56 protein-coding genes and 1 tRNA gene (1 of these 57 running past the window's edge) are annotated in these 55547 nt (G+C 63.4%); 17 read left to right on the forward strand and 40 right to left on the reverse strand.

What is annotated here, in order from left to right:
- The 4 genes from H6A21_RS04865 to H6A21_RS04880 all read right to left on the reverse strand — a co-directional run.
- Positions 1-536 (reverse strand): histidinol dehydrogenase (locus tag H6A21_RS04865; RefSeq protein WP_204560844.1); only part of this gene is annotated, 536 nt, incomplete at its 3' end.
- Between the two features lie 204 nt (positions 537-740).
- Positions 741-2396 carry an ATP phosphoribosyltransferase gene (gene hisG / locus H6A21_RS04870; protein ID WP_204560853.1) on the reverse strand — a complete coding sequence of 552 codons (1656 nt, stop codon included), beginning with the start codon at positions 2394-2396 and terminating at the stop codon, positions 741-743.
- A 216-nt stretch (positions 2397-2612) separates the two neighbouring features.
- Complete coding sequence (locus H6A21_RS04875; RefSeq protein WP_204560855.1) at positions 2613-5120, reverse strand: phosphoketolase family protein; 2508 nt, start codon at positions 5118-5120, stop codon at positions 2613-2615.
- Between the two features lie 592 nt (positions 5121-5712).
- Positions 5713-6726, reverse strand: a complete 1014-nt coding sequence (locus H6A21_RS04880) for a substrate-binding domain-containing protein (RefSeq protein WP_204560857.1) — start codon at positions 6724-6726, stop codon at positions 5713-5715.
- Positions 6727-6840: 114 nt separating this feature from the next.
- Here H6A21_RS04880 and H6A21_RS04885 point away from each other — a divergent pair, with 114 nt between their 5' ends.
- From H6A21_RS04885 to H6A21_RS04900, 4 genes are all read left to right on the forward strand, one after another.
- On the forward strand, positions 6841-7377 hold the full coding sequence (locus H6A21_RS04885; RefSeq protein ID WP_239462673.1) for a Gx transporter family protein: 537 nt from the start codon (positions 6841-6843) through the stop codon (positions 7375-7377).
- Positions 7370-8452 (forward strand): FAD:protein FMN transferase, encoded by a 1083-nt coding sequence (locus tag H6A21_RS04890; protein WP_239462674.1) that lies wholly within the window; start codon positions 7370-7372, stop codon positions 8450-8452. The genes H6A21_RS04885 and H6A21_RS04890 overlap by 8 nt, the downstream gene beginning before the upstream one ends.
- 99 nt (positions 8453-8551) lie before the next feature.
- The gene (locus H6A21_RS04895; RefSeq protein ID WP_204560859.1) at positions 8552-8875 is read left to right on the forward strand and encodes a hypothetical protein; all 324 of its coding nucleotides are present in this window, start codon (positions 8552-8554) and stop codon (positions 8873-8875) included.
- A gap of 221 nt (positions 8876-9096) precedes the next feature.
- On the forward strand, positions 9097-11442 hold the full coding sequence (locus H6A21_RS04900; RefSeq protein WP_204560861.1) for an S-layer homology domain-containing protein: 2346 nt from the start codon (positions 9097-9099) through the stop codon (positions 11440-11442).
- Between the two features lie 173 nt (positions 11443-11615).
- On the opposite strand, the gene H6A21_RS04905 is transcribed toward H6A21_RS04900, so the two are convergent.
- The 5 genes from H6A21_RS04905 to H6A21_RS04925 form a co-directional block, all read right to left on the reverse strand.
- Positions 11616-11879 carry a hypothetical protein gene (locus tag H6A21_RS04905; protein WP_204560863.1) on the reverse strand — a complete coding sequence of 88 codons (264 nt, stop codon included), beginning with the start codon at positions 11877-11879 and terminating at the stop codon, positions 11616-11618.
- A gap of 101 nt (positions 11880-11980) precedes the next feature.
- The gene (locus H6A21_RS04910; protein ID WP_204560865.1) at positions 11981-12625 is read right to left on the reverse strand and encodes a GIY-YIG nuclease family protein; all 645 of its coding nucleotides are present in this window, start codon (positions 12623-12625) and stop codon (positions 11981-11983) included.
- A 386-nt stretch (positions 12626-13011) separates the two neighbouring features.
- Complete coding sequence (locus H6A21_RS11290; RefSeq protein WP_369409937.1) at positions 13012-13311, reverse strand: type II toxin-antitoxin system YafQ family toxin; 300 nt, start codon at positions 13309-13311, stop codon at positions 13012-13014.
- Entirely contained in the window at positions 13302-13574 is a 273-nt protein-coding gene (locus H6A21_RS04920; RefSeq protein ID WP_204560869.1) for a type II toxin-antitoxin system RelB/DinJ family antitoxin, read from the reverse strand. Before H6A21_RS04920 ends, H6A21_RS11290 begins: the two co-directional genes overlap by 10 nt.
- 281 nt (positions 13575-13855) lie before the next feature.
- Positions 13856-13931 (reverse strand) — tRNA-Arg (locus H6A21_RS04925).
- A gap of 184 nt (positions 13932-14115) precedes the next feature.
- Between H6A21_RS04925 and H6A21_RS04930 the strand changes: the two genes are divergently transcribed.
- Positions 14116-14517, forward strand: coding sequence for a hypothetical protein (locus H6A21_RS04930; protein ID WP_204560871.1), 402 nt, complete (start codon positions 14116-14118; stop codon positions 14515-14517).
- A 94-nt stretch (positions 14518-14611) separates the two neighbouring features.
- Here H6A21_RS04930 and H6A21_RS04935 read toward each other — a convergent pair whose 3' ends face one another.
- The 3 genes from H6A21_RS04935 to H6A21_RS04945 all read right to left on the reverse strand — a co-directional run bounded on the left by H6A21_RS04935 (position 14612) and on the right by H6A21_RS04945 (position 17940).
- Complete coding sequence (locus tag H6A21_RS04935; RefSeq protein WP_204560873.1) at positions 14612-14773, reverse strand: hypothetical protein; 162 nt, start codon at positions 14771-14773, stop codon at positions 14612-14614.
- A gap of 136 nt (positions 14774-14909) precedes the next feature.
- Positions 14910-16475, reverse strand: coding sequence for a PTS transporter subunit EIIC (locus H6A21_RS04940; RefSeq protein ID WP_204560875.1), 1566 nt, complete (start codon positions 16473-16475; stop codon positions 14910-14912).
- 139 nt (positions 16476-16614) lie between these two features.
- Positions 16615-17940 (reverse strand): 6-phospho-alpha-glucosidase, encoded by a 1326-nt coding sequence (locus H6A21_RS04945; RefSeq protein WP_204560876.1) that lies wholly within the window; start codon positions 17938-17940, stop codon positions 16615-16617.
- A gap of 309 nt (positions 17941-18249) precedes the next feature.
- Here H6A21_RS04945 and H6A21_RS04950 point away from each other — a divergent pair, with 309 nt between their 5' ends.
- Positions 18250-19002, forward strand: a complete 753-nt coding sequence (locus H6A21_RS04950; protein ID WP_204560877.1) for an SIS domain-containing protein — start codon at positions 18250-18252, stop codon at positions 19000-19002.
- Between the two features lie 112 nt (positions 19003-19114).
- On the opposite strand, the gene clpB is transcribed toward H6A21_RS04950, so the two are convergent.
- From clpB to H6A21_RS04975, 5 genes are all read right to left on the reverse strand, one after another.
- Positions 19115-21739: an ATP-dependent chaperone ClpB gene (clpB, locus tag H6A21_RS04955; protein WP_204560878.1), complete on the reverse strand. Its 2625-nt coding sequence runs from the start codon at positions 21737-21739 to the stop codon at positions 19115-19117.
- A 325-nt stretch (positions 21740-22064) separates the two neighbouring features.
- Positions 22065-23162: an aldo/keto reductase gene (locus H6A21_RS04960; RefSeq protein WP_204560880.1), complete on the reverse strand. Its 1098-nt coding sequence runs from the start codon at positions 23160-23162 to the stop codon at positions 22065-22067.
- A 117-nt stretch (positions 23163-23279) separates the two neighbouring features.
- On the reverse strand, positions 23280-24497 hold the full coding sequence (locus H6A21_RS04965; protein WP_204560882.1) for an MFS transporter: 1218 nt from the start codon (positions 24495-24497) through the stop codon (positions 23280-23282).
- Positions 24498-24647: 150 nt separating this feature from the next.
- The gene (locus H6A21_RS04970; protein ID WP_204560884.1) at positions 24648-25238 is read right to left on the reverse strand and encodes a cyclophilin-like fold protein; all 591 of its coding nucleotides are present in this window, start codon (positions 25236-25238) and stop codon (positions 24648-24650) included.
- A gap of 4 nt (positions 25239-25242) precedes the next feature.
- Complete coding sequence (locus tag H6A21_RS04975) at positions 25243-26229, reverse strand: alpha/beta hydrolase (RefSeq protein WP_204560886.1); 987 nt, start codon at positions 26227-26229, stop codon at positions 25243-25245.
- A gap of 297 nt (positions 26230-26526) precedes the next feature.
- Between H6A21_RS04975 and H6A21_RS04980 the strand changes: the two genes are divergently transcribed.
- The 3 genes from H6A21_RS04980 to H6A21_RS04990 all read left to right on the forward strand — a co-directional run bounded on the left by H6A21_RS04980 (position 26527) and on the right by H6A21_RS04990 (position 28648).
- A complete protein-coding gene (locus tag H6A21_RS04980; protein ID WP_204560888.1) occupies positions 26527-27018 on the forward strand; it encodes a hypothetical protein in 492 nt (163 codons plus the stop codon).
- Between the two features lie 173 nt (positions 27019-27191).
- Positions 27192-27680, forward strand: coding sequence for an RNA polymerase sigma factor (locus H6A21_RS04985; protein WP_204560890.1), 489 nt, complete (start codon positions 27192-27194; stop codon positions 27678-27680).
- Entirely contained in the window at positions 27677-28648 is a 972-nt protein-coding gene (locus tag H6A21_RS04990; protein ID WP_204560892.1) for an anti-sigma-I factor RsgI family protein, read from the forward strand. The genes H6A21_RS04985 and H6A21_RS04990 overlap by 4 nt, the downstream gene beginning before the upstream one ends.
- A gap of 106 nt (positions 28649-28754) precedes the next feature.
- On the opposite strand, the gene H6A21_RS04995 is transcribed toward H6A21_RS04990, so the two are convergent.
- The 8 genes from H6A21_RS04995 to H6A21_RS05030 all read right to left on the reverse strand — a co-directional run bounded on the left by H6A21_RS04995 (position 28755) and on the right by H6A21_RS05030 (position 36531).
- Complete coding sequence (locus tag H6A21_RS04995) at positions 28755-29588, reverse strand: transporter substrate-binding domain-containing protein (protein WP_204560894.1); 834 nt, start codon at positions 29586-29588, stop codon at positions 28755-28757.
- Between the two features lie 40 nt (positions 29589-29628).
- The gene (locus tag H6A21_RS05000) at positions 29629-30384 is read right to left on the reverse strand and encodes an amino acid ABC transporter ATP-binding protein (protein WP_239462676.1); all 756 of its coding nucleotides are present in this window, start codon (positions 30382-30384) and stop codon (positions 29629-29631) included.
- Positions 30385-30387: 3 nt separating this feature from the next.
- Positions 30388-31062 (reverse strand): amino acid ABC transporter permease, encoded by a 675-nt coding sequence (locus H6A21_RS05005; protein WP_204560896.1) that lies wholly within the window; start codon positions 31060-31062, stop codon positions 30388-30390.
- Entirely contained in the window at positions 31055-31324 is a 270-nt protein-coding gene (locus H6A21_RS05010; protein WP_204560897.1) for a hypothetical protein, read from the reverse strand. The genes H6A21_RS05005 and H6A21_RS05010 overlap by 8 nt, the downstream gene beginning before the upstream one ends.
- 174 nt (positions 31325-31498) lie before the next feature.
- Entirely contained in the window at positions 31499-33976 is a 2478-nt protein-coding gene (locus H6A21_RS05015; protein ID WP_204560899.1) for an Ig-like domain-containing protein, read from the reverse strand.
- Between the two features lie 214 nt (positions 33977-34190).
- Positions 34191-35597, reverse strand: coding sequence for a DHA2 family efflux MFS transporter permease subunit (locus H6A21_RS05020; protein WP_204560901.1), 1407 nt, complete (start codon positions 35595-35597; stop codon positions 34191-34193).
- 3 nt (positions 35598-35600) lie between these two features.
- Positions 35601-36128 (reverse strand): MarR family winged helix-turn-helix transcriptional regulator, encoded by a 528-nt coding sequence (locus H6A21_RS05025; protein WP_239458287.1) that lies wholly within the window; start codon positions 36126-36128, stop codon positions 35601-35603.
- A 118-nt stretch (positions 36129-36246) separates the two neighbouring features.
- Positions 36247-36531, reverse strand: coding sequence for a cysteine-rich small domain-containing protein (locus H6A21_RS05030; protein ID WP_204560903.1), 285 nt, complete (start codon positions 36529-36531; stop codon positions 36247-36249).
- Between the two features lie 159 nt (positions 36532-36690).
- On the opposite strand from H6A21_RS05030, the gene H6A21_RS05035 reads away from it, so the two are divergent.
- Entirely contained in the window at positions 36691-37824 is a 1134-nt protein-coding gene (locus H6A21_RS05035) for a PDDEXK nuclease domain-containing protein (RefSeq protein ID WP_204560911.1), read from the forward strand.
- A gap of 103 nt (positions 37825-37927) precedes the next feature.
- Here the strand turns inward: H6A21_RS05035 and H6A21_RS05040 are convergent, their stop codons facing one another.
- The 5 genes from H6A21_RS05040 to H6A21_RS05060 all read right to left on the reverse strand — a co-directional run bounded on the left by H6A21_RS05040 (position 37928) and on the right by H6A21_RS05060 (position 41583).
- A complete protein-coding gene (locus H6A21_RS05040; RefSeq protein WP_204560914.1) occupies positions 37928-38347 on the reverse strand; it encodes a cupin domain-containing protein in 420 nt (139 codons plus the stop codon).
- Positions 38348-38416: 69 nt separating this feature from the next.
- Positions 38417-39382, reverse strand: a complete 966-nt coding sequence (locus H6A21_RS05045; RefSeq protein WP_204560916.1) for an AEC family transporter — start codon at positions 39380-39382, stop codon at positions 38417-38419.
- A gap of 18 nt (positions 39383-39400) precedes the next feature.
- Positions 39401-40111 (reverse strand): carboxymuconolactone decarboxylase family protein, encoded by a 711-nt coding sequence (locus H6A21_RS05050; protein WP_204560918.1) that lies wholly within the window; start codon positions 40109-40111, stop codon positions 39401-39403.
- Positions 40112-40147: 36 nt separating this feature from the next.
- Positions 40148-41173, reverse strand: a complete 1026-nt coding sequence (locus H6A21_RS05055) for an aldo/keto reductase (protein ID WP_204560920.1) — start codon at positions 41171-41173, stop codon at positions 40148-40150.
- A 44-nt stretch (positions 41174-41217) separates the two neighbouring features.
- Positions 41218-41583, reverse strand: a complete 366-nt coding sequence (locus tag H6A21_RS05060) for a cyclophilin-like fold protein (protein ID WP_204560922.1) — start codon at positions 41581-41583, stop codon at positions 41218-41220.
- Between H6A21_RS05060 and H6A21_RS05065 the strand changes: the two genes are divergently transcribed.
- A complete protein-coding gene (locus tag H6A21_RS05065; protein WP_275052466.1) occupies positions 41563-42582 on the forward strand; it encodes a LysR family transcriptional regulator in 1020 nt (339 codons plus the stop codon). The genes H6A21_RS05060 and H6A21_RS05065 overlap by 21 nt on opposite strands.
- 108 nt (positions 42583-42690) lie before the next feature.
- Positions 42691-43242: a flavodoxin domain-containing protein gene (locus H6A21_RS05070; protein WP_204560926.1), complete on the forward strand. Its 552-nt coding sequence runs from the start codon at positions 42691-42693 to the stop codon at positions 43240-43242.
- 48 nt (positions 43243-43290) lie between these two features.
- Here H6A21_RS05070 and H6A21_RS05075 read toward each other — a convergent pair whose 3' ends face one another.
- A complete protein-coding gene (locus tag H6A21_RS05075) occupies positions 43291-43623 on the reverse strand; it encodes a putative quinol monooxygenase (protein ID WP_204560928.1) in 333 nt (110 codons plus the stop codon).
- 159 nt (positions 43624-43782) lie between these two features.
- Here H6A21_RS05075 and H6A21_RS05080 point away from each other — a divergent pair, with 159 nt between their 5' ends.
- The 3 genes from H6A21_RS05080 (at position 43783) to H6A21_RS05090 (ending at position 46305) form a co-directional block, all read left to right on the forward strand.
- Entirely contained in the window at positions 43783-44430 is a 648-nt protein-coding gene (locus H6A21_RS05080; RefSeq protein WP_204560930.1) for a TetR family transcriptional regulator, read from the forward strand.
- Positions 44431-44586: 156 nt separating this feature from the next.
- Positions 44587-45402 carry an MBL fold metallo-hydrolase gene (locus tag H6A21_RS05085; RefSeq protein ID WP_204560932.1) on the forward strand — a complete coding sequence of 272 codons (816 nt, stop codon included), beginning with the start codon at positions 44587-44589 and terminating at the stop codon, positions 45400-45402.
- Between the two features lie 285 nt (positions 45403-45687).
- Complete coding sequence (locus H6A21_RS05090; RefSeq protein ID WP_204560933.1) at positions 45688-46305, forward strand: histidine phosphatase family protein; 618 nt, start codon at positions 45688-45690, stop codon at positions 46303-46305.
- Positions 46306-46500: 195 nt separating this feature from the next.
- Here H6A21_RS05090 and H6A21_RS05095 read toward each other — a convergent pair whose 3' ends face one another.
- Positions 46501-46818, reverse strand: a complete 318-nt coding sequence (locus H6A21_RS05095) for a hypothetical protein (protein WP_204560935.1) — start codon at positions 46816-46818, stop codon at positions 46501-46503.
- Between H6A21_RS05095 and H6A21_RS05100 the strand changes: the two genes are divergently transcribed.
- Complete coding sequence (locus H6A21_RS05100) at positions 46804-48207, forward strand: glycoside hydrolase family 1 protein (protein ID WP_204560937.1); 1404 nt, start codon at positions 46804-46806, stop codon at positions 48205-48207. The genes H6A21_RS05095 and H6A21_RS05100 overlap by 15 nt on opposite strands.
- 84 nt (positions 48208-48291) lie before the next feature.
- Here the strand turns inward: H6A21_RS05100 and H6A21_RS05105 are convergent, their stop codons facing one another.
- The gene (locus tag H6A21_RS05105; RefSeq protein WP_204560939.1) at positions 48292-48588 is read right to left on the reverse strand and encodes a DUF1016 N-terminal domain-containing protein; all 297 of its coding nucleotides are present in this window, start codon (positions 48586-48588) and stop codon (positions 48292-48294) included.
- Positions 48589-48953: 365 nt separating this feature from the next.
- On the opposite strand from H6A21_RS05105, the gene H6A21_RS05110 reads away from it, so the two are divergent.
- Positions 48954-49829: a LysR family transcriptional regulator gene (locus H6A21_RS05110; protein WP_204560941.1), complete on the forward strand. Its 876-nt coding sequence runs from the start codon at positions 48954-48956 to the stop codon at positions 49827-49829.
- Positions 49830-49878: 49 nt separating this feature from the next.
- Here the strand turns inward: H6A21_RS05110 and H6A21_RS05115 are convergent, their stop codons facing one another.
- The 7 genes from H6A21_RS05115 to H6A21_RS05145 form a co-directional block, all read right to left on the reverse strand.
- Positions 49879-50817 carry a helix-turn-helix transcriptional regulator gene (locus H6A21_RS05115; protein ID WP_204560943.1) on the reverse strand — a complete coding sequence of 313 codons (939 nt, stop codon included), beginning with the start codon at positions 50815-50817 and terminating at the stop codon, positions 49879-49881.
- Positions 50818-50839: 22 nt separating this feature from the next.
- Entirely contained in the window at positions 50840-51799 is a 960-nt protein-coding gene (locus tag H6A21_RS05120; RefSeq protein ID WP_204560945.1) for a hypothetical protein, read from the reverse strand.
- A gap of 5 nt (positions 51800-51804) precedes the next feature.
- Entirely contained in the window at positions 51805-52500 is a 696-nt protein-coding gene (locus tag H6A21_RS05125) for an ABC transporter ATP-binding protein (RefSeq protein ID WP_204560947.1), read from the reverse strand.
- Between the two features lies 1 nt (position 52501).
- A complete protein-coding gene (locus H6A21_RS05130) occupies positions 52502-53212 on the reverse strand; it encodes a hypothetical protein (RefSeq protein ID WP_204560949.1) in 711 nt (236 codons plus the stop codon).
- Positions 53209-54057, reverse strand: a complete 849-nt coding sequence (locus H6A21_RS05135; RefSeq protein WP_204560951.1) for a hypothetical protein — start codon at positions 54055-54057, stop codon at positions 53209-53211. The genes H6A21_RS05130 and H6A21_RS05135 overlap by 4 nt, the downstream gene beginning before the upstream one ends.
- A gap of 171 nt (positions 54058-54228) precedes the next feature.
- On the reverse strand, positions 54229-54642 hold the full coding sequence (locus tag H6A21_RS05140; RefSeq protein ID WP_204560953.1) for a heat shock protein transcriptional repressor HspR: 414 nt from the start codon (positions 54640-54642) through the stop codon (positions 54229-54231).
- Positions 54643-54795: 153 nt separating this feature from the next.
- Positions 54796-55547: the 3' portion of a DnaJ C-terminal domain-containing protein gene (locus H6A21_RS05145; protein WP_204560960.1), read on the reverse strand. Its footprint extends 205 nt past the window's final position; 752 of the gene's 957 nt are visible here — the last part of the coding sequence; the start codon falls outside the window, past its right edge — the gene reads right to left on this strand; the stop codon is at positions 54796-54798.

Here is a 55547-nt window from a genome sequence, read left to right on the forward strand (position 1 = left end):
ACCTTGGCCGCCGCGAGGGTGTAGGGCGAGATGGGGCAGGTGCCCGGCGCCGCATCGCGCTGGGGAGGCGTCACCATGATGACGCGCTCCACACCGGCGACCTTCGCGGGGATGGCGTTCATGAGGACCGTCGAGGGGTACTGCGCGCGCCCGCCCGGCACGTAGATGCCGGCCGCAGCGACCGGCGTCACCTTCACGCCGAGCATGGTGCCGTCCGCGCGCGTGGTGAACCACGACTGCTCGACCTCGCGCTCGTGGAAGTCGCGGATCTGCGCCGCGGCCTTCTCGAGTGCCGCCGTGAAGGTGGGGTCGAGCCCCTCGAGCGCCGCGTCGATCTGCTCCTGCGGCAGGCGGAAGCTCGTCAGCTCCACGCCGTCGAACTCTCGGCTGTAGCGACGCAACGCCTCGTCGCCCTCGGCGCGCACGGTATCGATGATCTGCTGCGCGGCGCGCGTGATGTCCGCCGGCAACACGCCCTCGCGGGTGAGCATGGCGGGTTTGAGCTTCTCGCCGGGTGCAAGCTCGATGGTCCTCATATCGCAATCGTCTCCTTCGCTGGACGCGCGTCCTGCTGAGCGCGAACGGGCGCATGGTGATGCCACCATGCGCCCGATTTTTCTCGTAGGGTCAACTTTATCACGATAAAGTTGCACGCGCACGGCGGAGCGCCCGCGTTACCGCGCGGCAACAATGTCCGTTTTCCCGTTTTCGGCGAGACCCGCCGGCACCACGCCCCGTCGTCAGCCGGCCACCGCGGCAAGGCGCTCGGCCAGCCGGCGCACGCGCGCGTCGAGGCGGGCGCGGCCGGGGTTCGCGAAGAAGCGGGCCGTGCACTCCATGACCTCACCGGTGATGACGAGGTCGTTCTCGCGCAGCGTCGTGCCGGTCGCCGTGATGTCCACGATGCGGTCCGACAGCCCCACGATGGGCCCGAGCTCGATGTTTCCGTGCAGCGACACGATGTCCGCGTTCACGCCGCGGCTCTCGTACCAGGCGCTCGCGATGCGCGGGTATTTCGTCGCCACGCGCAGGCTCCCGCGCCGCGCGTAGGCGCGCTCCGCCTCGCCGGCGCGCCAGGCGGGCTCGGCTTCGATGAAGCGGCAGGCACCGAACTGCAGGTCGACCAGCTGCAGCACGTTGAGGTCCGCCTCGATGAGCGAGTCGCGGCCGCAGATGCCGCAGTCCGCGCCGCCGAGTGCCACGAACGCCGGCGCATCGGTCGGCCGCACGATGATGTACTCCACGTCGCCGATCGCGTCTGCCCCCTCATGCGTGTCGCGCGCGCGGAAGATGAGGTGCCGGCCCGGGTCGCGCAAGCAGGCCACATCGAGCCCCGCCGCCTCGAGCACGCGCAGGGCGTCGGCGTTGAGCGAGCCCTTCGGCACCGCGATGCGCAAGGACGCTGCCTCGGGCACCTCATCCGTCGAGCGCGCGGCCTCCAGGCGCTCCAGCGAAAACGCCAGGCCCGCCGCCGGCACGTGCGGAGCCGCCGCGAGCACGCCGTCGAACACGGCGTCGTAGCGGCCGCCCGACCCGACGGCATCCGGGATGCCCGCCGCGTACACCTTGAACACGAGACCCGTGTAGTAGTCGAAGGAATTCATGAGCGAGAAGTCAAACGACAGGCGCTCGCGCGCCTCGGGAGCGCGTTCGGCGAGTGCGCCGTACAGTGCGCGCAGGTCCGCCGTGGCACCCGCGCCCGCGCCGATTCCCTCGAGCAGCTCGTCCACCCGATCGAGCACCTCGACGCCGCCGCTTAAGCGCGGCAGCTCGGTCAACGCGCGGCGGACGGGCGCGTCCTCGGCGCTCGCCGCGACGACATCGTCCAGGTCGACGAAGTCGTTCGCGTGCACGAGCGCGACGACCCGGTCCGCCAGCTCGCGTGAGCTGCAGCGCGCGAGCACCTCCTTGAAGGGACGGACGCTGCCGCACACGATGTGCCAAGCGGGCAGCTCGAGCGCGCGGACGGCCTCGATGGCAAGCGACACGACCTCGGCGTCGCCCGTCGCTCCCCCCTCCCCGATCAGCTCGAAGCCGAGCTGCGTGAACTGGCGCGTAAGCCCGCTGTTGCGCGACGCCGCGCGCACCACCGGCGCCTCGTAGCGCAGGCGCAGGGGCAGATCGTGCGCATCCATGCGGCTCGACACGAGGCGGACAATCGGCAGCGTGTTATCCGGGCGCACCACGAGGAAGCGGCCGTCCTCGTCGAACAGCTTGAACGGCGTGTCCGCCAGATGGCCGCCCGCGTCGAGCGCCGCCTTGTCCTCCAAGATGGGCGTCTCCACCGGCAGGTACCCGTGCCCCTTCAGGCACGCCTTGACCGTCAGCGCGATATCCTCGCGCGCCTGCGCCTCCTCCGGCAGAATGTCCCGAAAACCCCACGGAGTTGCCGTCATCGATGGCACCACCCCTCGATCGCATAACGTATCCAGACAAAACCGCCGGCACGCGGCCGGCGCTCATGAAGTGTTTCCTCGGCTACTTTAGCATACCGAAGTGCCCGTTGCCCCTCTATGCGATCTCATTACCAAACGATGACACCGCCACCGCACAGCAAAGGGCGCCCCGGAGCAGGTCCGGGGCGCCCTTGGTGTACATCGTGTGAGCTGTCGTTACTCGTTGTCGCCGGCGGTCATCTGGGTCGCGGAGAGCTCACCCTCGGTCGCAGCAGCGGCGTCGGGCCAGACCCAGTTGGTGAAGTCGGGGTGATCGAAGCCCTCGTCCACGGCGAAGCGGAACGCCTCCTCGCGGAAGTCCTCCCAAGCCTGGATCTGATCGGCGTACTTGTCGGCGTCGACCAGACGCAGCGCATCGGCACCGAGCGCCCAGCGGTCCATGTTGTTCAGGCGCAGCATGTCGAACGGCGTGGTCGTGGAGCCCTTCTCCTCGTAGCCGTGCACGCGGAAGGACTTGACGCCCGGGCGATCCCACAGGATGCGGTGGATGGTGCCCTCGTAGGCGTGGAAGCAGAAGAGCACCGGCTTGTTCTCGTCGCCGAAGAACTCGACGAAGCGCTCGTCGGAGATGGCCTGGTCGTTGTCGGCGAGGCACTGGATCTTCAGCAGGTCGACGACGTTCACGAACCACACCTTGATGCCGAGCTTCTTCAGCAGGTCGGTGGCGGCGAGCGCCTCCATGGTCGGCACGTCGCCGCAGGAGGCGATCACGAGGTCGGCGTCCTCGAGGCTGTCAGCGGTGCAGGCCCAATCCCACACGGCCAGACCCTCCTCGAGCTCGGCCTTCGCCTCGTCGACGGTCACGAACGTCGGGGCGGGCTGCTTGCCGCAGAAGATGGCGTTCACGCAATTCGTGGACTGGTAGCAGCGCTCGGCCACGGCGAGGGCCATGTTGGCGTCGCACGGATAGTAGGCGTTCACGATGTGCGTGTCGTTGGCCTTGTTGAGCAGAAGGTCGATGAAGCCGGGGTCCTGGTGCGAGAAGCCGTTGTGGTCCTGGCGCCACACGTGGCTCGTAAGCAGGATGTTCAGACCGGAGATGGGCTTGCGCCACGGGATCTCGCGCACCGTGGCCTCGAGCCACTTGCAGTGCTGGTTGACCATGGAGTCGACCACGTGCACGAAGCTCTCGTAGGAGCTCCACACGCCGTGGCGGCCGGTCAGCAGGTAGGCCTCGAGGAAGCCCTCGCACTGGTGCTCGGACAGCTGCTCGATGACCTTGCCGGACGTGGCCAGCAGCTCATCGTTGTCGGCGTCGGCGTGGTAGCCGGCCTCCCACTGCTTCTTGGTCACCTTGTAGGCGTCCTGCAGGCGGTTCGACGCGGTCTCGTCGGGGCCGAAGATGCGGAAGTCGTCGTTCGCGGCGAGCACGTCGGCGGTGTAGGCGCCGAAGACGCGCGCGGCCTCGGTAGAGCCCCAGCCGTGGCCCTTCTCGGCGACCGGCACCTCATGGGCGTGAATGTCGGGCAGCACGAGGTCCTGACGGATGACGCCGCCGTTGGCGTTGGGGTTGGCGCCGATGCGCAGGTCGCCCTTGGGCATGAAGTCGGTCACCTCGGGACGGATCTGGCCCTCCGGGGTGAACAGCTCCTCGGGCATGTAGGAGCGCAGCCAGGCGCGCAGGACGCGGAAGTGCTCGTGGGTGTCGTTGGCGCTCGCCAGCGGCACCTGGTGGGCACGCCAGGAGTCCTCGGTCTTCTTGCCGTCAATGTGCTTGGGGCACGTCCAGCCCTTGGGCGTGCGGAAGATGATCATCGGGTAGATCGGGCGGGTCTCCACGCCAGTCTCGGCGCACGCCTTGATGTCGCAGATCTCGTTGAAGACCTCCTCGAGCAGGTTCGCGAAGCGCGCATGGATGGACATGTGCGGCTCGTTGTCGAAGCCGGCCATGAAGAAGTGCGGCTTGTAGCCCATGCCCTCGAAGAACTTGGTGAGCTCCTCGTCGGAGATGCGGGCGAGGATGGTCGGGTTGGCGATCTTGTAGCCGTTGAGGTGCAGGATCGGCAGCACGATGCCGTCGGTGCGCGGATTCACGAGCTTGTTGGACTGCCAGGAGGTGGCGAGCGCCGCGGTCTCGGCCTCACCGTCGCCCACCACGGCCACGGCCAGAAGGCTCGGGTTGTCCATCACGGCGCCGTAGGCATGAGACAGCGTGTAGCCGAGCTCGCCGCCCTCGTGGATGGAGCCGGGGGTCTCGGGGGCGAAGTGGCTGGGGATGCCGCCGGGGTAGGAGAACTGGCGGAAGAACTTCTGCAGACCGGCCTCGTCATCGGTGATGTCGGGACGGATCTCGCGGTAGGTGCCGTCGAGCAGGGACTGCGCGGTGCCGGCCGGGCCGCCGTGACCGGGGCCCATGAGGAACACGGTGTTCTGCTGGTGATCGGCGATGAGGCGGTTCACATGGCCGAACAGGAAGTTGATGCCCGGCGTGGTGCCCCAGTGACCGACGAGACGGTGCTTGACGTCCTTGCGGCCGAAGTCGCGGACCTCACCCGTCTTCTCGTCAACCCAATCCTTCTTCATGAGGGGATTGGAACGCAGGTAGATCTGACCGACCGAGAGGTAGTTGGCGCAGCGCCAGTACTTCTCGACACCGGAAAGGGACTCAGTGCTCACCGAGCCGTTGAGCTTCTTCCACGGTGTTCCGATCACAGGGTTGGACATGTGCTCCTCCTTTTCCATCACGCCGGACGGGCGCGCCCGGCGGTTACGGTTATGCAACCTGATGAGGACGTGGGCAGGACGGGCGGAATCGGTTGGCGCACGCAGGCAGGGGTTCCGCATGCGCCCGCCTTCAAGCCGCAAGGGGCTCTCGGGCCGGCCGGATTCCGCTCATCCAGCACGTCAAGCACAGTATAAGTGGTAAAACGTTTTATCACCACGAAGTTTTCTCGTTTTATTCCGTAAGGGTTGTATCAGCTGAGCGTAAGACCGCACAGGTCACACCACCTATTCGCTCGCCGTGGCGCCCCGTTCGCCGCCCTCATGCGCCAGAGGTGCAAACGGGGGTGTTTATCAGGTGTTTTGCCAGTCTGCCGTCGTGCATCACGCTTGTCTGTTCCCACTAAAACACAAGGTAGATGCTTTGTTTTGAACCCCATTCTGCACGAGCCACAAGCCGCTCGCGAGCATCGCAATTCCTTCACACTCGCTACCGTTTAGCGACTGTTTACTACCGTTCAGCTTAAATCTGCCAAAACGGACAGACAGCATACAACTGCGCTGCCGGCAGGCGGCATGCCGCAGGCAGCGCCCGTTAACGCGCCGCCACGCTCTCCTTGATGACCAGATGGGGTTTGAGCACGCGCTCGACCGGGTCCGAGGCGGGGTTATCCAGACGGCGCATCATGAGGCCCGCCGCATGGTGCGACAGCTCGCCGACGTTCTGCTCGATGGAGGTCAGCGCGGGCTCGAACAGGGCATCGGCCGCGCTGTTGTCGTAGCTCACGAGCGAATAGTCGCGCGGGATGCGCTTGCCCGCCTCGTGCACGCGCTTGAGCAGGCCGAGCGCGATGTTGTCAGAGGAGGCGAAAATCGCCGTCGCGTCGCTCGCGAGCACGCCGCGCGCCGCCTCGTAGGCGCTCGAGATGTAGTACTCGGTCTCGAACACGAGCGACATGTCCGGCTCGAAGCCGGACTCGCGCAGTGCGCGCAGATAGCCGCTCAGGCGCTTGCGGCCGGTGATGGTCTTCGCCGCGTTCACCATGCAGGCGATCCGGCGGTGCCCCATCTGCAGCAGGTAGCGCGTCGCCATGTAACCGCCCAGCTCGTGATCGAACAGCACCTTGTCGCACGCAAGCTCGTCGACGACACGGTCGACCATGACATAGGGCACGGGCAGGTTCACGAGCTCGTCAAAGAGCGCCTGGTTGTCGGGCACCTCGTCGCCCACCACGAGGAACATCCCGTCCACGCCGCGCGTGACCAGCAGGTTCAACAGGTCGATATCGTTTTGCGGCAGACCGTCGGAGTTCGTGATGAACAGGGCGTAGCCGGCCGCCCGGCAGCGCTGCTCGAGGTTTTTGGCGAGCGACGAGAAGAAGCGGCTCTCGATGTTGGGGACGATGAGGCCGAGCGTCTTGGAGCGCTGCGTCACGAGGCTGCGCGCGATCTGGTTGGGGATGTAGTGCTCGCGGGCGGCGACCTCCTTGATGCGCCGGCGGTTCTCCTCCGAGATGCGGCACGGGCGGTTGTTCAACACAAGGGAAACGGAGGCGGGCGACAGCCCCACCTCGCGTGCGATCTGCTTGAGTGTCACCTTGTTGGCCACGCTGTTGCGCTCCTTCGCATCACCGCGGGTACATCGACCATGCATCCATATTCTTATCGTGGTTCATACGCCGCTGATATATACAGCATTGTGTTCCCTATAATAACCAGCATGATGAATCAGCGCGACAGAAACCTACGAACCCCTATATCGCCCGGACAGCGCGTCGCGCGCTACGGGCTGCTGACCGCGCTCGCGCTCGTCGCCGGCTACCTGGAGATGCTCATCCCGCTTCCCGTCGGCATCCCGGGCGTGAAGCTCGGGCTCGGCAACGCGGTCGTGCTGTTCGCGCTCGCGCGCATGGGCGCGCGGCCCGCGTTCTACCTTATGCTCGCCAAGGTCCTGTGCTCGGCGCTTCTGTTCTCGAACCCCCAGGTGCTCATGTTCAGCCTGGCAGGGGGCCTGCTCTCGTGGCTTGTCATGGCGGCGGCCGTCCGCTTCACCCCGCTTTCCGAGGTCGGTGTGTCGGTTTTGGGCGGCGTGGCCCATAATGCCGGGCAGCTCGCGATCGTGGCGCTCGTGCTCTCGCCCCATACCGCGCTCGCCGCCGCACCCGTGCTCGGTATCTCGGGCGTGGTCTGCGGCGCGCTCATCGGCCTGGTCCTGCGCGGCGTGCTCGCGGCGATCCCCGAAGGAGACCTTCATGAATAGAACCGGCACAGGCCTGCATATGCACGCTCCTGCGACCGTCCTGTCGCGCCGCGGCGCGCTTGCCGCACTTGCCGCGGGCGCCTGCGCCCTTCCGCTTGCGGGCTGCAACGACGCCGGCACGAGCGTTTCGGCATCCTCCAAAGACGCGCCCGCCAACGGCTCGACCTTCGCGTTCGACACCTACTGCAGCTTCACGGTCTATGGCGACGACGCCGCGCTCGCCCGCCTCAGCGAGGCGTGCGCGCACTACGACGCCCTCTTCAACGGCTACGACGGGGAAAGCGACATCGCGCGCATCAATGCCGCCGCCGGCGCCCCGGTTGAGGTCGACCCCGCCTGCGCGGACATCATCGCGCAGGCGCTCGCCTGGTGCGAGCAGGCAGACGGCCTGTTCGACATCACCATCGGCGCCGTGTCCTACCTCTGGGATTTCGAGGACGGCATCAAGCCCTCAGACGATGAGATCGCCGCCGCCCTCACCCATGTGGACTGGCGCGGCGTGCACGTCGACACGAAGGCGAATACCGTCCAGCTCGACGACCCGGCCGCCAGGCTCGACCTCGGCGGCATCGCCAAGGGGTATGTCGCCGACCGTCTGGTGGAACTGCTGCGCGACGAGACGGAGGCGAGCGCCGCCATGATCTCGCTCGGCGGCAACATCGCGCTGTTCGGCGAGAAGCCCGACGGCAGCCCCTGGGCCATCGGCGTGCGCGACCCGAACGACCCCGGCGGCAGCACGACCGTGGGCACCGTGTATCTGGACCGCGAGGCGTCCGTGGTGACGAGCGGCCTGTACGAGCGGACCTTCGAGCTTGACGGCATCACCTACTGGCACATCCTGGACCCGCGCTGTGGCATGCCCGTGGCGACCGACACCGTGAGCGACACGGTGGTGTGCCCCTCCTCCACCACAGCGGACGCGCTGTCGACCACGCTCTTCGTGGCGGGCAGCGCGCGCGGCAGCGAGATCGCCGACGCTCATGACGACACGGCCGCCTATTTCTTGCTGCAAGACGGCAGCGCGGCGGAAAGCACCCGCTGGCAAGACCTCACGGACTTCGACGCGAAGGCGTAGAGCGCCCCTGCACGCCAGGCCGTTGCGCGCGATCATGTCCACGCGGGGTCATAGGATGCTCCTGACACGAACATATGATCGATTGTGCAGGAGGGCATCATGGTTGGATATCCGCGACGCGCATCGCTTGCCGGACGGTGCGGCATCCCGGTCGAGAGCAATCGCATCTACGTGAGGGTGGACATGGCGACCGAATCGCTCTCGCCCACCGAACGGGGCGAGCACCCGGTGCGCTTGTGGTGGCCGGATGGCCGCTCATGGCATATCGAGAGCGTCTACAGCGTGCGGACCTTCGGGCGCGCCATCTTCGGCAACCTATGCGTGAAGTGGACCGTCTGCATTCGCCATGAGCCCAAGGTCATCTGGTGGGAGGGCGGTCGCTGGTTCGTGGCGAAGCGCAGCGGCGTGGCCACCCGGCCATAAGGACGCGAGCCGAGCGGCGCGCCCGCCGCGGCGAGACGCCTCGCGCGCCCACCCCAAAAATTCGACCGCTGGCGCACGCGGCTTGCGCCTGAAAAAGCTCGTTCATGCCACACCGGTTGAGACGTCTCGCGCGCCCCCATACGGTAAAGCAAGCTGTCGGATCGCCGCTCCGATGGGACTCGGGTCGGAGCGGTGCCCCTGAAAAGAAAGGACGCGTGCATATGAATCGCAAGCAACCGCACAGCCCGCTGAAGCTCTCGGCTCGCGCAGCCTCGACGCTCGTGCTCGCCGTCAGCATCCTCCCCTTGGGTGCCGTACCCGCCGTCGCCCAGGAACAGAGCATGGTCGACCAGGTCGCCGAAGCGGCCGCCCAGATCAAGGAACAGGGCTTCTCCACGCTCGGCACCCAGGCGTACAACTGGCGTGAGGGATCGGGCGCCATCGGGCTGCAGGCCTCCTACCCCGCGAAGTACGATCTGCGCGACGAGGGCGTCGTGACCCCGGTCAAGTTCCAGAACCCCTGGGGTACCTGCTGGGGCTTCTCGGCCATCGCGGCCTCGGAGACGAGCATCCTCTCCGAGCTCAAGGCCGCGGGCGCAGACTACAGCGCAAGCTCCCCGTTCTACGACCTCTCCGAGCGCCAGCTCGCCTGGTTCGCCTACTCCCCCATCCCCGAGGGCGATGACAGCGGCCAGGGCGGAGAGGGCATGGTCGCCGTGACCGATGACGAAAACTCCCTGTTCAACAACGGCGGCCTTCCCGTCTTCGCCACGTCCATCTTCTCCTCCGGCATCGGCCCGCTGACCGAGGAGGATGCCCCCCATCGCAACGACGAGGGCATCATCGACTACCAGACCGACGAGGAGGGCAACAAGGTTCTCGACGAGAACGGCGACCCCATCCCGCTGTGGTACGCCATGGAGGGCACATGGAAGCTCGATGAGAGCCTTCGCTTCAAGCAGGCGATCGACCTTGAGCAGACGTTCATCCTGCCCGTCCCGGCCACGTTCAAGGAGGTCTATAACGAGGAGAGCGACGCGTACGATACCGTCTACGAATATAACGGCGAGGCCACCGATGCCATCAAGGACCAGCTGATGCAGGGCCGCGCCGTGTCTATCGCCTTCTGTGCGGACCAGTCCCTGCCCGGGCAGCCCAGCGCCGAGCAGTTCCTCAACCCCGACACCTGGGCTCACTACACCTATTCGCCCATGCAGGCGAACCACGCTGTCACCATCGTCGGCTGGGACGACACCTACTCGAAGGACAACTTCACCGAGGGCCATCAGCCTCCCGCCGACGGCGCGTGGATCGTCAAGAACAGCTGGGGCGCCGCCGACAACGAGTTCCCCAACAAGAACGGCTGGGGCATCGACGGCAACGGCTACTTCTACCTTTCGCACTACGACCAGTCCCTCGTGACCGCCGAGACGTTCGACTACAACACGGCAAGCATCGGCACGCGCGACGCGTACTATGCCAACCAGTACGACTACATGCCCTCCTCTGCCGCGTTCTCCGAGACCTCTGAGGACAAACTGTCTGCGGCAAACATCTTCACAGCCGAAGACGACCAGCTGGTGACGACGCTTACGGCCGAGACGACCGCCCCGAACACCACGGTCACCTACGAGCTATATCTGCTGAACGACGGCTACACCTCCCCCACCGATGGCAAGAAGGTAGCCGAGGTGACCGAGACGTATCAGTACGGCGGCTTCCATCGCGCCGAGCTGTCCGGCAACCAGCAGCTCGCGGTGCCCGCAGGCGCCTCGTTCTCCGTCGTGGTCACGCAACGCGTCGCCGATGAGTACACCTGCTCCATCGAGGTGGGCAACAGCAAGAAGGCGATTGACGAGCACAACGACGCGATGCGTGAGCTGCTCATCATGTTCACCATCGACTCCGTGTTCGAAGAGCACCCCGAATGGGACCCGGAGAACGAGGAGGACTACCAGAAGGCATACGATGAGGCGGCCGAGATCGTCGACGCTATGATCGAGCTGGGCATCATCACGCAGGTCACGACCTACAACAAGGGCGTCGTCAACGAGGGCGAGAGCTTCATGTACACCGACGGCGCCTGGGTCGACGAGACGGACATCATCGATCGGCTCGAGGCTGCCGACGAGGGTCTCTACACCTACGACAACTTCGCCATCAAGGCCTATGCCGAGGAGCTGGAGAGCCCGTTTGAGGACGTTTCCGCCGGCGACTGGTACTACAGCGCCGTCGATTACGCCAACACCAACGGCATCATGACCGGCTACAGCGATGATACGTTCGGCGTGGGCGACCCTCTCACCCGCGAGCAGCTTGCCCGCATCGTGGCGAACGCCGTGGACGGCGTGGCGACCGACCCCGACGCCGCGAAGGATATGCCCGACGCCGACAAGGTCTCCGACTGGGCGGTCGACAACGCCGCTTGGGCTATCGAGAACGGCGTCATCAACGGCGTCGAGACCGAGAACGGCCGCGAGATCAAGCCGCAGGGCGAGGTCACGTGCGCTCAGATGGCCACCGTCATGATGAACGCGATCGAGGGCGGCATCCTGCAGCAGAAGTAAGGGCTGTCGCACACAGCGAGTGCGAGTAAGACGCGCTCATAGGACGCCGGGGCGCGGACAGAGGCGTTCGCGCCCCGGCGCTTTTGGCGGTGTATATAAATCCCAGGAAACGATGACCAAAAGCCTTCGCAGTCAAAACTCCAAGGGATGAAGTGTCTTTGATCAGCATTTCCCTAGAACGACTTTCCGAACCCCTTCCCTAATATGGCATCGACAAGAAAAGCGTTCGAGAACCTCGTGTACATGCAGGACCCCTTCCTAAGCATCTCCGCGTTGAGTCGATAACAGGCGTCGAGAACTTCAGGGTCGGCGATAAGCGATGCAAGGCATCCCAGCGTGTCAAAGTGGGCAGTTACGACATCATCTACAGATCGGTAGCCCCCACTTCCAATCCATGCACCATCATGGCGGCGCGAGTCTCCAGCAAGACCCTTCATGTTGAGAAACCCCCAAAGCTCGGACCCATCCTCAAAGATCGTTAGCGTTTCGACATTTCCAACTGAAAGACAGCACAGAACGGTTTCGCCTCTTCTTTTCGTCATTGCCGTTGCCGTCCAAAGGGAACAGCCAAAACGTCAGGAGCGGGAATGGTCTCGTGCACATAACCGGAGAGAACCCTCAGAAGCTCAGGCCACCATGAGGAGTGGGCAAGCTTTTTGTAACGCCCCAGCATATTCTTGGTGTGATTCTGCGGACCGGCACCACAAGAAACTGATGATGCACGCGGCCGTTTCGAGCGTTCCCAAGGCACCTCGACACCAAATCCGCCCACCACTTCAATGCGCAAATTCCCAGCGCCACCAGGCCTCCCCGTCTTCATGAGATTGCGCAGACTGAGCCCCTTGCGTTCGAAAGCCGCAATTGCCCGCGTCTCAGCTTCATCAAGTTCGTAATCGCTCCCCCGCACCTCCGAGAAAAGCATCCGAACCGGCTCAATGGGCGGATTTGCATGGCGCCACTCATGAAGATGCTGTTGATGACGAGCCCTCACATCCACCGACTTTGCGACATACCACGTTCCGTCAGAGAGTTCGTAGGCGTATATCCCGCGACAGCCATCATCCGGCAAGTCGCATGCGATCGACCTGCCGCCGTCAAGCCGAAGTTCGCGAAACGTCATGCTACTCTCCGGTTTTATCAATGTCGCCTCACCACCCACACAACCATCCCGCTTGTTCATCATCACAGCATCATGTCATCAATACCATTATGAAAGCTCAGATACCGCGCTTTTAGCCAAGTGGCCTTGTTGTCGATCGCTGCAATGCCGAGAAGATTGCTCCGCTTCACTTGTGCCTTGATCGAGCGCTCGCGGACCCGCAGCGCCGCCGAGAACCGTAAGATCGCCCAGCCGGAGGCGAGATAATCACATCACCTTTACCGTGATTCGAGCCAATTCGTGTGTACGCAGGAAGACACAAGGGCGATTAGCAACCGTAGATTCTGAGCCGACCGGAAGCCCCCAATCCACCAATAGTGAGAAGATTCACCCGTCATTTGCATTGATTATCAAGAGGCCATCGTACGGGAGCCGAGCACCCCTCGCCAACGAGAGCGATGATCGCATCGCTATCGGAATATCTCATCGTGGGTACCCGTTCTTTGAAGAAACGCGACGCCCTCCACCTCGCGCCAAACGAGAAGCCAATCGCCTGCATTCGCAACATGGCACTCGCTACTGCCCCGCCAGGCTCCCTTGAGACTATGCATGCGATGGCGACGGCGCAGCTCCTCGCGCGAGCTCGATGTGTTTTCAATAATCAAGTCAATCACGCATGCCAAATCGCGTTCATCAAGCCCCCGTTTTCTAATTCTCTTAAGGTCTCGTGAGAATGACGGCGTAAATGACGCTTTGAGCTTCACGCACACTCACCCGCTGCAGCAAGCAGGGAAGCGGCATCATCATACAGTTCATAGTCCCCAGAGGCTATCGCGTCATCCGTCTCCGCGATCGCACGAAGGCTCTCCTCGTTCGGCTCATACGACTGGAAATTGAGAGGAATGGAATGTTCACGAACCATCTGTGTGTAGAAAGCTCTCGTAACCGAGCCGAGATCGAGGCCGTAATACTCGGCGACCTTAGATGCTTCCGCCTTCAAATCATCGTTCAGCCTAATTGTCAGCGTCGCCATTTCCTCACCCCGTAATACCTGTTCATACACATATCTCTTGTTGAAGTATACCCACTTCAATTGACTTCAATTGAAGTATTTAGGTCGCTCAGCACCCATAGATAATTTGAACCGTTCCTGCCCGTGCTGGCGCCAGCACACATGACGTGTCGACGGAAGACCAAACTTGCCTTTCGCCGTCATCGTAATACCGACTTCATAACATGCCGCAAGCGTCCACAATAGCCGGTAAAAGCAAACAGGCCAGAAGCCAACACGGCATCTGACCTGCTATTTACTACTGGTGCCCCCGGGCAGATTCGAACTGTCGACACCCGCTTTAGGAGAGCGGTGCTCTATCCCCTGAGCTACGGAGGCAAGTAACGAGCATTCTAACAGATTAAAAGCAATTGCACGCGATACATCACCCAGGCATCCGCTTTTTCGCATATACGCGGCCGACCCATCGCCTGAGCAGGTATTATTAGGTCGATTACTCACCCATTCGGCCGTGCGCGTCAACGCGCTCGGCCCCCTCAACTCGCCAGTGAGGAGCATCCACATGTCACCCAATCGCAAGTACCTCAAGATCGTGAGTCTGCTGCAGGTCGTCGTCGCCCTTGCAGCGCTGGTCTTCGGCATCATCGCCTTTACCGGAATGAACTCCGCCGAGGGCGACACCGGCGTTCTCGTCGTCCTTTCGGCAAGCGTCGACGGCGTCCTCTACCTGCTGTGCGCCGCGTTGAGCTTTATCACCGCCTTCATGGGCATCCAGGGCGCCAACCGCCCGAGCGCGCTCGGCAGCCATCGCGTGCTCTCCGTCCTGACCGCCCTCGCCGGCATCGTCACCTGTATTATCGGCGGCCTCAACCAGGAGATCCCCATCCTCGGCGCAATCGTCGTTCTGTTCGGTCTCGCCGCAGCCGTCTTCGACACGCTGGTCCGCAAGGAGCTCGACCGCTAACGGGAAAGACTCGCCCAAGCATTGCATACGGAAAAGCCGGGGTCCCACCCCGGCTTTTTTCATGCGAAGAATTGTCGGGCATCGCCACAGGAGGCTAATCCCACGGATCGCGTTCGAACAGCGGCTCTGGTTCCGGCCGGAGATCCGAATACGGATCGTAGCCGTCATCGTCCTCGTTCTCCGCCCGGATGAACGGATCGCGCGGCGCCCTGTCTTTCTTCCGATCTGCCTGCAAACGCTTATCCTTATCACCCATAACACGCCCCCAGCTCTCATGCCCGATGCGAAAGACCTTTCCGCCCCATTTTCCCATAACGCAAAAGGCGGGCGACTCCGAAATGGAGCCGCACCCGCCTCCTACAGGCATGATGGACCGCCGTGTCGTTTGGGTCCTATTCCATGCCGAGCGTTTCTCGCATCTGCGTGGCGTAGTTCGCCGCCATCTGGCCGTACACGATTTGCACGCCACCGGCCACATGCACGATACCGCGTGCCTCGAGTTTGTCAGTAAACACCTTGTCATCAGCCACCTTGCTGCAATCGTTCAGCTGAAGACGCAGGCGGGTGAAACATGCCTCGGCGCTTTTAATGTTATCGGGGCCACCGACAGCTTCGATGATGAGCGGGATGAGTTTGCTCGCGGGAGCCTTTTCGACCTTTGAGCCCTCGGAGTCCCCTTCGGGGAGTTCGCGACCGGGCGTCTTCAGGTTCATGCGAACAATCAGGGTCTTGAAGACGAGATAATACGTCGCGAACCAAATCGGCCCGAGTACGAGAATCCACATCCACCCAGAACCCTTGCCAGCGCCCAGGATGCCGTTGAAGATCAGCGACAGCAGCGGGCCGCCGAATGTTGCTGACCCCGCAACGTTGAAGTTGAGCAGGAACGTAAAAGCGTACGCCAAACCGGCCATGATGGCATGCACCAGGTACAACACCGGCGCAATGAAAAGGAAGGAGTACTCAAGCGGCTCAGTGATGCCGGAAAGCACACACGGGATGACGAGTGCGATCATGAGCGCAGCGGTCTTCTTTTTGTTCTCCGGCAACGCCGTCTTGTAGAAGGCGAGCGCGGCACCGGGAAGACCGAACATGGCGAAGATGACCTTGCCGTTCATCACGAAACGACTCACATTGATATCGAACGGCGTGGTGGCTGACCCCAGGATAGCGCTGTAGATGTTCACGGCGCCTGAGATGGTCTCACCGTCGATGACCTCGGTTCCACCCAGAGAGGTGAAGAAGAACGGCAGATAGACAAAGTGATGCAGCCCGAACGGCAGAAGCAGGCGCTCGCCGGCGCCGTAGACGAACGAGCCGAATACGCCGGTGGCGCGGATGAAATCGGACAGCGCCCCCAAGGCCGTCTGGATGAACGGGAATACAAAAGAGAGCACCAGCGCCAACGCGCTGCATCCCACGATTGTCACGGCGGGAATGAACTTCACACCATTGAAAATGGAAAGCGCTGCGGGAAGCTCAATCTTGTAGAAGCGGTTGTGCAGATACGCAACGAGGGCTCCGACCAGCAAGCCGCCAATGACGCCCGTATCGAGCGTAACGGTTCCCAAGATGTTGCTCTGACCAGTAGCCAGGTTCTCGGGATCGATAGTCCCTATCGCCGTCAGGAAGGTCCCCATAACGGCGTTGAGCGTCATGTAGCCGATCATTCCGCAGAGAGCCGCAGTCGCCTTCTCGCCGCGCGCAAAACCGTAGGCCAGACACACCGCGAAGATGAGCGGGATGTTGTTCATCACAACGCCCGCCGCGGCCTTCAGGATCGAAAAGAAGATCGCGAGCGCTGGGGTCCCAAGCCATGGTACGTATTCCAGCAGCATGGGACTCGTGAACGCGTTGCCGAAGCCCTGCAGGATGCCCGCGATGGGCAAGATCAGCACGGGCGTCATCAGGACCTTACCCAAGCGCTGGAACTTGGCCAGCAATTCGTCTTTGTTCATGTTTTTTGTCCCCTCTGTAGCCGGGGCGCGAAAACGTCCCTCGCGCCCCTCGGGTTGCTTCAGCGCGCCGCATGCCGGCGCGCCGCAGACTGCTCCCCCTGTCATAAGCGTCCGCAGCGCGTCGGCCACAGGCGATTCGCTAGCGAAGCTCCGGCCAGTAGTCCTTGTTGGCCTCAATCAGGACGTCGAGGATCTTGCGGGCCTTCTTGGCATCTCCCACCAGGCGGTTGAGCGTCAGCGCCTGCAGGGCCTTCTCGTAAGACCCCTCCATCCAGGCCTCGACGGTCAAGCGCTCATAGGCGTACTGGTTCTCCATGAGACCGCGGTAGAACGTACCGATCTTACCCACGGCATAGGGGTCCGGACCGTTCTTGCCCACGCTTGCGGCGACCTCGACCATGGCGTCGTCGGGCATGCCTTCGATGATGCCGTCGTTGCGGACCATGACGATGAAGGTTTTGCGGGTGTTCCGATAGATTGCCGAAGAGACCTCGACGATCATGTCGCCATGGGCATCGTTTTGCACGACGGAGGAGCCCTTTGCGGTACCCACCTCGGCCACGCGGCGGCACTCGGCGAACACGCGCTTCTCGCGGCCGTTAATGACCTCGTCGGAGCGGGTGTAGTTGGGATCAAGGTGCGCGAGCTTGTACTCAGGGTAGAGGTAGTACTGCAGGTAGGTGTTCGGCAGGTAGTCGGGGAAATCTGCCAGCATGTCCTTCACCATGGCATACGTATCGAGCCAGGATTGATCGCGCTGCTCGGCATCGGCGGGAAGGAAACCGTTCTTGGCCGTGTACTCTTTCACCTGCGGCACGAGGTCGTTTCCCTCCTCGTCGTACAGATGCGTGAACCAGCCGAAATGGTTGAGACCAAAATACACGGGTTCCACGTTGGTCATGTCGCGACCGAGCAGACGACCGTAGGAGCGAAGCAGGTTCACCGGCTGGTCGCAGATGTTGAGCACGCGCTTCTCATCCGGGAAGATGCGATCCAAGCCGTACGCCACGATCGCCGCCGGGTTGGTGTAGTTGATAATCCATGCCTCGGGACTGCGCTCGCGAACATCGTTCACGATCTCGACCATATCGCGCATGGAGCGCATGCCGTACGCCATGCCGCCGGGACCGACCGTCTCCTGGCCGATGATGCCCATAGACAGCGGAATCTTCTCATCCTTGCTGCGCATCTCGTAGCCACCGGTACGTATCTGGCACAGGGCAAAATCGATGTCGGTGTAGGCGACGTCCTTATCGGTGGTGTAGATGAATTCGACGTCGGGCGCCTCCTCGGCAAACAGGATCTTGCCGAACTCGCCGATGGGCTCCTGGCGCTCCGCATCGATGTCATAGAGGCAAACGCGGTTCAACGGGAAAATGTCGAGATGCTTGGTAAGCGCCTTGAGAATACCCGGGCACCATGTGGAGCCGCCGCCGATAAGTACGATGTTGAGCTTGTCTTTCATGAGTAATGCTCCCCTCACAAGGGTCGACTGACGCGGTGCGGGGGAATGCGATGCGGCTCCGCGGCTACCGTCCCCGCGTCCCTCCGTTGACCATATTGTGCGGCATGAACTCGAGCATTAATGCCTTGAGCAGGGGAAACGGCTGTGTGACACATCGGTTCGCGCACAACACAAAGTTGTGTCGTGCGACACGCCGAGCAGACGCCGCTGACGAACGAGATCTGACCGTATGCGGACAAACCCCTTCGAGAACGAGCGGAGCCATGGGATATTACAATGCTTGTATGTTTGAGGGGAGGTGTCACCATCGTGCAGGATTCGTTTTACGAACACGTCAAGTCGGGAGAAAAGCACCTCAATGACCTGGAGTCCCAGATCCTTCGTTACATTATCTCGCTGCACAGCGATCTCGAGCAGGCAACATCGAAAGGCATCGCGGCGCACTTCTACGTCGCGCCCAACACAATTGTTCGCCTAGCCCATAAACTGGGGTTCACGGGTTTTACCGACCTGAAGCACTCCTATCTCCTCTCGCTCGAACGCAACCGCTACGCCATCGAGACCATTCCGCTCGACCTGCAGATCATCCAGACGAAAGATCTCGTGCACGACCAAACGATTGAGGCGGTTGCCCGCGCCATCGAGCGCGCTGAGCATATCGTCTTCTTCTGCTCAGGCCTCTCGAAATTCCCCTGCCTGGAAATGGAGGAAAAACTCCGTGTTATGGGCAAGAACACCGACACGCTGTTCGAGCGCCACGTGATGCGTCACTACGCAGAGCAGCTCGGACAAAAAGACCTTGTGTTCAGCGTGTCCATCAGCGGCGAGACCGAAGTGTCCCTTGAGGCAACCTCTATCGCGAAAAGTCGCGGCAGCACGATCGTGACTATGACGGGACTGTCCAAGAACTCGCTATCTAAGCTTGCAGACATTCCCCTGTTCACAGTCGAGAAGCAGATCCGCTATGGCGACATGGACCTCGATAGTCGCCTGATGTTCCACTACGTGTTTGAAATGGTGTTCGAACGCTTCTTCGAGCACGTCCAGCGGGCACACGAATAGCGACGAAGCCGTTAGAATCCCGAGAACCGTAACCCAATAAAAACGGGCGGCGGCCCCGGAAGTGAATCCGGTGCCGCCGCCCATAGGCTAGCAGCTCTCCCCTGCCTGAGGGTTACTCCTCGTCAGGCACCTCATAGCTCGGCGCGGGGCCCGTGGCGTCGGGCACCACGAAGAACTTGCCGTCGGTGTCGACGTCGACCGTGATCTGGTCGCCCTCGCGCACCTGACCGTTGATGATGGCCTCGGCGATAGTGTCCACGACCTCGGTCTGGATGAGTCGCTTCAGAGGACGCGCGCCGAAGACCGGGTCGAGGCCGCCCACCGCGAGCATCTGCTTGGCCGCCGGCGTGATGTCGAGCGTCATGCGCTCCTTCGCCAGGCGCTCGCGGACCTCAGCGAGCTGGATGTCCACGATCTTGTCGATCTGCGCCATGCCGAGCGGATGGAACACGACGATGTCGTCGATACGGTTCAGGAACTCGGGCCTGAACGTCTGGCGCATAGCCTCGTCGACCTGGCGCTTCATCTCCTCGTCGTCCTTACCGGACAGCTCGGCGATCGCGTTGGAGCCCACGTTCGACGTCATGATGATAATCGTGTTCTTGAAGCTCACCACACGACCCTGGCCGTCGGTCAGACGACCGTCGTCGAGCACCTGCAGCAAGATGTTGAAGACATCCGGGTGCGCCTTCTCCATCTCGTCGAGCAGGATGACGCTGTAGGGACGCCTGCGCACCGCCTCGGTCAGCTGGCCGCCCTCGTCATAGCCCACGTATCCCGGGGGCGCACCGATGAGGCGCTGGACCGAGAACTTCTCCATGTACTCGGACATATCGATACGCACGAGCGCGCGCTCGTCGTCGAACAGGCAGGTCGCCAGAGCCTTGGCGAGCTCCGTCTTGCCCACGCCGGTGGGGCCGAGGAAGAAGAAGCTGCCGATGGGCTTGTCCGGGTCGGCAAGGCCGGCACGGCTGCGGCGCACGGCGGCGGCGACGGCGCTCACGGCCTCGTCCTGGCCGATGACCCGCTTGTGCAGCTCGCCTTCCAGGTCGCGCAGCTTCTCGATCTCGCCCTGCATCATCTTCGACACCGGCACGCCGGTCCAGGCGGAGACGACCTCGGCGATCTCGTCCGAGGTGACCTGCTCCTGCAGGCCGCCCTCGGTCTTCTGCGCCTCGATCTCGGCCTCGCCGTCGCGCACCTGCTGCTCCAGGCTCGGAATGATGGAGAACCTCAGCTCGGAGGCGCGGGCAAGGTCGCCGTCGCGCGTGGCGCGGCCCTCCTCGCTCTTCGCCTCGTCGAGCTTGGCCTTCAGCTCCTGGACGCGGTCGATCGCGTTCTTCTGGTTGAGCCAGCCGGCCTTCTGGACGTTCAGCTTCTCCTGGACCTCGGCGATCTCCTGGCGCAGCGCCTCGAGACGCTCCTTGGAGGCCTCGTCGGTCTCCTTCATGAGCGCCTGCTCCTCGATCTGCATCTGGGTGAGCCGGCGCTGCGTCTGGTCGATCTCGACCGGCATGGAGTCGAGCTCCATGCGCAGGCGGCTCGCTGCCTCGTCCACGAGGTCGATGGCCTTGTCGGGCAGGAAGCGGTCGGCGATGTAGCGGTCGGAGAGGTCGGCTGCCGCCACGAGCGCGCCATCGGTGATGTGCACGCCGTGGAAGATCTCGTACTTCTCCTTCAGGCCGCGCAGGATGGAGATGGTGTCCTCCACGCTGGGCTCGCCCACCATGACGGTCTGGAAACGACGCGCCAGGGCGGCATCCTTCTCGATGTACTTACGGTACTCGTCGAGCGTGGTGGCGCCGATGGCATGCAGGTCGCCACGGGCGAGCGCCGGCTTCAAGATGTTGCCGGCGTCCATGGAGCCCTCCGTCGCGCCCGCGCCCACGATGGTGTGCAGCTCATCGATGAACAGGATGACGCGGCCCTCGGACTTCTCGACCTCCTTCAGCACGGCCTTCAGACGATCCTCGAACTCACCGCGGTACTTCGCGCCGGCCACAAGGGCGCTCATGTCGAGCTCGATCAGGTCGCGGTCGCGCAGCGTGCTGGGCACGTCGCCCGCAACGATGCGCTGGGCGATGCCCTCCACGATGGCGGTCTTGCCCACGCCGGGCTCGCCGATGAGCACGGGGTTGTTCTTCGTGCGGCGCGACAGCACCTGGATGGTGCGGCGGATCTCGTCGGTACGGCCGATGACCGGGTCGAGCTTGCCGGCGCGCGCCAGGTCGCAGATGTTGCGGCCGTACTGCTCCAGCGCCTCGAACTGCGTCTTGTCCTCGGCGGTCTTCACGCGATCGTCACCGCGGAGCTCCTGGTAGACCTCCTCGATGCGCTCGGTCGTCACGCCGGCGTCCTTCAGCACACGGCCCGCGTCACCCTTGTCCTCGGCGAGCGCCATCAGCAGGTGCTCGGTCACCACGAAGCTGTCCTGCATCTTGGTGGCGCGCTTCTCGGCGCGCTCGAGCGTGCGCACGAGGTCGCGCGACAGGCCCATCTCGGCCCCGTCACCGGAGACCTTCGGCTGTCTATCGATTACCTCCTGCGTGGCGCGAGCGAGCTGCGCCGGGTCGGCGCCGATGCGCTCGATGATGACGGAGATGTTGCGCTCGCCGCCTGCGAGCAGCGCGGCCAGCAGGTGAATGGGCTCCACCGCGCCCGCCTGCGCGTCGCTGGCGATACCCATAGCAGTCTGCAGGGCCTCGCGCGACGTCACCGCCAGTTTATCAATTCTCATATATCTCACCTCTCTTGGGGAGCACCGGACGCGTACGCAAGGCGCACCCGGCCCGCCGCCCTACGGGGCAGCAGTCATCTATTCGAGAGGTATTGTTTCCAGCTTTGTCCCATACTATACCGAAAATCTAAGTCTCTATCAAATAGATTTTCTAAGTCTAATTGTTGATAGGTATACAACGGTATGACGAGTTGCTTGCAGGCTGTCCTCATCAGGGGCGGGTGTCTTCATCCGGGACGGGGTTGTTTGGTGCCACCTGGGCGCGATCGCGCCCAGGTGGCACCAAACAACCCCGTCCCGGATGAAGACACCCGCCGACCTGCGGCTACATGCCGAAGTAAGCCGCAATCTCGCGCATGCGCGCGGGCTGCTCAACGCCGAACGGGCAGCGGCGGTCGCAATGACCGCAACCCACGCACTCGCCCGCATGGCGAGCGAGATTGCGGTAGTGCTCCGCCGCCAGCTCGTCACCCACGCGCGCCAGGTCGTAGTACTTGTTGATCAGGCCGATCTGCAGCCCTGCCGGGCAGGGCTGGCAATGATTGCAGTACACGCAACGCGCCTCGCGCGATTGCGGCGCGCACGTGGCGAGCACCGAGTAATCGCGCTCCTCAGGGGTCGCATCGAAATAGGCGAGCAGATCGTGCAAGTCGGCCGTGCCGTGGACGCCCGGCAGCACCGTCACCACGCCCGGCTTATCGAGCGCGTACTGAATGCACTGCGTGCGCGTGAGCGCGCGCCCGAACGGAGACTGCGCGGCGTCGAGCAACTGGCCGCCTGCAAACGGCTTCATCACGCTCACGCCCACACCCGCCCGCTCGAACTCGCGCAGCAGCGCCATGCGGTCGGCCACCTCGCCCTGTCCGTACTCGGACTCGTCCGTGTAGTCGTACATGGGGTTCAGGCTGAACATGGCCAGGTCGAACACATCGGTTGCGAGCAGCCGCCGTGCGATGTGGGGACTGTGCGTGGAAAACGCCAGATGGCGGATCGTTCCGTCCGCTCTGCGCGCCTGCGCGTAATCCCAGATGCCGCCGTTCATCACGCGGTCCAGGTCGGCATCCTCGTCGATGCAGTGGATGAAGCCGAAGTCCGCATAGTCGGTACCGATCGCAGCCAGGCGCTGCTCGAACTCGGCGATAGCGGGCTTGGCGTCCGTCGTCCACGCGTAGGCGCCGCCACCGTACAGCGCGCCGATATGCACCTGGATGTGGACATCGGCTCGATGGCGATGCAGAGCGCGCCCCATGGCTGCCAGCGGCTTCGCCTCGCTGGGAATGAAGTCGAAGTGGTTGACACCCGCGTCCACGGCCTCGTCGATCGTCCGTTCGACCTCGGCATCCGTGGCGCTATGCAGGCCCGCCGACCCAAGGCCGATCACGCTGATCTTGTCACCGCCATGCGGCAGAACACGGTACTCCATATGCGATTCCCCTCCTCAGTCCCCACCGGGACCCATAGGTATCCAGGCACGCTGCCATTGTCGTACTTGGAGCACGCTCGAAGGCAAGGGTGCCCGCTTGTATTGCAAGCGAGGGTGCTACCGAGCGGACGCACCCGCAGGATCCGCCTCGGGCACCGCGGCCGTACGCCCGTCGAGGTCCCCGCGCCGCTGCTCCCGCAGGCGCCAGGCAACGAAGATGAGACCGAGCGCCGCACACGGCAACGCGCCCAATACGGACGCCGGGGCGCCGCCCGCCGCGATGAAGCCACCGCACAGGGTCGTGCCGACCGTCGTCCCCAGGTTCGTGGCCGTCAGGAACATGCCGTTGGCGAAGTCAGGAGCCTCGGGCGCGCTGCGGCCCACCATATATTGGTCGGTCGTGTTGGCAACACCCACCGCCACGCCAAGCACGATGAGCAGCGCCGCGCAGGCAAGCTGCCAGGCGCCCAGGGCAAACAGCAAGACGTAGAGCGCAAGCAGGACGATCGGGGCGACCACCATGGTCCGCGCGGGCACGGCGCCCAGCGCGCGCCCCGCGACCGCGTTGCCCGAGATATTAGCCACGCCATAGGCGAACAGCAGGGCGCTTACCGCCGCCGCGGCGAAACCCGCCGAGCCCAGATAGTCCGAAAGGAAGCTATAGAACCCGAACATGCCGGCATTGATGGCCGCAGCAGCCAACAGCGATGCGATAAACAGCGGCTTTTTGAACACGGCGAGCTGACGGCCGTAGGACAGCGCGTGCTCGACCGGCATGGACGGCACGAAGGCGATCGTCAGGGCAAGCGCGACGATGGTCACGATAGCGAAAGGCGCCATGGCGACGGGAAACGCAACCGAACTCGCCAGCATGCCCGCGATGGGAGCGCCGACGACCATGCCGGCAGACACGCCCACGAACACCCGGGCTGAATTCCGCGCGCGCTCGGCCGCCGTGTCGCCGGTCTGCTGCGCGACCGCCATAGCCATGGACACGTAGAGCGGATGGAACGCCGCCGGTATCACGCGGGCGGCGAGCAGCAGCTCGAAGGAGGGGGCGACCGTCGCGAACAGGTTGCAGGCAGAGAAGACCCCCAGCGCCAGCAGCATGACGGCCTTGCGGTTCACGCACGAGAACAAAAGCGGCATGGTAGGTCCGGCCACCGCCACCACGAGCGCGAAGCCGCTCACGAGCAGGCCCGCATCGGGCACGCTCACGCCATAGCGTGCGGCGACATAGGGGATGAGCCCCACGACGCCCATTTCGGTATTGAGGATGCCGAACACTCCGATCGTCAGAATGAACACGAGCAGTCGGCTGTCAATCTGCTTCATGCATTACGCCCTTTCGTCACAGCGGCGCCCACCGGGGCGCCCTCAGGCGCCCGGACACCGTATCCGTCATAACGTTTTAGTTGGTTGCATCACCTGCGAAGACGCTCTTGGCGCCCCCGCGCAGAAGGCTCTCGGAGAGACCCCTTCGCCCTAGCGAGCCTCGAGCGCAAACGTCACGCGCGCGGAGCCTGCGCCCGCCGCATCCGCCAGACCGGACGCGTCGTCGATGCGCCCGATGCGCGTATAGCGGTAACTCGTGGGGAAGCTTTCGTAGAACAGCACGAGGCAGTCGCTGCCGTACAGCATGAGGTCTCCCGCATGAATCTCGCCCGGACGCTCGGCATCGGTCGGCAGGCCCTCGTCCATATAGAAATACTTCTCGTTGCCATTGAGCTCGGTCATCTCGAGCGTAAGCGACATGCGGGCCGCAAGCTCGCGCGCCGTCGCGTTGTCCTCGAGCGTCGCCGTGAACGTCGTCCCGTTGATATCCAGGGTGACCGTCGTCATGTCAGCATCCTCTCCCCTCTCCTGTGCGCCCGCAGGCTCCGACTCGCTCAGCGCGTCCTCGGCAGCGGCTCCGGCATCGATCGCCCCGCTGCCAGCGTGCTCGGCCGCATCTGCTGCCGGCGCTGATGGATCGTCGGCCTCATCCGGCGCGCCCGCGCATCCCGCCGCGCCCATGGCAAGCATAGCCGCCAAACAGAGCGGGAGCACCCGGCGCGCCACCAGGTTCCGCACCATCGCGCTACCCCAAATACGTCTCAAAGAACGTCTGGATCTTATCCCAGGGGATGGCGTCTTTGCCGCCGCCGTCATACAGGTCGGTATGCACCGCGCCGGGCACAAGAACGAGCTCCTTGTTCTCGCCCGTGAGGCGTGCGAACGCGTCTTTGCCCATGTAGCACGAATGGGCGGCGTCGCCGTGAAGCACCATGACAGCATTCTCGATCTCGTCCGCATAGGCCAGGATCGGCTGGTTGAGGAAGCTCTGCGTGCCGATCGCGTTCCAGCCCTCGTTCGAGTTGAGCGAACGGGGGTGGTAGCCGCGCGGCGTCTTGTAGTAGTCGTGGTAATCCTTGACGAACCAGGGCGCGTCCTCGGGAAGCGGGTCCACGACGCCACCCGCGCGCTCGTAGGAGCCCGCCGCGTAGTCCTTCGTGCGCTGCTCTGCCAGCGCCCGGCGCTGGGCCATGCGCTCCTCGACGCTGTCGTTCGCGTCGAAATAGCCCTTCGCGGTGACGCGCGACATGTCGTACATGGTGGACGCCACCGTCGCCTTGATGCGCGGGTCGAGTGCCGCGGCGTTCAGGGCCAGGTCGCCCCAACCGCAGATGCCGATGATGCCCACGCGCTCGGCGTCCACGTCCTCGCGGCAGGAAAGGTAGTCGACGGCGGCGAGAAAATCCTCGGTGTTGATGTCGGGCGACGCCATGTAGCGGGGCTCGCCTGCAGACTCACCGGTAAACGACGGATCGAAGGCAATAGTCAAAAAGCCGCGCTCCGCCATGGTCTGGGCATACAGGCCGGAGCACTGCTCCTTCACGGCACCGAAGGGGCCGCAAACGGCGATCGCGGCAAGTGCGCCCGCCGGTGCATCCTTCGGCTTGTACAGGTCGGCTGCCAGTGTGATGCCATAGCGGTTGCGGAAGGTCACCTTGCTGTGGTCGACGCGCGAAGACTGCGGAAACGTCTTGTCCCATTCCTGCGTCAACGTCAGTTCCTCGGTGTGCATGCGTTCCCCTTTCTGCTGACGTTTTGTCTCACCGATATTGTCAGCACAGAGGCAAGGCATTTCAAATACCTATGTTTCATGCTCTTTCATGCAGTTTACGTATAGTTTGAATAGCACGACGTTTGCCAGGTCAACAGAGGGCCGTCGCCTATACCGACCTGCTCAAACGGGCCGCTCGATCACGCCTGGACGAGATTTTTCCGCCTCGGGACAAATCTGTTGCAAGGATTCCGCACCCTCAATCGTTTCTGTTATGAGGAGCCTCCCCACGGACACAACGGCAGAAGGGATACGACCATGAAGACGAATACGAAGCTCACGGTATTGGCAACGCTGGGAACCGTCGCGCTGGGCGCAACACTGATCGGTGCCGTTCCCGCGATGGCGGGCGGCCTCGGCGCAGGGACGGGGCAGGGTAGCCTGCAGGGTGCCCTCAGCCAGACGACGGGAGGCACCCCCTCTGCGCGCTACGCAGCAGACGGATGGAGCACCTGCACGGGATACCTCGATGCCGACGGCGACGGGGTGTGCGACACATGCGGCAATGTGGCCTCGCGTGCCCACCATGGCTGCGCGCGCTATAGCGACGAGAACGGCGACGGCATCTGCGATGCCTGCGCGAACGGCGCCTGCCAAGCGGGCGGGTCAGATGACGGCTTCATCGATGGCGACGGCGATGGCATCTGCGACCACCGCGACGCAGGGTCTGCCGCCTCAGGCTGCGCACGTGGAAGCCATCACGGCTACGGCGCAGGCGCGCATCACGCGCACGGCCACGGGCACTGCTAAACAGGCAATCGGGGCGATGGACAGCTCTCGCCCATGGTGCCGAACGGCACGCGGAACGGACTGCTCGGCACCCGGATGTACCATGGTGGATACGGGTGCAGGCGAGACCGGCGTCGGTCCCTGCGAGCATCGCCCCGCATAGCAGCCGTATCGGGGAGGAGAAAGGAGGCGGCATGCGCGCCAGCAGCGATATCGAGCGGGCCATCGCCACGTTCGGCGATGCCGTCTGGCGCGCGTGTCTGGTCTATCTTTCCCCGGCAGACGCCGAGGACGTCTTTCAAGATGTCTTCCTCAAGTTCTCGCTGCACGACGCCGCGTTCGCAGATGGCGCGCACGAGAAGGCATGGCTGCTGCGCGTCGCCATCAACGCCTGCAAGGATGTCCTCAAAAGCGCGCGCCGCAGCAACGCGTCGGTCGAAGAGCTCGCCGACAAGGGGCGCGAGGGGGAACTCGGCTGCGAGGACGACGAGGCGGCCCTCGGCCTGCGCACGATCTTGGACGCCATGGACGCGCTGGGCGACCCGCCGAAAACGCAGCTCTACCTCGCCCTGTACGAGGGCTATTCCGCACGGGAGATCTCACAGATGACCGGTATGCCGGTGGGCACCGTGTACTCGTGGATCTCGCGCGGCAAGAAGCGACTGAGGGAGGCCCTGTCATGACCGACAAGCTTGAGCAGCAGATGCACGAGGCCTTCGATCGGACGCACATGCCCGCAGGGCTGGCCGAGCGCACGCTCGCGCACATCGAAACGCAGCGGCAGGCTGGGGCCGCCGTCGAGCGGGCGGATGAGATGGAGGCGCACGCCCCACAGACTGCCAACGAGCCCGCACGTCTCTCGGTCGTCAACGGCGCCGCCGAACAGCCGCGCACACGCGCCCGGCGCCGCTTCCCGCTTGTCGCCGCCCTCGCGGCGTGCCTCGTCCTCGTGGCGGTGGGCGTCGTCGGCGTCGCCTGGGCATGGCAGCCGTACGCCTACGTGGCCATCGACGTGAACCCCTCCATCGAGCTCGGCATCAACCGCCTCGACCGCGTGGCGAGCACGAAGGCCTACAACGAGGACGGGGCCGAAGTGCTTGCCATAGCAAACGTCGAGGGCGACACCTACGAGGAGGCGATGACGGCCATCGAGGGCGCGCTTGCGACCTATCTCGACAGCTCATCGGCCATCGAACTCACCATCGTGTGCGACGACCGAAACGTCGCCACCCAGCTCGAGAGCGTGGGCACGCACTGCCTAGAACAAGACGGCACGGGCCAGGTCCACTGCTCGCACGCAAGCGAAGAGGACCACGAGCAGGCGGCAGATGCCGGCCTTGGCGTGGGCAAGTACCGCGTGTATCGTGCGCTCGCCGATGCGGGCGTGGACATCACGGCCGACGAAGCCGGAAGCATGACCATGCGCGAGCTGCTCGACCTGGCCGCTGCCAACGGCGTCGAGCTCTCCTGGCACGATATCCACGAGGCCGAAGGGCATACGGACAGCGGCGAGCACGAGGGCTCATCGGCATCTGCCGCCGGGCAGGGCCAGGGATCGGGTGCTGGCAACGGAAACGGAAACAACTCAGGACAGGCCTCCGGCCATCACGGTGAGCATGCGGGATGGAAAGACGGCCATCACGACGAATAGCGGCGGCCGGGTGCGCCCACCCCGCAGAACCCATCGAGCGCAAATAGGGGCCGCGGGCAAATACGCCCGTGGCCCCGCCGCATGTCGCAAACCGAACGGTCGACTGTTATGCCTCGGTGATGTCGATGCCGAAGAACTCCTGTGAGAGCTCGGCCAGCGTGCCGTCCTCGCGCAGCTCGGCGATCGCCTCGTTCATGGCCGCTAGCAGGCTCTCGGTTGCCGCCTCGCGGCGCAGCGGGAACGCCACGTGCGTGGGCTCGTCGTTTTCCGCAGCGATCTTCAGGGCCGCATCGGGGTGCTGGTTCATGTAGTCGTAGAACACGACCTCGTCGTTCAGGGTCGCGTCGATGCGACCGCTCTCGAGCAGCTGGATGGTCTGGTTGAAGTCGTCCACGCCCGTATTCGTGGCGCCGAAGCTCTCGGCGAGCGTCGCGTAGCTGGATCCCAACGTGTTGGCCGTCGTCTTGCCCTCGAGGTCTTCCATGGAGGCGATGTCGGAATCCGCGGTTGTGATGACCACGATGCGGTTGTAGGCATACGGCTCGGTGAAGTCGTACTTCTCCTCGCGCTCGGGGGTGACCGAGACGCCGTTGGCCATCGTATCGTAGCGGCCCGAATCAAGGCCCGCGAGCAGGCCGTCCCACTCGCCTTCGGCGAAGGTCGCCCCGACGCCGAGCTTGTCGGCAATGGCGCGTGCGACCTCGATGTCGAAACCCGTCAGCTCGCCTGCCTCGTTGTGGAACGTCCAGGGGCTCCAGGTGCCCTCGGTGGCGAACACCATCTCGCCGCGATCGGAGATCTGGGCGAGGAGGTCGCCGTCGACAGATGCGGACGCCGAGCCGGCATCCGCGCTGGTGCCGCCGCAGCCGGCAAGGCCGAGCGCCGACACGGCGGCCACGGCGGCCAAAAAGTCGCGGCGGGAAATCTTCTGGTTCAGCATTCCTATCGAATCCTTTCTTGCTGTTTCTTCTGAGGCTGTCCTACTCGTCGGCACCGGAGACGGTGCGCAGGAACGTGCGCACGCGCTCGTTCGCCGGGTACTCGAAGAACTCGCGCGCAGGAGCCTCGGCCACCACAGCGCCGCCCTCCATGAAGACCACGCGGTCGGCGACGTTGCGCGCGAAACCCATCTCGTGCGTCACCACGAGCATGGTCATGCCCTCTTCGGCGAGCCGGCGCATGGACCCCAACACCTCGACGGTGAGCTCGGGGTCAAGCGCACTCGTGGGCTCGTCGAAGTAGATGATCTCCGGGTCGGTCGCCATGGCGCGCGCGATGGCGACGCGCTGCTGCTGGCCGCCGGAAAGCTCCGCCGGGTAGGCGTCGGCGCGTGCCGCCATGCCCACGCGCTCCAGGCAGCCGCGGGCGATCCGCTCCGCTCGCGCCCGCGGCATCTTGCGGGCAACGATCAGCCCCTCGGTCACGTTGCCGAGCACGGTCCGGTTCCGGAACAGGTTGTAGTTCTGGAACACGAACGCCGTCTTGCGGCGCACCTCCGAGATCTCGCGTCTGCTCGCGCTCGCCAGGTCGTAGCGCCCGCCGCCGAGCTCGAGCGTGCCGGCATCGGCGCGCTCTAAAAAGTTCGCGCAGCGCAGCAGGGTCGTTTTGCCCGATCCAGACGGGCCCAAAATGGCCACGACCTCGCCGCGGCGCACGGTGAGGTCGATGCCGTGCAGCACCTCGACGCCACCGAACGACTTGCGCACGCCCGAAAGCCTCAGCATCTCATCTGCCATGTGCTATCCCCTCTCCATGCCAAACGACGCGAGCTTCTTCTCACCGATGCCCTGCAGCCACGTGAGCACCGTGGAGAACAGCAGGTAGATGGCTGCAACCTCCAGGTACAGCGGCAGCGCCTCGTAGGTGCGCGACACGATCTGCTGGGTGGCCATGAGCATCTCGAGCACGGTGATGTTCGCCGCGAGCGACGTGTCCTTCACGAGGGCGATGAGCTCGTTGGAAAGTGGCGGGAACGCGGCGCGCAGGGCTTGCGGCAGCAGAATGCGGCGCATGATTTGCATGTAGCTCATGCCCACGCAATAGCCCGCTTCGAGCTGGCCCGCCGGCACCGATTCCAGCGCGCCGCGGATGGTTTCGGCAGAATAGGCGCCCGTGTTGATGGAGAACACGATGATGGCCGTCGGGAACGGGTCGAGCACGATGCCAAAGTCCGGCAGACCGTAAAACACCACGTAGAGCTGCACGAGCAGCGGCGTGCCGCGGATGATCCAGATGTAGAAGCGCGCGAGCTGCGTGAGCACGGGCACGCGCGCATACTGCACGAGCGCCACGGCGATAGCGATCACGAGCGCGATGGCGAACGAAATGAGCGCCAGCGGGATGGTGGCGGTCAGGCCCGGGATGAGAATCTTGGTGAACGAATCGGCCAGGATTGCCGCAACGCGGTCACTCATGGGAGGCCCCCTCCCCGCTGTTGGCAGACGCCCTGCGCGGCACGCACTCGCAGCTCACGCGGTGCAGCATGTGATCGATGGCATCGATGCCCCGCTGGTTGGCGTGCAGCTCGTCGAGCAGGCGCTGGCGCTCGCTTAGCAGTACGCGCTTGGCTTCGCGGACACGGCCCTCTTCGCACGAGCAGCGGGCTTTCGCGGCGCGCGCCTCGTCGCACGCGCAGTCGCACAGGCAGCGCTCGAGGTCTTCGCTCAAATCACCCATAGCAATCTCCTTTCGGAGCCTATGGTAGGACGCGGCTCGCACCATGTAAAAGACCTATATCCTATGGCTAGGTATATGTTGTGAGCATGGTTTGGGTGCCATGGAATGGGCGCAAAAATGAGGGCGGATACAGGTCCGCCCCCATGTTGATGAAGCCTTTCGTGTGGTTGCGCGCTAGCGCTCCGATCTCCGGGTCCGATGGATGGCGAACAGGCCGCATGCGATTAGTGCGATGCCAGCACCGCCTACAAGGAGCACCGCTGCCAGCGAGTTGTCGCCGGTCTGCGGCAGAATCTCGCGTACGTTCTTGCCGGTGAGCTCGGCGTTATCGGATGGCTTGGCGGGATCGTCCTTGTTGGCATCCTTCGTGTCTTTCAGTAGGTCAGCACGGGCAATGATCTCGAAGTACCCGCCAGCAGGCGTCGTGAGGTACACCTCGCCACCGCCGACGACGGTTTCGTACGTGTAGGTGTAACCATCGTCGCCGTACAGGACGACCTCGACCGTCTGGTCATCGTAGTCGTGCGTGCGGATGCCGATGCGCGCGTGCATGCCGTCGAAGGTCATGCCCATGACCGTGTCGTCAAGCGGCGTCACGAGCGCGATGGCGACACCGAGGACCGCGCGGTCGCCTTTGCCCAGGCTCGTAACGGGATTCTCACGTGCGCCGGTAAGCACCAGGCACTCCACGGTGACGCCCGAGGGGACGCCTTCCACCGTGATGCCGGCGCTCGCGTTCCGGTAATCCCAGGTCGCTCCGGTACCGAACACCGCGATGCGGCGCGTTGCCGTCACGCTTTCCGCTACGTCCGGGAACGCGCGCGTGGTGGCCGTGATGGTCACGACGCCGTCGGAAACTGCGGTCATCGTGCCGTTGGCGTCGACGCGTGCGACCTTGGAATTCGACGAGCTCCACGTCACCGCAACTGCGGAGGCGGCGGGATCGAACACGGGCTTTAGATTCAGCGGGTTGCCCGGAGACGCGTAGGCAACGTCATCGCCAAAGGGATCATCGGGAAGCGCGATCGTGAAGTGCTCGATCTTGGGCTTGGTAGCGATGGCCTGGGAGAACGTCTCCGTCGCCTTGGCGAGGGAGTCCGTCGCGGCATCGACGTCGTTTTGCGTGAGCGATGTCAGCTCTGCGGTTGCGACGGTTTTGGCCGCAGCGCGAGCGGCGTTGAACGCGTCGCCCTGCTCCGTTGTTGCCCACCGGGCGCCGGGAGCGACGTCGAAGATGTCCTCGGCGATGGTCACGCCGTTGTCCGCATCAGCAGCTGCGGCGCGCGCCTTCTCAAGATCAGCGCGGGAAACCTGGGCGACTTTCACGGTGTCCTCGAACGCAGTGCGGGCTATGGCAAGCGCATCCGCCGTGGTGTCGACGGCGTTCTGGCTGGCGTCCTTTGCGTCGAGCATTGTCTTCGCCTCGGCGAGGGCTGCCTTGAGCGCATCGTGATGTTCGGGGGCTGTCCAGGCGGAGCCGTGCTTTACATCACGGCCGTCCTTCGAGGCGGCGGTTTCTGCGAGGGCTTTGTCCGCCGCCGCCGCAGCGTCACTCAGGGCCGTGCGGTCGACATGCACCATCTTGATGGCAGCGGCGAGCTTCTTATGTAGGTCTTTGACCTCGCCGCGTGCGGCAGAAATGCCGTCGAGCGTGAGGTCTTCGGCCTCGAGCCTTGCCGCGAGCGCATCCAGCTCGGACGCGAGCGTCGCAGCGTCATCCGCCGGCAGGTAGGCCGTCGCATCAGGCGCGTCTGCCAGCTCATCCTCGTCGAGAACGGTCGCCTCGTCCAGCTTCGCGCGCAGCTCTTCCAGCTCAGCCGTTGCCGCGGCGAGCTCCTCCTCGAGCTTGGCGTCGAGATCCGCACCGGGCCCCTCTTCAGGCTGCTCCTCTTCGAACTGCTCCTCGGGATTCTCTTCGGGGGTCTTCCCCGGCTCGGCCTCGTCACCCTCGCGGGGCTCCGGACCAGGCTCTTCCTCAAGCTCCTGTTCCGCCGGCTCCGCGGGTTCGGAGGCAACCGCACCGATGACCTCGTAGCGCCCGTTGGCCGTTCCCGTCGGCACGCCGTTCAGCGTGAGGCGCGCGCCGTCCCAGCGCACTTCCACCAGAGCACCCGCCGGGGATCCGTCCGCGCCGGCGACTACGGTGGCGCTCAGCGTCACCGGCTCATCGCCTTCCGCGTAGAACACGATGGTCACGGTGTCGCCAACGGCGACACCGCCTGCGGGGAACAACAGGTTGGCACTGACGGGATCGGTCGAATCGTCGCCTTCCGCAACCGGATAGGCGAGCTGGCCCACAAAGGTCACGGCCTGGCCTTCCGCGAGCTCCGTCGTCCGGGCCTCCTCAACCGGCAGCACACTTGCCTGGGGTACGAGGTCGCCCAACGGCCCGACGATCCAGCCGGACCCGTCGACATCCACAGCGCTCACGGCATCGGTCGTATCGTCGGCGGGCGCGGTCTCATCTTCCGCATCCGGCGGCAGGGTTTCTTCGGTAGCAGCCGCCTCCTCATCCGCCGCAGCGGACTCAAGCTCGACGACCGCCACTTCGGGCGCGTCGTCGGCATATGCAAGGGAGGGAATCGGACTCACCGCAATCAGCGCAATAGTCAGCAGCATGGCGGGGAAGTTCGCAACGGGCATCCTCTTCATGGCTCAACCCTCCTCCCGTGCGTTTGTGGCGTCGATTCATCGGTCGGCAGGCTATTGCTCTTATTGCCGCGCCATTGCGCAAAAAGCCCTGCGTCCAGCACGATTCGCTGAACGCAGGGCTTCTGTCGGCAGCCGGCATGCCAATCGCTGTATTTGATGGCAGCGCGCCCCAAACCACGCGTCGGGAACGCAGCGGCGCCGCGTTCCCGACGAGCTATACCGCCCGTTTGCGATTTTTGAACACGCCGAAGATGATGGCCGTGCACACGGCCTCGGCTGCCGCAAAGGCAACGACCAGCAGAAACGCTTGCTGGGTTCCCGTCGCCGTGGCTGCCGCCATGTGCGAGGGGTCGGCAGCCTGGGCGCTCGCCACGACAGTCGACACGAACACCGTGCCGATTGCGCCCGCCAGCTGCTGCATCGTGTTGATGATGGCGTTGCCGTCGGCGTTTTGGCCGGAAGCCAGATGCGCGAGACCGTTCGTCATGTTGCTGGGCAAATTTGCGCCTTTGCCCAGCGAGTACAGCACGAAGAGGCAGATGATGAGCGGCTCGGTGAGCGTTGGCGCAAGCCAGAAAAACAGCAACGTAGATGCGAGCGTGACCACGCAGCCCGTGATGATCGAGACCCCTGCGCCGAGCCGATCGTAGATGATGCCCGACAGCGGCGCCTGCACGGCACCCGCGAGCGCCCCCGGCACAAGCAGGCACCCCGCGGTAAACGCACCGATTCCAAGCGAGAGCTGGGCGAAGTTGGGAATGAGAAACGCCAGTCCGAGCGTGCAGAACTGCACGAGCAGAATCCCGAGCGCCGAGAGGGCGAACACCGGGTCGCGCAGCACGCGCACGTTCAACAGGGCATCGGGCTGGGAAAGCGACCGTTTGCAGAACAGCGCGATCGCAACGGCGGCCACGGCGAACAGCCCGAGCACGAGAGGACTCGTCCATCCGGCCGAGGAAGCGCTATTGGCCGCGAAGATAAAGCAGGCAAAGCCGATGGCAAGCACGATAAGGCCGCAGATGTCGAGCGACGAGGGCTCGGGCCTCGCCTCCTGCCGAATGCACGCGGCCCCCATAACGAACGACACGAGAACGAGCGGCACGAGCGCCCAGAACACCGCGCGCCATCCCGCCGCACCCACGAGGAAACCGCCGAGCGACGGCCCGATGGCAGGCGCCGTCGAGGTGATGAAGTTGGCGATGCCGATCATGAGGCCCATGCTTTTGCGGGGCACCTGCTCCAAAATGATATTGAACATGAGGGGCAGCGCCACGCCCGTGCCCACGCCCTGCACCAGGCGACCGGCAAGAAGCACCGGGAAGGCCGGGGCGAGCGCCGCCGCCAGCGTGCCTGCCAAGAAGCACGAGGCGCCCACGATGAACAGCGTGCGCATGGTGAAACGGCGCCGCAGGTACGATGACGTCGGGATGATGATGGACAGCACGAGCAGGTAGCCCGTGGTGATCCACTGCACCACCGCCGTGCTGATGCCGAACTCGCCCATGAGCGTGGGGAACGTCACGTTCATGGAGCTTTCCACCACCACGCCGGAAAATGACATGATGCCCGCCGCAATCACCGATGCAACGACGCGCGGCGTTAGCTTTTGTTTGCTCTCCACGCTCTACTCACCCGCGATTCCGGCTTCCGCCGCGCGCCGGGCGAGGCGTTCGTTCTGCCAGTTCGTAAGGTCCGCCGCCGCCGTCACCTCGAGCAAGCGCATGACCGTGCGCACCGTCACCTCGATATCGCCTTCCGTCACGCCCGCGTCGCCCAGCAGCTGCGCGGTGTGCTCGTAGACCTCTTCGTACCAGATGCGGTGCGTGGCAAGACCGTGCTCGGTGAGCTCGACCAGCACCTCGCGTCCGTCCGTAGGGCTGGGAATTTTGCGCAGATACCCGTTTCGCTCAAGGTCGCACACCGCGCGCGTGATGCTCGGACGCGTGGTGCCCATGTCCTCGGCGATGTCGCTCACGCGGACCGCACGGCGGCAGGCGGGGTCTTCCTCGGCGCATCCTCCCAGCTCATAAAGGGTGTCGAGCACGCGGGTCCTGCCGTTGGTGAGATCGGGCGGCAAGTCTGGCATCAAGCCGTCGATGCGGCGCGCGCGGCGCAGCGTATCCATAAGGACCTTGAATGAACGCTCTTTCATGGCGATGCCCCCTGCGATCTGCTCTGTGCTCGATTTTAGTTGCCATTGATAATTACCTTGAGTAATTATAGGCACGTGCTTTCGTATTTCAAGGGACATCTTGAGGATATGAGGCGGGTCAATCGCCTGTGCTACGGGCGGCGATATCCTTCACGCGCTCGAACTGGCGCATGATGTAATCGTAGTTCTCCCGGCGATGCGGCACGGTGCAGGCGGAGCAATCCTTGATGTCGCCCGCCTCGCCCACGTAGCGGAAGTTGCCGCCGCAATCGGGGCCCAGGCAGTACAGCGGGCAATAGCAGAACAGGCAGTTGAGGTCTTCTGCCGGCATATCGTGGCAGGGGTAGAACTCGCATGCCGTGTGGTTGAAGAACTTGTAGTGCTCGCCGCCCTGACGCCCCATACGTACCTCGCAGGTTCGAATGATCCACCATTGCCGACATCGTACCAAAGCAGATAGCCCGGCAAGATGCGATGTGAGCACTCAAACGTTTTTGTCCACGCGCGATGATAGGCTTCTATTCAACGGAAGACCTGCAGGCAACAGCGGTAGGAGGCTGCAATGGTACGTGACGGTATGAACTATCGAGAAGCAGTCGAGGCCATCAAGGGCGCAATTCTCCAAGCGCAATATGCTGCAGCCAAGAGCGTCAATGCTCAGCAGCTACAGCTCTACTTTGCCGTCGGGGGCTACCTGTCTCATCAAAGCGAAATACAAGCGTGGGGCAGTGGTGCCATTGACACCATCAGCGAAATGCTCCAGAAAGATCTACCCGGTCTCCGCGGTTTTTCTGGAAGAAATCTAAGGCTTATGCGAACCTTCTACCGAGAATGGAGCCCCTACCTCATCCCCACTCCCAATTTGGAACTTGCGAATTCCGAATTACCAAACGAGCGGACTCCCATAATCTGGAATTTGCAACTTCCGAATTCAAGCGGATGCTCTTTCGATGACTTCTTTTCAATCGGGTTTACCCACCACCGTTGGATCATCACGCACGCAAAGACCCTTGAAGAGCGCTTGTTTTACGTTCACAAATGCGCTGCCGAACACCTAAGCGTGACCGCCCTCAAGCGCTCTATCAGAGCGGATGATTTCCACCGCCAAGGCGCGGCGCCCAACAACTTTCTTTCAGCCCTGTCCAAAAGCCAACAGGCGCTCCGCGCCATCGCCACCTTCAAAGACGAATATCTGCTTGACTTCATCAACGTTGAGGAACTGGGCGTACGCGACACCGAGGATGTCGACGAGCGCGTATTGGAGCAGGGCATCGTTCAAAACATCAAGCAATTCATCATGACGTTCGGCAAGGGCTTCTCGTTCGTGGGCAACCAATTCCACCTCGACGCGTTTGGCGTTGACCAATACGTCGACTTGCTGTTTTTCAATCGCGACCTCAATTGTCTCGTAGCGGTCGAGCTCAAAAACGGCCCGTTCAAAACAGCCTACCTCGGGCAACTTTCCGGATACCTGAGGGTACTTGACGACTTTGAACGTCGCGAGCACGAAAACCCTTCAATCGGCCTCGTGCTCTGCAGAGATATGAATACTGCGTTCGTCGACTATATGATCCGGGACTACACCATGCCGATGGGCGTCGCCACATACAAAACCTCCAAGGACATGTCGCACGAGCTTCTGGATGCCCTGCCCCCAATCGATGCCCTCAAAGCGTTGCTGGAAGGAGACACCTAAGCAAGGCGCAAAAGCCGCCGAGCCTCAGCCTCTGCGAGAAGAAGCTCGGCGCCCCAACAGCACGTTGGCGAAAACCCAGTTCGGGCTCAAGCGCGCCGCGCCGCTACGCTTGCGGGTACTGACTGTCGTCGACCGGCTCGAGCCACTCGTTGGAGGTGTCCTCGCCGGGAGCCTCGAAGGCGATGTGGCTGAACCACGAATCGCGCGCGGCACCGTGCCAATGCTTGACGCCGGCGGGAATCACCACGACGGTGCCGGGCGTGAGCTCCTGCGGGTCCTTCCCCCACTCCTGGTACCAGCCGCGGCCGTCGGTGCAGATGAGGATCTGCCCACCGCCCTTGCTGGCGTGGTGGATATGCCAGTTGTTGCGGCAGCCGGGCTCGAAGGTGACGTTGGACATGCCGATGCCCGCCTCCGCCGGATTGGTCAGCGGGTTGAGGTACGAATTGCCGATGAAGTGCTGAGCATAGGCGTCGTTGGAGTTGCCCATGCCGAACATAGGGGTGAAGTCGGGTGTTGTCATAGTTTCCTCCTTAGAATCGGCACGGGACGGAACAGACAGGCCGCCCCGTCCCGCATGAGTGAATTCGCGCTACGCCATCGTCATGACCAGCATGAGGATGGGCACGATGACAAACGAGGCGAGCGTCGACACGATGGTGCCGCGCGCCGGGATGTCGCCGTCTTGCCCATAGGTTGCCGCGATGGGGCCGGCCATCGAGCCGGTCGGCATGGCGAGCAGCACGATGAAGACGCCAAGGGCAAGCTCGCTCGGAACGATGGGCGCGAGCGCAAGATAGGCGACGAGCGGCGTGATGAGAAAGCGGATGAGCGTGAAGCCCCACAGGCGCCACTCGGCAAGCACGCTCTTGAGGTCGGCATCGGCGATGGAAAGGCCCACGAGCATCATCGCGAGCGGCGCGGTGATACCGCCGGTCATGTCCGCCGCCTGCATGATGGGCGCCGGCACGGGGATGTTCGCGAAGAACACGACCATAGCGATGAGGCTCACGACAAGTGGCACGTTGAGCATGTTCCTGAGGACGGTGTGCGCGGTTTCCGCGAGCGATGCGCGATGGGCCTCGGCGCCACTCGCCCCACCGCTCGTCAGCGCGGCAATGCCGAGACTGTACAGGAACACGTTCGAGATCGCGATGAAGATCGAGCCCAGGAACACCGACGCACCGCCGAACACGGAATCGAGCACCGCGAAGCCGATGAAACCCGTGTTGGTGAGCACGCCCTGGAACAGGTAGAGGCCGCGCTGCTCCACCGGCACACGCAGAACCGCCACGGCGACGGCGGCGGCGACGAGCATCACGAAGAAGATCGCCGCGCCGAGGACGATCGACCAGGTGATGGCATCGCCACCGGTTGACGGGTCGACCTCCCCCACCGACGCGAGCACGGTACACGGCAGGGTGATGTTGAAGATGAGGTTCGAGATCTTGGGGCGGATGTCGGCGGTGAGGTATCCCACCCGCGCGGCGATGAAGCCCAGAATCGTGACGATGATGAGCGAGAACATGCTCCCCAGCACGCCGGCGATGTCGACCAACGCGGTTCCCTCCCCTGCCTACGCGCGCGCAGCGACGGCGTTGTCGATGCAGGCCAGGGCATTCAGGCTGCGGGGATAGCCGATGTAGGGCAGCATCTGCGAGACCACGCGGTACAGGAAATCGCGGTCGCGGCCCAGGTTGAGGTTCGCGCCGGCATGCGCCGTGGCCTGCGGCTCGCAGCCGCCCTGGGCCGCGATGTAGCAGAACGTGATCATCTCGCGATCGAGGTCCGACAGGCCGCTGCGGGTGTAGTAGTCGCCGAAGCAGTTGGCAGCGAGCCAGCGGTTGATATGCTCGCGCTCCGCCGGACCGTTTGCCCAGCTCTCGCGCATGCCCTCGCCGAAGTACTCAATCTGCTTCTGATTGCCTGCGGCCTGGCGCGTGTCGAGCGTCGTGGTCTGCTGGCCGGGAAGCGGCAGCTCGACGCCGCGCGCGGTGAGGACCTCGTTGGCCGCAGTGATAAACGGGCGCACGCGACCGATGCCCAGGTACGCTGTTGCCTGGTAGACAACCTCTTTGAGCTCGACGGGCGTCACGCCGGCGCCGAGCGCCTCGGACGCCATCACGCGGAACTCGTCGATGCCCTGGCAGCCCAGCAAGGCCGCAAGAATCGCCAGGTAGCGCTCGCGGGTCGGCAGCTCAGCCGCGGGATCGGTCGGCACCTGTTCGCCCGCGAAGTACGCGAAGCGCTCGGCGAACTCCGGATCGGTCTTCTCAAACTCTTTCATGCTCATATCCTCCTCCTGGGAAAACAGGGACAGTCCCTAATTTCCCGACTTGGTGTTGGGGTTCGTGGTGCCGGCGAGGGGCTTTTCGCCCGGACGGGCGAGGGGGCCTACGAGCTCGTGAGCCGTGTAGGGATCCTCCAGGTAGGCGACCTCGTCGGCCGTCAGTTCCACGTCGAGCGCTGCCGCAGCGTCGTCCACGCGCTCGGGGCGCGAGCAGCCCACGATGGGCGACTCCACGCCACGCGCCCAGTGCCAGGCAAGCGCAATCTGTGCCATGGGCACGCCGTGGCGCTCGGCAACTTCGGTCACGCGGCCCACGATCTGCATGTCGTTGTCGCGCGCCGCGTCGTACTTGTTGCGCATCGTGGCATCGGTCGTGGAGCGGCAGGAATCGGAATCCCAGGTGGGGCGGCACAGGTGGCCGGATGCCATGGGCGAATACGGCGTGAGCGCCATGTCGAACTGGCGGCACACGGGAATCATTTCGCGCTCGTCCTCGCGGTAGAGCAGGTTGTAGTGGCACTGCATGCTCGTGAACGGCGTCCAACCGTTCTTCTGCGCCACGACCTGCATGTTGTGCAGCTGATAGGCGTACATCTCGCTCGCGCCGAGCGCGCGGACCTTGCCGGCGCGCACGAGGCCGTCGAGCGCCTCCATCGTCTCCTCGATGGGCGTGTCGTAATCGAAGCGATGGATGATGTAAAGGTCGAGGTAGTCGGTCCCCAAGCGCTTGAGCGTGCCGTCGATCTCGCGGTTGATGGCCTCGCGCGAGAGCTTGCCCTCGTTGAAGTAGACCTTGCTGGCGAGCACCACCTGGTCGCGCGCGATGCCGAGGTCGCGCAGGGCGGCGCCGATGTACTCCTCGCTCGTGCCGAAAGAGTAGGTGTTCGCCGTGTCGATGAAGTTGATACCCAGGTCGAGCGCGCGCTTGATGACCGCGCGTGCGTCGTCGGGCCCGATGGTCCATTGGTGGAAATCGGGCGACGGCTTGCCGAAGCTCATGCCGCCCAGGCTGAGCTTCGAGATCTTGATGCCGGAATGGCCAAGCGTTGTGTACTGCATGCTGCCTCCTCCTTTGGCGTGAAATACCCTCTAGCGTTTTTCACCTATAAACGCCGTGCTTCGATGGTTACGTCATACGATCCGGTGAGACGACGGAGTTCCTCGATGCTGCCCTCGATGTGACCGATGGTGAATTGGTCGCCGTAGCGCTGCGAGTTTTCCTCGTCGTCGAAAAACACCGCGAGCCAGCCGCCGCCAGGGTTGTAGTTGATATCGCCGTTTGTCCATCCACGATGGATGCGGGCGGAATCGACAGGAAGCTCGAACGGAGCCGCCCCGCAGATACCCACGGACGAGGCGCTCATGGGGATGACCACGGGCAGCTGCGTGCAGAGCGCATGGGCGGCCGCGGTATCGTTGAGCTGGGCGGAGATTGTCGCATCTCCAATATGCATCACGATGGGCTGCATGCGCCGCTCCTCCTTCCCCGGTATTGCCTAGCTTTAGTTTCAGTCCGCGGGAAGAAGAATACAATTGCTTATACTGTATATCGTGATATAAGGGTTTGTAATGGGTTGGAGGAAGCTGTGGAATTCCGTGCCTTGCGTTACTACCTCGCTGTTTGCGAATACGGAACCATGTCGCGCGCTGCTGAGGCGCTACATGTGACCCAGCCCGCGCTGTCGCGACAGATCGCTCAGCTCGAGCGCGAACTGGGCTGTGAGCTGTTCGAGCGCCACAGCCGCAGCGTTACGCCCACCGAACAAGGCCTGTACCTGCGGCGGCGCGCTCAGGAGATTGTCGGGCTCGCCGACCAGACTGCCGCGGACTTCTCGCACGACGAAGGGATCGTTGCGGGCGACATCCACATCGGCGCCGGCGAGAGCGTCGCCATGCGGCAGATTGCACGGCAGGTCGCCGAGTTCCGCAGGCGCTATCCCCAGGTGCGCTTCCACCTGCACAGCGCCATCGCGACCGACCTGATCGAGCGGCTCGAACACGGGCTCGACGACCTTGTGGTCCTTATGTCCCACCCCGATAACGACCGGTACGAGCACCTGCGCCTGCAGCCCACCGATGCCTGGGGCGTCGTCATGCAAAAGGGCGACCCGCTGGCGGCACAGGAGATCATCGGCCCCGCCGACCTTGCGGGCACGCCGCTCATCATGCCCGAGCGCTCGTGGAGCGATGAGGGGCCGATTGGCCCCTTGGGCATGTGGTTCGGTGAGCACGGACGCGAGCTCGATGTCGTCGCGACATATAACCTGTCCTTCAACGCAGCGATGCTCGTGCAGGAGGGCGCCGGCCGCATGATATCGCTCGAAGGCCTCACCGCGACGGGCGGCGACACGGGTCTGGAGTTCCGCCTGCTCTACCCGCCCGCGGTCTCGATCATCGACGTCGTCTGGAAGCGCAACGCCCCGCGCTCGCGCGCCGTCCAGCTATTCCTGGAAGAGCTCAGAGCCTAACTGATCCGACAAGACCAAACCCGGCCCCAACTTGTCGCATCAGAGCTTTGTAAGCCTTTCCGCGCATCGATGGCTCCGCCGGTACACTAAGCGCTGGAAAGGAGACCCATGAGTGCTGTCGTCGTCTTTCGCTCACAGACCGGTTCGGCCAGAATGTATGCACAATGGCTGGCTGAATCACTCACGTGCGCGGTCGCTCCGGTGGAAAAGATCGACGAGGCCGCCCGCGAGGCCGACCTCGTCATCCTCAGCGGCTGGTTCCACGCTGCCTCCCTCAAGGGCTCCAAGGAGCTCAAGGCGTACATGGCGAAACACCCCGAAAAGCACTATGCGGTCGTAGCTGTCGGTGCAACGCCCATGCCTAGCAAGGACTGGCCCGCAGCTGAGCATGAAGAGGCATTTCTCCGCTCGTTTCCCGCCGAGCAATACCCCGATCTTCCATGGTGCTACTGCCGCGGCAGGTTCTTCTTCGACCAGCTGAATGCACTCGACAAGATTGCCATGCGCGTGTACTTTCGCATGCTCGAAAGCGCTGCTCGCAAGGGTTCGAGGCGCGATTCCGCAGCACTTGAAGGAATGCGCCGCGGCTTTGACGCCTGCGACCGCAGCTACCTGGAGCCGTTACTTGATGAACTGCGCGCACGCAGATGGATCGACTAGGGAGGACCGCTTTAACGTCGAACGACAAGATTGAACCCGGCCCCTTTGTTACTGGCGGATGAAGGCTTGGTCGTGATCGGGTAGACCGGCTTCGTCGGTGATGTAGCGCTCTGCCTTCATGTGCAGGTCGTACTTGTCGCGTAACTCGGCGATCTTCGCCATCATGGGCGAAGCATGATGCACGTCAAGCGCTTCCTGGTCGCGCCACGCATCGATGAGCAGGATGGTCTCCGGATCGTCGAGCGGCTGGAAATAGCGGTAGCGGATGTTGCCCCCCTCAGCGCGGATGGCGTCTGCCGTGCCGGACGCCTCCATCTCCTCGGCGAACTTGCGCGCCGCGCCATTTGTTCCCGTGTAGTACAGATTCGCCGTAATCGCCATGGTCCCTCCTAACCAAAAGCAACCTAGTCTCTTTTGGTTAATTTACGCTACGGTTCGTTACTTGTAAATAGATTTGCTGAATTTTGTTTTCCTATTTGCCAAATACGAAAAGCCTGCTACAGTTTTGGAAACAGGCTCAGGCAGGGACGGCAGGCAGCTATGGCAGATTTCATCAGGGCGCGCAGCGACGAACAGAAAGAACAGCGGATGGCCGAAATCAAACGGGTCACCAACGAGCTGTTCGCCGAGCATCCCTACCACGAAATCACGCTCGCGGCCATCGCCGAGCAACTCGGCTGGTCGCGCGCCGCCCTGTATAAATACGTCACGACAAAAGAGGACATCTTCCTCGAGATTTGCTCCGACAAGCAGGACGAATACTACGGCGCGCTGCTAACGGCCTATCCGGCGGGCAGCACGTACTCCCCCGCCGTGCTCACCGAGGTGTGGGTCGAGCAGCTTGCAAGCCACCGCGACTATCTGAACTATTGCGACCTGCTGTTCACCATCATCGAGACCAACTCCGCTGTCGAGCGCCTCGCCGCGTTCAAGCGGCACTACTACGAAGGCCAAGACCAGCTGATCGCGCGCTTCGCGGGCAACCTCGGCTGTGACGCCGCGCATGCATCCAAGCTTCTCAACGCCGTCTATTACCACGCCGTGGGCATCAACGGCTGGTGCCAGGAGAATCCGCTGGTAGACGAGGCAGTGAAACTCGCAGGCATCACGCGGCGCACGGTCGACTTCCGCGAGGAGATGCGTGACTTCATCGGGATGTGCCTAGCGCATTACGCCGTAGGAGCGTAGGTCCTCAGCATAACCGGTCCGCTTGCCCGAACTTGCCGGGTGCACAGCAAGCGAACAGGCCACAGATACAACTCAAACTGCAAACGCCCCTCACGGGGTGCAGGGATATCTGTCGAATTTGGACGCATCGCGCCCACAGCTTGAAAGGTGAACAACATGGACATCGCAACCGTACGCACAAACGACAAAGGGCAGGCAGTACCCACCGGAACCGTCGCGCTTACCGCCAACGCCTTTGGCCCACAGGACTTCACGACGATCTCGTGGCTGGGCGGCGCGGGCTTTTTGCTGAACGCTCGCGGCACTTGCATCATGGTCGACCCCGTGCTCGAGGGCTTCGACATGCCCGTGGTGTTCGACGCGCCCATCGCACCTGCGGACGTGCCAGAGCTCGACGCCATCCTCATCACGCACATCGATAACGACCATTTCAGCCGTCCCACCTGCCATGATGTTGCTAGCGTATGCCCGGCATACCATGCTCCTCAGTACGTTGCGAGCGTTGCGCGCGAGGAGGGTCTGCCGGGCATCGGCCACGATATCGACGAGAGCTTCACGGTCGGGAACGTGACCGCACGCCTCACGCCAGCGTGGCACAACTGGCAAAACGATTCCAAGAAATGGGGGTACCGCACCTGGGAGCGTGAGGACTACTGCGGCTACTGGTTCGACACGCCCGACGGCAGCATTTGGCTGCCCGGCGACTCCAAGTTGCTGCCGGAGCACCTTGAGATGCCCGAACCCGGCCTCATCATGCTCGATTTTTCCGACAACGAGTGGCACATCACGTTTGACGGAGCGGTCAAGCTCGCGAATGCCTACCCGAACGCGCGGCTGCTGTGCATTCACTGGGGCACCGTTGACGCACCGGATTGGTCAACGTTCAACGGCGATCCGCGCGTGCTTGCCGACCATGTGACGAACCCCGAGCGCGTGCTCGCGCCGCTGCCCGGCGAGATCGTGGTGCTGTAAATAAGGCAACAGCGGGGAAAGTGGATGAAAATGTCGATTATGATTTTTTAGAACCCACCCTGGCGCGTGCTTGAGGCTTTAAATCGTTGTGGACGCCTCCAAATCGCCGGGTTTGGAGCCGAATCGGGCATTCGACGGAGCCTAATCGGGCTCATCGAACGCCCGAGCCCCGCCGCGAGAGCCGTCTGAAAATGCATAATCGACATTTTTATCCACTTTGGCTCAAAGCACGTGCCATCGCACGCCAAACACCGCCCCCGCCACGCAAGAAAGGACCCCTCGACGATGAAAACGCTGTACCTCATGCGCCATGGCGAGACCATGTTCAACGCGCAGCACCGCATCCAGGGCTGGTGCGACTCGCCGCTCACCGTGCGCGGCATCGAACAGGCGCGCACCATGGGTGCCAAGCTGCGCGAACGCGGCGTGCGCCTTGATCGCGCCGTCTGCTCGACCGCCGAGCACGCAGCAGATACGCTGGAACTTGTCCTGGCCGAACTCGGTCAGCCCGATCTTCCCTGCGCACGCGTCAAAGGCCTGCGCGAGATGTTCTACGACGACCCAGAGGCCCAGCAGGACTTCCTTGCCGAAAACGATCCCGAGGCCTGCCGGACCTACTATCTGCAATTTGGCGGCGAGTCATCCGATACGGTCCGCGACCGCATGGTCGCCACCTTGACCGACATCATGCTCAAGCCTGGCAGCGAAACCGTGCTGGCCGTAGGCCACGGCGGCGCCAACTTCAACTTCCTGCGCGCCATCCAGAATCCCATGCCCGTTCTCAACGCCGGCTGGGGCAACTGCACGACCTGCGTTTACGCATTCGATGAGGCCCACGCAGACGAAGTGCCTGATGGCCACGGCGCTGGCCCGTGGAGGCTGCTGGACGTCGTCAGGCTGTAGCACCCAAGCACAACGGAACCGCCAACGGGAAGCGCCCGCACACCCGAATTTCAACTCGGGTGTGCGGGCGCTTTTCCTATCGGCGCCGCGCGCATCGCGGTAACTATGAGTCCGACAACGCCGGCCTCTGAAGCCCGCGACACCCCGACGCCAGCCAAACCGCTGGCCGCAAGGGCCCCCTGCAGCTACGCTGCCCTAAGCGGTCTCGGGCTTGTACAGAATGAAAGTCGCGACAAACGTCACCACGATACCGACCGCCGCACCGGCGACCATCCAAACGAGGTTCATGATGTCGCCACCCAGGAACACCGGCAGGCCACCCAGCAGGCCCGGGGCGGCAGACATCGTATGTGCGGCGACTCCGCCCAGGCCAGCGACGATACCGCCGCAGAAGCTGCCGATCATAGCTCCGTACATGGGCGTCTTAAAACGAAGGTTCACGCCGAACATACCGGGTTCGGTCACGCCGCCCACCAACGTCAGACGAAAGGAGCGCTTATGTTCTACCGGCATCCCAAGCCGTTCCCCGACGGGTTTCTTTGGGGCGCCTCCACCTCGTCGTATCAAGTTGAAGGCGCCTGGAACGAAGACGGCAAGGGCATGTCTGTCCAGGACCTGCACACGCCGCCCGCGGGCATTACCGACTTCAAGGTCGCAAGCGACCACTACCACCATATGGAGGAGGACGTTGCCCTCATGGCCGAGCTCGGCCTGAAGGCATACCGCTTCTCCATCAGCTGGTCGCGCGTCATGCCTGAGGGCGACGGCGCGGTGAACGAGGCGGGCCTCGCCTTCTACGACCGCCTGGTCGACGCGCTGGTCGCACACGACATCACGCCTGTGGCCACGATGTTTCATTTCGACCTTCCGCTCGCCCTGCATGAGCGTGGCGGCTGGGCCAATCGCGCCACCGTCGACGCCTTCGAGCGCTACGCCCTTGTGCTGTTCGAGCGCTTGGGCGACCGCATCAAGATGTGGCTCACCATCAACGAGCAGAACGTGATGGTCATCCACCCCAACGCCATGAACCCCGGACGGCTTCCCGAGGCGCCCGAGCTCTACCAGCAAAGCCACAACATGTTCGTGGCGAGCGCCAAGGCGACGCTCATGTTGCACGAGATGTGGCCGGATGCCAAGATCGGTCCGGCGCCCAACATCACGGCCATCTATCCGCAAAGCTGCGACCCGGCAGACGTGGTTGCCGCCGATAACTGGGAATCCATCCGCTGCTGGAACTACCTCGACGTGGCATGCTTTGGCCGCTACAACCCCATCGCCTGGGCGTATATGGAGGAGAAGGGCTGCACGCCGGTGTTCGAGGAGGGCGACGCCGAGCTGCTCGCCGCTGCCAAGCCCGACTACCTGGGCGTGAACTACTACGCCACCGCCACCGTCGCCGCGCCGAAAAACGACGGCACCGACCGCGCCGCGCGTGCCGGCGACCAACAGGTCATGCTCGGCGAGGAGGGCGTGTACCGCTCTGGCGCGAACGACCACCTTACGGCAACCGAGTACGGCTGGATCATCGATCCCATCGGCATGCGCACGACGCTGCGCCGCGTGGCGAGCCGCTACGGTCTGCCCATCCTCATCACCGAAAACGGCCTTGGGGCACGCGACACGCTCGAGGCGGACGGCCGCGTGCACGACCCGTACCGCATCGACTACCTGCGGCGGCACTTCGAGCAGGCCCAGCTGGCGATTTCCGACGGCGTTAACCTTATCGGCTACTGCCCCTGGAGCTTCATGGACCTCGTGAGCACGCACCAGGGCTACGGCAAGCGCTATGGCTTTGTGTACATCGACCGCGATGAGGAAGACATCCGCTCGATGGCGCGCATTCGCAAGGACAGCTTTGCCTGGTATAAGCACGTGATCGAGACGAACGGGGCCGAGCTGTAGGCACAGACTGTCGTATAACGGAGAGTCACAGCGAGCGCCCGCCACCCACAGAAAGGGTGGCGGGCGCTTCTCCTACTATTCTTGCTATTTCATCGCGACAAGCGAAAGAGATCCTTCATCTCGATCCCCAACTTTGTCGAACAGGTACATCGTATGGCCCCAGGGAATTTGTGCAGCAAGCTGCTGCACAAATTCGAAGTCGTACTCGCGCGCAAGCCTAAGCATGTACTTCAAGCTGCGGACCGAAAAGCCTTTGATGCCCGGGTACACCACTCGGATATCCCCGAAGAGGGGCTCCACGAAGCGGTTCCCCCACTCTGAGCGCTCATCGATGAGCTTGCCGATCGATCCTCTTTTGCGCGACGAGCCCCACCCTTCCATCAAGAGCTCCCGTAGGAGTGGCATGTCGAACCTCACGAGCCCACTGCCCGCCGGTGCTGCCATAAATAGTGCAACGCGCCGGGTCTCACGAACGAAGCGCCGATATGTCGCAGCACAATCATGATATTCCGACAATGTCTTTAGCGTTCTACCAGATAAATAACTTTACCACCTACGGAATATCATGATTTCCCGTGCGAGGACAGGCTACCGACAGGGCTGCAGCGCGGACCCCGAAGCGCCGCGGCCTCATGACCATGCAACTGTCTCGATAAGAGTCAGAACAAGCGCTCGCCTCTCGCGGGCACGCGACACGCGTATACTTATTCGCAATCCATACCTTTAACGCATGGAAAGGCCGCGCTATGGAGCTTCGCCATTTGCAGTACTTCCTGATGGTCGCCCGCGAGGGGACCATCTCGGGCGCGGCGAACGTGCTACACATCTCGCAGCCCTCGCTTTCGCGCCAGATGCAGGACCTGGAGCATGAGCTGGGCTGCAAGCTCTTTGAGCGCGGGAGCCGGCGCATCGAGCTCACCGAGGCAGGCATGCGTTTGCGCCGTCGCGCCGAGGAGATCGTCGACCTGGTGGGCCGCACGGAGTCGGAGTTTTTGGTGTCGGCCGACACGCTTGCCGGCGAGGTGCGCATCGGCGGCGGCGAGACGCAGGCCATGGCGCTCATCGCCGATGCGATCGCCGAGCTGCAGGAGGCCTATCCCTTGCTGAGGTTTTCGCTGTTCAGCGGTAACGCCGAGGACGTGGGCGAGCGCTTGGATACCGGACGCATCGATTTCGGCGTGTTCATTGGGCAAACCGATCTTTCTCGCTACGAGACCATCGAGCTGCCCGCACGCGACACCTGGGGCGTCTTCATGCGCGAGGACGACCCGCTGGCCAAGCTCGACGTCATCCGCGCCGAAGACTTGCTGGACCGGCCGCTCATCTTCTCGCGCCAGGCCAGCCAGGAGATGCGCAGATGGTTCAAGCACGACTTCGCCGAGCTGGACATCGTCGCCACGTACAATCTGCTGTTCAACGCCGCGCTGCTCGCCCGGCGTGGCGTGGGTTACGTGGTGAGTCTCGAGGACATCGTGGATACTTCAGCGGGCAGCGGGCTGGCGTTTCGGCCGCTCGATCCGCCCATGCATGCCAACATTACGATTGCGTGGAAGCGCTACCAGGAGTTTTCGCCCGCAGCGAGCGTCTTTTTGGATAAGATCCGCAGCCTGTGGGGCGCTTAGCGTGCTGCCCGCAATAAGCACCTTGGGATAATCTTGTGGGCCGCTACGCCTACCGCCCGATTGTTCTGCAGACAAGGCATGCGAGTGCGCCGAACACCCAGCTGAGCCAGAAAAACGGCCAGTCGAGCAGAAACAAACCCACGAGGGCGACGGCGGTCGCAAACGCCATAACCAGCGAGAACATGCGGAGCCGCACCGCACCTGGCTCGCACGACACAAGCTCGTTGCGAGCGTTGTAGCCCGCAACGTCCATGCGTGCAGCCATGAACGACGCATAAACCGCTGAAGAAGAAGCAGCGGCGACCCCCATCAGCAAACAAACAAGACCTGTCGTCGTATCGAACGAACAGGCAAACAGCACAAATGCGACCATACCCGCGCAGAACAGCGCCGCACATACAAGGCCGATCTTAAACAAGCGATCGTGTGCCGCCGTACGTTCACGCTCCGTGTACTCGCCCTCGATTCGCCGATAACGCTGCCTGAACGCCATGTGCTCACGCACGGCTGGCATAATGAGCGCCGTCACGGCCGCAAGGGTAACAACCAGGACAATACGGCTGCTGACCGGCAGCAGGCCTCCCCACAAAAACGCTAGGCCCGACGATCCGCCCAGGCGCACCATCGCGGCCGGGCCCAAAAAGCCCAGGCCAACCGCCACTGAAACGAGGCGTGCCCTTCGGCGCATATGCGCATCATACGCGGCAAACGATGAGCTCTCCTGCGCGCATGCCGCCGCTTCCCCCTCGTTCTCCAGCTGTCTCTCTAATTCGGAAGAGGCCTTGGCCACGACATCGCCCCGCACAAGCTCGTCGAGTGTGCAGCCAAACAGGTCACACACACGCAGCAGCTTATCCATCTCGGGATACGCCCGCTCCGCCTCCCACTTGCTTACCGCCTGGCGCGACACGCCGAGCATCAGGGCAAACTGCTCCTGCGTTAGGCCATCACGCGCGCGAAGGCGCTGCAAGTTGTCGCGAAAGCTCATGACACGCTCCCTCCGCACCCCATTATAGATAGAGGCATGATGCATCTGCCAAGGCGGAGCCCACCTCTTCTGCAGCGTCAGCCGGAAGCGCCCGCGCCCGCACGCGCTCCAACAGATCATCGCGCATACGGAGCCACTCCGCACGCGACGCCCCATCCGCGACGTAGGCAGTATGGTACGATGCCTCCTCAAATGTGGTAAAAGGAGTGTCTAGCAGGAAATCCAATGACGCAATCGGCACATCGTCTTCGTTCGAACCAACTGCAAGCTTGGCGTGCGGATGCTCCATGAGTGCGTAGCGGGGCTGCGCCAAGTCGCCATCGGGCGTCGTCACGGGTTGAAGGAAGAGGATGTACCTCCCGTTTTGATGCATGGGAGTGCCTCCAAAGGACGAATACCGTCCCCTCGCGCACACCTGGTAGCGGTTGGCAAGCGTCTGGAAATCCGTATCCCAGTCCACCCGGACCTGCGAAGTCCGCACTTCGGTGTCGCCCTCGCTCAATAGCTTGCTGAGCGCGGAAAATGGCGAGCTGCGCTTGGCGATGTTGTCGATGGCGATAGGCTCGTACACCGAGATGCGTTCACCCACGGCGATCCCCGGCAGCCCCTCGCCACGGTAAACGCGGTCAATGGTGACATCGGTCAGCAAAGCATTGTAGCGATGCGTGCGCTGCCCCGTGCAGGTAGCTTCCACGATGATAGGCGCCACCTCGACCAGCGCGCCCGCATCAAGGAAATCGAACGAGAACCATGCGCCTTCATCGCGCACTTGTCCCACGTCGTAGGTCGTCAGGGCATACGGGAGCCGATCGAGCGCAAGCGGCCGGCTCGCGCAAAAATCCGTGTAGCTGCCGCGCGTTGCCAGCGCAAACGTCGCGCATGCAGCAAGCAGCATTCCCCAGATAACACCCCATGCAATCCGAGTACGGCGATGATCGGTCAAGGCTTCGCGCTTCAGTTGTTCTTGCCGCGCATCCTTCATGTCCCTCACCCCTCGCGCACCGTTCCGTTGTCGAATGCGAACTGTCGGTCGCACAGCGCCTCCAACTCCTTACGATCATGCGAGGCGAAGACGACCGTCGCCCCGCGCTCGCGCTCTTCGCGCAGCACACCGTGAATGAGCGCCCGGCCGGCGGGATCGAGCGCGCTGGTCGGCTCGTCAAGCAGCAGCAGACTTGGGCGCTCCATAATGGCCTGCGCCAGGTGCAACCTTTGGCGCATACCCAGGCTATAGCGCCGATACGCCCGCTGGTCGCGCGGGTCGAGTCCGACGCGTTCCAACGCGCGTTCGAGGTCGCATTCCCGCATGCCGCGCCGAAGCGACGCCAGCAACCGCAGGGTTTCCATGCCGGTGCAGTCGACCCAGAGCGCCATGGGCTCGATGACGATTCCCGCAGATGACGGGGAATGACCAGGACGTAGGCGCTCTCCCAAGATATCGATGCTCCCCGCGTCGATGGAAACGAGCCCAGCCAGTGCGCGGAGCAGCATGGTTTTTCCTGAGCCATTGGGACCATACAGGCCATAGATGCCGCCTGGCGCCATGTGCAGCGTGACATCGCGCAACACGGTGCGGCCGCGCAGGGTTTTCGTCACGCCGGAAAGCGTGATTCCCGCGTTGGGCTGATGCGCCTCGAAGGCCCACTTTGCCGCAAGGCCCTTCTTCTTGCTCTGCTGAACCATGCTAGACCTCCCGATTCGTCAGAATATCGCGGCGCCGCACGCAGGCGAACGCTACCGCAGCGAGCGCGCCCGCAAGCAGGACGAGCCACAGGGCGTCGTGCGCGGTCGCGGCAAGATTAGGCGGCACATCGACTCCGGCTATTACCCATCCCACCAGCGGCACGCCGCCGCCCGGCACGTTCAGGGTCATGAAGTCCCACACGCCATAGATGAGCGCCGCGATGACCCCCGCCGGCAGCACGCCGGTCGCCCACAACAAGGCGTTGAGCAGCAGCCCGACAACCGTGAAAAACAGCGTCTGCATCGCCCAGGAACACAACAGGTATGTTGGCGTGAATGCCGGCGCGGGAAAGCGCGCGAGCAATGCGGGCAGCGGGGCCACGGTGAGCGCAGCAGAGATGATCGCCGCGGCTTGGAGCACCGATGCCGCGCAGCGCAGCATCAAGCGGAAGCGCGTTTTACACGCGACGATTGGCACGGTGCGGGAAAACAGACGCACAGGCTGCACAAAGCACGCCAGAGAAGTCGGCACATACACAAGACCCGCCATGGCCGGAGCGTTGAGGCGCGCATACGCCCAGCAGATGTGCTGATCGGGCAGGCCCTGGGGACTGAGCATGAGCGTCTGACCAGCGCGTACGAGTACCAGCGCGACAAGGGATGCCGTGACTGAAGGTGTGCGCAACCAGCGGGCGAACATCGCGGCACTCATAGCAGCACATCCCGTCGCATGCGTATGGCCGCCGCGATGATGAGGAGCGATAAGCCAAAGACGACAGTCGGCGCGATGACAGCAAAAGCGACGCTCAGGTTGGCGCTTGGGTTGGGGAAGAGGTAGCTGGGGATGAACGTGTTGAATCCGATTGCACCGGAACTGGATAGCAGCCCGTGCACCGCGCTGCTGAGCACCCCAAAGCCGACGGGCACGCCCCAGGCGACCCAGCGGTTGGTACGCGCAAGCAGCGAAACGGCAAAGCTCAGGAGGGCAACGATTCCTGCCCACGCGGAGGCGTACAAGGCGTAGGCGGTGTTTGCGAGATACGGGCGGGCGGACGAAAGCCCAGCAAAAAGACCATCCGCGGGGGTCTCGAGATAGACCGGCGTGTTCATGCTGCCCGCGAACGAGCCCTCGATTGGGAACGTGACGAGTGCCAGCACCTGGAGCAGAGCGGCCATGGCGAGCGTGATAAGAAAGCCGCCCACGAATGCGACAGTGGCATTCGCCCAGATATATGTAGGGGTTGATGTGCGGCTTACTATGGCAGCCGCCGTTCCTTCGCGCACCTCCTGCGCAAGATTGCCGGCGGCGACAAGCGAGGCAACCGGAAAGAGAAGCAACGCGATATAGATCATGAGGGCGTGCGCCTGCATGCGCAGATTGTTCCAAGCCCAGCCGTAAGCAGCGCCCGGGACCGATCCCGCTTCTTCTCCAAAGAACATCCAACACGTTTGCGCAAACCCGATGAGGGCAAACAGCAACATGATCGTGACGGCGGCTTTGCACTCGCGTCGCGCGCAGGCACGACGTGCTTCCAAGATGAGCAAGCGGGCGAACATGGCGGACCTCCCCTGCGTCTTTGCGGCTGACTTTGCCTCATTGTACCGGTGCGGAGTGAGATAGCACCACCATGTTCGAGTTTCTTTTGAGCGAAAACGCCCGCTACCTGTGGTTGACGCCGCAGGTAGCGGGCGCTGTGCGAGCGAAAGGCTCGAATTGCGCCGTGTGGCCTACAAGTCGCCGCCACCCAGCAGGCCGCGCAGAACCTGATGCGGGTCGGCGGAGCCGTCGCGCGGGGCGAGCGCGGTGATCTTCTTCTGCATCTTGAACTCGTGGACCTCGTCCTCGAGCTCGCGCACGCGGGCGCGGAGCTTTTCCATCTCGCGCTCGCGCTCTTCGGCACGCTCCTTCATGTCGAGGATGCGCACCACGCCGGCAAGGTTGATGCCCTCATCGGTCAGCTGGTTGATGAGTTCCAGCCGCTCGATGTCGGCGCGTGAGTACAGACGCGTGTTGCCGCCCGAGCGCTGCGGGTTCACCAGGCCCTTCGATTCGTACACGCGCAGGGTCTGGGGGTGCATGCCCGTCAGCTCCGCCGCAACGGAAATCATATAAAGCGGCTTGTTGCGCGCATCATCAGCCATATCAATCCCCAAACTTTCCGGTGTGACAAGCGTGGCGGGCGGGGCACGCCTCCGCATCACGCGTTCATTTTATAGTGCTTCTTGCCGTGCAGGCGCGCCGATCATGACGCGGGAAGGCGCCCGGCATGCCATAATCGGCGGCTGCACATCGTGCTAGATCTTGGCGCGGAAGCGGTTGACGTCCGCACGGTAATCGCGACGATCGGCAGCGCGCAGCTTCTCGAGCGCCGTCTTCTCGTCGGATGTCAGGTTCGTCGGCACCTGCACGGCGACTTTCACCAGCAGCGCGCCGGTGCGGCCGCGGTGCTTCACGTCAGGCGCGCCCATCTCCTTGAAACGGAACGTCTTGCCGCTCTGCGTGCCCGCAGGCACCTTCAGGCGCACGGTCGCGCCACCGGGCGTGGGTACCTCGACCGAGCAGCCGAGAGCCGCCTCGTATATGGAGATCGGCAGCTCCATCGTCACGTCGGCGCCCTTGCGCTTGAACAGCGGATGCTCCGCCACGTTCGTGGTCACCACGAGGTCGCCGCGTTCGCCGCCGTTCACGCCGTACTCGCCGCGGCGCTTGTAGCGCAGCTTGCCGCCGTCGACGGCGCCCGCGGGCACCGAGACCGTGATGGTCTGCTGCTCACCGGTGGACGGAATGCGATAGGTCACCTTGTGCGTCACGCCGCGAAATGCGTCCTCGGCGGACACGTCGACGGACAGCGACAGGTCGCTGCCCTTGCGGGGCCTGTTGCTGGCCGAGCGGCCACCGCCGCCCATGCCCCCGAAATTCGTCGCCCAATCAGATCCGAATGCGCCATCGCCGTTGAAGATGCTGCTGAAGATGTCGCTCCAGCCGCTGGCACCGGCGCCGCCCGTATAGGTGTAGCTGCCGCCGCCCGCTCCCGGGATGCCACCGA

Origin of the sequence: Collinsella tanakaei (genome assembly GCF_016902615.1) — a bacterium.
Taxonomy (GTDB): Bacteria; Actinomycetota; Coriobacteriia; order Coriobacteriales; family Coriobacteriaceae; genus Collinsella; species Collinsella tanakaei_A.

What these genes read in the sequence shown, in the direction of transcription:
- H6A21_RS05065 (WP_275052466.1), top strand. Translation starts at nt 41,563, where the DNA reads ATGCATCACGATGGGCTGCATGCGCCGCTCCTCCTTCCCCGGTATTGC.
- H6A21_RS05060 (WP_204560922.1), bottom strand. Translation starts at nt 41,583, where the DNA reads ATGCAGCCCATCGTGATGCATATTGGAGATGCGACAATCTCCGCCCAG.
- H6A21_RS04875 (WP_204560855.1), bottom strand. Translation starts at nt 5,120, where the DNA reads ATGTCCAACCCTGTGATCGGAACACCGTGGAAGAAGCTCAACGGCTCG.
- H6A21_RS05120 (WP_204560945.1), bottom strand. Translation starts at nt 51,799, where the DNA reads ATGAAGGATGCGCGGCAAGAACAACTGAAGCGCGAAGCCTTGACCGAT.
- H6A21_RS04920 (WP_204560869.1), bottom strand. Translation starts at nt 13,574, where the DNA reads ATGGCGACGCTGACAATTAGGCTGAACGATGATTTGAAGGCGGAAGCA.
- H6A21_RS05000 (WP_239462676.1), bottom strand. Translation starts at nt 30,384, where the DNA reads ATGGCAGATGAGATGCTGAGGCTTTCGGGCGTGCGCAAGTCGTTCGGT.
- H6A21_RS04905 (WP_204560863.1), bottom strand. Translation starts at nt 11,879, where the DNA reads ATGAAGGGTCTTGCTGGAGACTCGCGCCGCCATGATGGTGCATGGATT.
- H6A21_RS04965 (WP_204560882.1), bottom strand. Translation starts at nt 24,497, where the DNA reads ATGAAGCAGATTGACAGCCGACTGCTCGTGTTCATTCTGACGATCGGA.
- H6A21_RS05015 (WP_204560899.1), bottom strand. Translation starts at nt 33,976, where the DNA reads ATGAAGAGGATGCCCGTTGCGAACTTCCCCGCCATGCTGCTGACTATT.
- H6A21_RS05035 (WP_204560911.1), top strand. Translation starts at nt 36,691, where the DNA reads ATGGTACGTGACGGTATGAACTATCGAGAAGCAGTCGAGGCCATCAAG.
- H6A21_RS05140 (WP_204560953.1), bottom strand. Translation starts at nt 54,642, where the DNA reads ATGGCTGATGATGCGCGCAACAAGCCGCTTTATATGATTTCCGTTGCG.
- H6A21_RS05105 (WP_204560939.1), bottom strand. Translation starts at nt 48,588, where the DNA reads ATGGAAGGGTGGGGCTCGTCGCGCAAAAGAGGATCGATCGGCAAGCTC.
- H6A21_RS05075 (WP_204560928.1), bottom strand. Translation starts at nt 43,623, where the DNA reads ATGGCGATTACGGCGAATCTGTACTACACGGGAACAAATGGCGCGGCG.
- H6A21_RS04935 (WP_204560873.1), bottom strand. Translation starts at nt 14,773, where the DNA reads ATGGGTGATAAGGATAAGCGTTTGCAGGCAGATCGGAAGAAAGACAGG.
- H6A21_RS04895 (WP_204560859.1), top strand. Translation starts at nt 8,552, where the DNA reads ATGGTTGGATATCCGCGACGCGCATCGCTTGCCGGACGGTGCGGCATC.
- H6A21_RS05095 (WP_204560935.1), bottom strand. Translation starts at nt 46,818, where the DNA reads ATGCCGGTAGAACATAAGCGCTCCTTTCGTCTGACGTTGGTGGGCGGC.
- H6A21_RS05040 (WP_204560914.1), bottom strand. Translation starts at nt 38,347, where the DNA reads ATGACAACACCCGACTTCACCCCTATGTTCGGCATGGGCAACTCCAAC.
- H6A21_RS04990 (WP_204560892.1), top strand. Translation starts at nt 27,677, where the DNA reads ATGACCGACAAGCTTGAGCAGCAGATGCACGAGGCCTTCGATCGGACG.
- H6A21_RS04995 (WP_204560894.1), bottom strand. Translation starts at nt 29,588, where the DNA reads ATGCTGAACCAGAAGATTTCCCGCCGCGACTTTTTGGCCGCCGTGGCC.
- H6A21_RS04980 (WP_204560888.1), top strand. Translation starts at nt 26,527, where the DNA reads ATGAAGACGAATACGAAGCTCACGGTATTGGCAACGCTGGGAACCGTC.
- H6A21_RS05025 (WP_239458287.1), bottom strand. Translation starts at nt 36,128, where the DNA reads ATGAAAGAGCGTTCATTCAAGGTCCTTATGGATACGCTGCGCCGCGCG.
- H6A21_RS05110 (WP_204560941.1), top strand. Translation starts at nt 48,954, where the DNA reads ATGGAGCTTCGCCATTTGCAGTACTTCCTGATGGTCGCCCGCGAGGGG.
- H6A21_RS04890 (WP_239462674.1), top strand. Translation starts at nt 7,370, where the DNA reads ATGAATAGAACCGGCACAGGCCTGCATATGCACGCTCCTGCGACCGTC.
- H6A21_RS05090 (WP_204560933.1), top strand. Translation starts at nt 45,688, where the DNA reads ATGAAAACGCTGTACCTCATGCGCCATGGCGAGACCATGTTCAACGCG.
- H6A21_RS04970 (WP_204560884.1), bottom strand. Translation starts at nt 25,238, where the DNA reads ATGGTGCGGAACCTGGTGGCGCGCCGGGTGCTCCCGCTCTGTTTGGCG.
- H6A21_RS04910 (WP_204560865.1), bottom strand. Translation starts at nt 12,625, where the DNA reads ATGATGAACAAGCGGGATGGTTGTGTGGGTGGTGAGGCGACATTGATA.
- H6A21_RS05125 (WP_204560947.1), bottom strand. Translation starts at nt 52,500, where the DNA reads ATGGTTCAGCAGAGCAAGAAGAAGGGCCTTGCGGCAAAGTGGGCCTTC.
- H6A21_RS04975 (WP_204560886.1), bottom strand. Translation starts at nt 26,229, where the DNA reads ATGCACACCGAGGAACTGACGTTGACGCAGGAATGGGACAAGACGTTT.
- H6A21_RS05010 (WP_204560897.1), bottom strand. Translation starts at nt 31,324, where the DNA reads ATGGGTGATTTGAGCGAAGACCTCGAGCGCTGCCTGTGCGACTGCGCG.
- H6A21_RS05050 (WP_204560918.1), bottom strand. Translation starts at nt 40,111, where the DNA reads ATGAAAGAGTTTGAGAAGACCGATCCGGAGTTCGCCGAGCGCTTCGCG.
- H6A21_RS05115 (WP_204560943.1), bottom strand. Translation starts at nt 50,817, where the DNA reads ATGAGCTTTCGCGACAACTTGCAGCGCCTTCGCGCGCGTGATGGCCTA.
- H6A21_RS05030 (WP_204560903.1), bottom strand. Translation starts at nt 36,531, where the DNA reads ATGGGGCGTCAGGGCGGCGAGCACTACAAGTTCTTCAACCACACGGCA.
- H6A21_RS05005 (WP_204560896.1), bottom strand. Translation starts at nt 31,062, where the DNA reads ATGAGTGACCGCGTTGCGGCAATCCTGGCCGATTCGTTCACCAAGATT.
- H6A21_RS05085 (WP_204560932.1), top strand. Translation starts at nt 44,587, where the DNA reads ATGGACATCGCAACCGTACGCACAAACGACAAAGGGCAGGCAGTACCC.
- H6A21_RS04900 (WP_204560861.1), top strand. Translation starts at nt 9,097, where the DNA reads ATGAATCGCAAGCAACCGCACAGCCCGCTGAAGCTCTCGGCTCGCGCA.
- H6A21_RS04885 (WP_239462673.1), top strand. Translation starts at nt 6,841, where the DNA reads ATGAATCAGCGCGACAGAAACCTACGAACCCCTATATCGCCCGGACAG.
- H6A21_RS05070 (WP_204560926.1), top strand. Translation starts at nt 42,691, where the DNA reads ATGAGTGCTGTCGTCGTCTTTCGCTCACAGACCGGTTCGGCCAGAATG.
- H6A21_RS04945 (WP_204560876.1), bottom strand. Translation starts at nt 17,940, where the DNA reads ATGAAAGACAAGCTCAACATCGTACTTATCGGCGGCGGCTCCACATGG.
- H6A21_RS04930 (WP_204560871.1), top strand. Translation starts at nt 14,116, where the DNA reads ATGTCACCCAATCGCAAGTACCTCAAGATCGTGAGTCTGCTGCAGGTC.
- clpB (WP_204560878.1), bottom strand. Translation starts at nt 21,739, where the DNA reads ATGAGAATTGATAAACTGGCGGTGACGTCGCGCGAGGCCCTGCAGACT.
- H6A21_RS05055 (WP_204560920.1), bottom strand. Translation starts at nt 41,173, where the DNA reads ATGCAGTACACAACGCTTGGCCATTCCGGCATCAAGATCTCGAAGCTC.
- hisG (WP_204560853.1), bottom strand. Translation starts at nt 2,396, where the DNA reads ATGACGGCAACTCCGTGGGGTTTTCGGGACATTCTGCCGGAGGAGGCG.
- H6A21_RS04985 (WP_204560890.1), top strand. Translation starts at nt 27,192, where the DNA reads ATGCGCGCCAGCAGCGATATCGAGCGGGCCATCGCCACGTTCGGCGAT.
- H6A21_RS05080 (WP_204560930.1), top strand. Translation starts at nt 43,783, where the DNA reads ATGGCAGATTTCATCAGGGCGCGCAGCGACGAACAGAAAGAACAGCGG.
- H6A21_RS05100 (WP_204560937.1), top strand. Translation starts at nt 46,804, where the DNA reads ATGTTCTACCGGCATCCCAAGCCGTTCCCCGACGGGTTTCTTTGGGGC.
- H6A21_RS04960 (WP_204560880.1), bottom strand. Translation starts at nt 23,162, where the DNA reads ATGGAGTACCGTGTTCTGCCGCATGGCGGTGACAAGATCAGCGTGATC.
- H6A21_RS05135 (WP_204560951.1), bottom strand. Translation starts at nt 54,057, where the DNA reads ATGTTCGCCCGCTTGCTCATCTTGGAAGCACGTCGTGCCTGCGCGCGA.
- H6A21_RS04940 (WP_204560875.1), bottom strand. Translation starts at nt 16,475, where the DNA reads ATGAACAAAGACGAATTGCTGGCCAAGTTCCAGCGCTTGGGTAAGGTC.
- H6A21_RS05130 (WP_204560949.1), bottom strand. Translation starts at nt 53,212, where the DNA reads ATGAGTGCCGCGATGTTCGCCCGCTGGTTGCGCACACCTTCAGTCACG.